The following is a 46,059-nucleotide window of genomic DNA, read 5'->3' on the forward strand; positions in this document are numbered from 1 at the left end:
GCGAAGCCCTTGCCAGGCGACGGTGATATCGGGCCCGGCCCAATCGCGGGACAAGCCCGCTCCCACAGGGCCTGCGAAATCAAATAGTTATGCGTTGTTCTATGAGAGCGGCCTTGTGCCGCGAAAGGGCTGCAAAGCAGCCCCGCTGATATCAGCTCAAGCGTTACCGGACAGCTTCAACCGCGCAGCCTGGGTGAAGTCCAGCATCCGGTTCAACGGTTTGATCGCCTTGGGTACCAACGCCGGGTCGACGAAGATCTCGTTGCTGCCCTTGCGCAGGCAGTCAAGGGTGCGCTCGAGGGTGTTCATCGCCATCCACGGGCAGTGCGCACAACTGCGGCACGCCGCGCCGTTGCCGGCGGTGGGGGCCTCGACGAACGCTTTGTCCGGGCACAGCTGCTGCATCTTGTAGAAAATGCCGCGATCGGTGGCGACGATGAAAGTCTTGTTCGGCAGGGTCTGGGCGGCCTTGATCAGCTGGCTGGTGGAACCCACCGCGTCGGCCAGCTCGATCACCGACTCCGGCGACTCCGGATGGACCAGGATCGCCGCATCGGGGTACAGCGCCTTCATGTCGGCCAACTGGCGCGACTTGAACTCCTCGTGGACGATGCAGGCACCGTCCCACAGCAGCATGTCGGCGCCGGTCTGCTTCTGGATATACCGCCCCAGGTGCTGGTCCGGCCCCCAGATGATGGTCTCGCCGTTGTCCATCAGGCTCTCGACGATTTCCAGGGCGCAGCTGGAGGTGACGACCCAGTCGGCCCGCGCCTTCACTGCCGCCGAGGTATTGGCGTAGACCACCACGGTGCGCTCGGGGTGCTGGTCGCAGAACGCCGAGAATTCCTCCACCGGGCAACCCAGGTCGAGGGAGCAGGTGGCTTCCAGCGTCGGCATCAGCACGCGCTTTTCCGGCGTGAGGATCTTCGCGGTCTCGCCCATGAAGCGCACACCGGCCACCACGACCGTACTGGCGGGGTGGTTCTTGCCGAAGCGGGCCATTTCCAGGGAGTCGGATACGCAGCCACCGGTCTCCTCGGCCAGCGCCTGGATCACCGGGTCGCAGTAATAGTGGGCGACCAGAACGGCGTTCTGGGCCTTGAGCTCGGCCGCGATGGCCGCACGGTATTCGGCCTCCTGCTGCGGCGTCAGCGGGTTGGGCTGCTTGGCGTCAAGATGGGCTTGAACCAACAGGCGTTCGGAAATCTGGGTCATGATCACGGGACCTGCGGGCGCTTATGCGCGTCACTCGAGTGTATCACCCGGCCCTGGCAGGTCGGCTAAAGGTGCCGGATGGCCGGCCTGGCCATCGCGGCCCACCTGCGGGCACGGCGTATTATCGGAGGCCGAAGGCTACAGACAATCGAGGCAATGCAAAAGGGCTTTTTGTGGCTCCGGGGTTGGGACCGGAGCCCGGCAGCGGCCTGCCCCGGCCCTATCGCGGGGCAAGCCCGCTGCTACACAGGTCACCGTGAACTTGCGGGAGGGCGAATCATCCCCCCGCAGGGCCTCGTACGATGGGCTTCAGCCTTGCGGCGACAGTGCCGCCAGATGGGCGTTCAGGAGCATGGCGAATTCTTCTACGGTCATCTTGCGGCCATTGAAGTCGACCATGCCATCGGCGTAATCCAGGCGAGTGATCACGTTGTCGCCCTCCACCGTAGCCATGCCACTCTGCAGCGCCATCATGCCGACCATCTCCCCAGCCTGGCTGGACTGCTGGGCGATGGCCTGGGCGTCGGTCTGCCCGTCGAGCAGCGCCTGCAACGTAGCCAGGTCCCCGACCATCGGCTTGGAGACAGACAGCTTGCCCTCAAGGCGGGTGACGATCTGCTTGCCCAGCTGGTCAGCCGGCAAATCGAAGGACGCTGGGCTGGCCAGGTCGACCGCCAGGTTGAAGCGGCTCTCGCCGTTGGCGGTCTTGAACGACAGGTTCTCCAGGGCCAGTTGCGGCTTGGCGGCGAGCATCTTCTGCACGTCGGCCTGGACTTTGGCCTGCTCCTCGGGGCTCAGGTCGAGCGAGGGCAACTGTTCACCTTGCGCGGCAGCCTGTTGGATTTCCGGCATGCGGGTCTGGTACCAGGCGAGCAGCGCCTGCATGGCCGGGATGTCCAGGGACTTCATGCTCCAGACCATCTGCCCGCTGCCCACCGCACGCCCGGCATAGGTGATGTCGGCGACCTTGTATTCCAACCGGCCGGAGAGCTTGTCCCCACCGTCGGCGTCGTAGCGATTGTTCTGCTCCAGCCCCTTGAGCACCAGGACATCCTGCTTGTCACCCAGGGTGACCTGGGTCTCGGCCAACGCCATGTCGAAGTTGCCGACGTACACCATGTCATGACCGGTGCCCTTGAGATCGCCGGTGACCTTGAAGCCATTGAGCAAGAACTTGACCGGCGCCTGATCGGCACCGACCAGGTTCATTTCCAGGCGCTCGGCCTTGCCATCGATGCGCACCGCCTTGCCCTCGCGGTCACCCCGCAGCAGCACACGCATGCCGGAGAAGTCCAGGTTGCTGCCATCGTCCTGGCTGAGCTTGAGCGGCGCCAGGCGGATGTCGCTGGACAGGCTGCCGTCGTAGCCCAGGCTCACCTGGCCGGTTACCGGCGACTGGTCGCCCGCCGCTGCGAACCAGGAGGCAGTGAAGTCATCCTTGTCCAGTTGGCTGTTGCTGGTGGCCATGACCGGCGCCAGGTTCAGGCGCTTGACCCGCGACCAGGGGAACGGGCCATGTTCGATCTGGTCGGTCACGCCCAGGTCGAAGTTCAGCGGCTCGCCTTCGCCGAGCCAGACATTCTGAGCCTTGAGGCGGTAGTGGGCGGTACTGGTGAAGAAGTGCTGTTCCAGCGAGACCAGTTCAATGGTCATGCTGCCGCCGGTGCCGGCCATGGCCTTTTTCAATTCCTCGTTGCCCTGGGCGACGGAACGCTCGAGCTCCGCGGGCAGCTGCTTGCCGGTGTACCAGGCGCCGGCGGTGGTGGCGAGGGCGATGGCAACGGCCAGGCCGGAAAGAATGCCTACTGATTTCTTCATGAATAGAACCGATTGCTGTCCATATGGGCGGATGCGCAGCGGGCGACGCCACGCGGGAGGCGAAGATTATCACTGCTGGCAAGCTGATGCCTGACCCGTGACACTCGAAACCATGGATCGTAAATTTTTACGAACACAAAAATCGATATAGGCCTTGATAAACCCTACAAAAAGACAGGAAACCCCTAAAAACCACGATAAATCTTCATCAAAGTTACATCTTGTCACGTTTCACTTGACACAAATTCGCCATTCGTTTTTTATTTTTCACACCCGCCCAGCGCCTACAAACGAAGAAGAACTGCGCCGATGCTCATGACACCCATCCGCCCTAGCCCCCACGCGCCGACTTCGACGCCCAGGCCCTGCCCGCTCTGATACAGGCGCTCGTCGCGCCCCGATCCGCTCCTACAACAAAAGGTGAACAACATGGAGCCCACCCGCTCGCCCTTGCCGTGCCTGCCGTACACCGTGCCCGTCGTCCAGCCCCTGGAGCGCCGCCCGCATGCAGCCTGACCACAGCGCCAACGGCAACGTCCAGTTCCGCAAGTCCCTGCGCTTGTGGCAGGTGGTCATCATCGGCCTTGCCTACCTGACGCCGATGACCGTGTTCGACACCTTCGGCATCGTCTCTGGCATCACCGCCGGGCATGTGCCCAGCGCCTATATCCTGGCGCTGCTGGGCATCCTCTTCACCGCGGTGAGCTATGGCACCTTGGTACGCCGCTTCCCGCAGTCCGGCTCGGCCTACACCTACACTCAGCGCGCCATGAATCCGCACATGGGCTTTCTGGTGGGCTGGGCCTCGCTGCTTGACTACCTGCTGCTGCCGATGATCAACGCGCTGCTGGCCAAGCTGTACCTCTCGGCCATGTTCCCGGAAGTGCCGCAATGGGTCTGGGTAACGGGCTTCGTCACCTTGATCAGCCTGATCAACATGCGCAGCATCAACTGGGTGGCAAGCTTCAACGGCCTGTTCGTCGCCGTGCAGGTGGTGATCATGGCGGTGTTCGCCTACCTGTGCATACGCGGCCTGAACCAAGGTGAAGGCCTGGGCACCAGCTGGACCCTGGCGCCGTTCGCCGACGACCAGACCCAGCTCAATACCCTGATCGCCGGCGCGACCGTGCTCTGCTTCTCGTTCCTGGGCTTCGACGCGGTCACCACGCTTTCGGAGGAGACCCGCCAGCCAGAAAAGGTCATCCCCCGCGCGATCTTCCTGGTCGCCCTGATCGGCGGCGCGATGTTCATCTTCATCTCGTTCTACATCCAGGCCTACTTCCCAACCATGGCGCGCTTCCACGACCAGGAAGCCGCCCTGCCGGAAATCGCCCTGTATGTCGGCGGCAAGCTGTTCCAGTCGATCTTCCTGGTGTGCACCGTGATCAACACCATCGCCTCGGGGCTGGCGTCGCAGACCAGCGTCTCACGCCTGCTGTACGTGATGGGTCGCGACAATGTGATCCCTCAAGGCCTGTTCGCCCGCCTGCACCCACGCTACAAGACGCCGGTGCTGAACATCGCCGTGGTCGGCCTGATCGCACTCTCGGCGATCTTCTTCGACCTGGTGACCGCCACTTCGATCATCAACTTCGGCGCACTGGTGGCCTTCAGCTTCGTCAACCTCTCGGTGATCAGCCATTGCTACCTGCGCGAAGGCCTGAACAAAGGCCTGGCGAACAAGATCAAATACTTGGTACTGCCCACCATCGGCTTTTGCATCATTGCCAGGCTCTGGCTGAACCTGGACGTGCACTCGTTGCTGTTCGGCGGCGTCTGGGCACTGGGGGGCGTGCTATACCTTGCCTGGTTGACCAAGGCGTTCCGGGTAGCGCCACCGAGCTACATGGCCGAATGAGACTGCCTGCCGACAACGCCCGCGCCTGACGCGGGCGTTGTCCTTGACGAGAAGGAAAGCTCCCATGTTCCTGCGCCGCCTCTCCATCCAGTGGAAAATCACCCTGCTCGCCGGCCTGTGCCTGCTGGCCATCGTCGCGTTGCTGGTCGCCACCTCCCTGACCCAGGCCAGACGCAGCGCGACCGACGTCTTCCAGGCCAATACCGAGTTGCTCGACCACAGCGCCCGCCTACGCCTGCAGGCCCATGCCGAAACCCAGGCCCTGCGCATCCAGCGCTATTTCATGGACGCCTACCAGTACGGCAATGGTTTCGCCCGCCTGGTGCAGGTGCTCAGGACCCGCGGCGGCGACGACCTGCGCACCGAATTGAACGCTCAAGCCCGCGCAGCCCTGGCCGGCAACCGCGACCTGATCGGCCTGTACCTGGTATTCCAACCCAACGCACTGGACCAGCAGGATGCCCGCTTCATTGGTCAGGATGCCCAGGGCAGCAACGACAGCGGGCGCTATTCGCTGTACTGGTCGCAGCCCAGCCCCGGCACGCTGGAGTCGGAGACGATGCCCGAATCGATGCTGGCCGACACCCGTACCGCGGCCAACGGCTCGCCCTACAACCGCTGGCTGACCTGCCCGCTGGAAACCGCCAAACCCTGCGTGCTCGACCCGTATTTCGACGAGGTCAACGGCCGCCAGGTATTGATGACCAGCATCGCCCTGCCGCTGCTGGACAACGGCCAGGTGGTCGGCGTGGTCGGCCTGGACATCGGCCTGGACAATCTGCAGCAACTGAGCCTGGCGGGCCGTCAGGAGCTGTTCGAAGGCCAGGGCCAGGTCAGCATCGTCAGCCCTGCGGGCCTTCTGGCCGGCCATAGCCAGGACAACGCACAGTTGAGCAAGACGGTGACCCAGGCCTACGGCGAACAGGCGCGTGAGCTGGCAGCGTCGATGGCCGCCGGCCAGCCGGTGGAACAGCTTGAAAACGGCCTGATGCGCATCTCCCGCCCATTCGCGCCGATTCCCGATGCAACGCCCTGGCACGTGCTGCTGGAACTGCCGGAAGCCGTCCTGCAGGCACCTGCGGTGGCGCTCAATCAACGCCTGGACGCACGCAACCAGGCCGCCAACCTCACCAGCCTGCTGGTCGGCCTCGCGGCCGCGGTGCTCGGCCTGCTGCTGGTGTGGCTGACCGCCCGCGGCGTAACCCGGCCGATCCTCGCCGTGGCCGAACGCCTGCGCGACATCGCCAGCGGTGAAGGCGACCTGACCCGACGCCTGGATTACACCCGCGAGGACGAACTGGGCCAGTTGAGCGGCTGGTTCAACCGCTTTCTCGACAAGCTCCAGCCGGTGATCGCCCAGGTCAAGGGCTCGCTCCAGCAGGCCCGGGGCACGGCCGACCAGTCCGCCGCCATCGCCAGCCAGACCAGCGGCGGCATGCAGCAACAGCAGCGGGAAATCGAACAGGTGGCCACCGCCGCCAATGAGATGAGCGCCACCGCCCAAGACGTCGCCCGCAACGCATCCCAGGCGGCCCAAGCCGCGCGCGGCGCCGACCAGGCCACCCATGAAGGTCTGGAACTGGTGGCCGTGACCCGCCAGGCCATCGACCGGCTGGTGGCGGACATGGATGCCGCCATGGAGCAGGCACGCGCCCTGGCCGGACGCAGCGAGCAGATCGGCACGGTACTCGAGGTGATTCGCACCATCGCCGAACAGACCAACCTGCTGGCGCTGAACGCCGCCATCGAAGCCGCCCGCGCGGGCGAGGCCGGTCGCGGCTTCGCCGTGGTCGCCGACGAGGTGCGCGGCCTGGCTCAACGCACGCAGGTCTCGGTGGAGGAAATCCGCCAGGTGATCGAAGGCCTGCAGCAAGGCACCCACGATGTGGTCGGCGCCATGCACGAAGGTCAGCGCCAGGCCCGCGACAGCGCCACGCGCATGGAACAGGCCCTGCCGGCCCTGCAGCGGATCGGCGAAGCGGTGGCGGTGATCAGCGACATGAACTTGCAGATCGCCTCGGCGGCCGAGGAGCAGAGCGCGGTGGCCGAGGAGGTCAACCGCAACGTCGCCGGTATCCGCGATGTGACCGAGTCGCTGTCGGGCCAGGCCGACGAGTCGGCGCGGATCAGCCAGGCGCTGAACCGCCTTGCCAACCAGCAACAGGCCTTGATGGAACAGTTCAAGGTATAGCCGCCCTCCCCCTGAGCGGGCTTGGCCCGCGCCCACAGGGGGCCGGTGAAATCAGACATGGAGCCCATGATGGGAAAACCGTTTTTCGACCTGACGAGTGAACAGGGCGTGCTGCGCACGTCCATCGCCGTCACTTTGTTCATCGCTGTGATCGGCATTGCCTTCGGCCTGGCGTCAGGCTCGTTCTCGATCGTCTTCGACGGCGTCTACTCACTGGTGGACGCCAGCATGAGCGGGCTGTCGCTGGTGGTGGTCAAGCTGATCACCTCCCACGCCCATGCCGAGCGCATGTCGCGCAAGCTGCGCGAGCGCTTCACCATGGGCTTCTGGCACCTGGAGCCGATGGTTCTGGCGCTCAACGGCATCCTGCTGACCGGCGTGGCCGCCTACGCCCTGATCAACGCCATCAGCAGCCTGCTCGAAGGCGGCCGCGACCTGGAGTTCGGCGTGGCCTTGGTGTATGCCGCGGTCACCGTCGTCGCCTGCCTGGCCATCGCCATCGCCGAGGCCCGTGCCAACCGCACGCTCGGCTCGGACTTCGTGCGCATGGACGTCAAGGGCTGGGTGATGTCGGCCAGCATCACCGCCGCCTTGCTGGTCGCCTTCTGCTTCGGCTATCTGGTGCAAGGCACCGAGTGGGCCTGGCTTTCACCCTACATCGACCCGGCCGTGCTGGCCTTGGTGTGCCTGGTGATCATCCCGCTGCCGATGTCGGTAGTGCGCCAGGCGCTGGCGGACATGTTCCTGGTGACCCCGAGCGACCTCAAGCAGCACGTCGATGACGTGGCCCAGGCTTTCGTCGGGCGGCACGGCCTACAGTCGTACCGCGCCTATGTAGCCAAGGTCGGTCGCTCGCGGGAGATCGAGCTGTATTTCATCGTGCCGACCACCATGGCCGCCCGCACCATCGCCGAGTGGGACGCCCTGCGCGACGAGATCGGCGAAGCCATCGGCGGCGAAGGGCCGGACCGCTGGCTCACGGTGGTATTTACCGGCGATCCGGAATGGGCCGAATAAGCGCCAGGCCACGGCTTTTTCCATGAACGATTGACGTTATTTTCACAGCCGCTCCATTAGCGTCGCAGCCTTCCCGGCAGCCGGCACACCCGGCTGCCATCAAGGTTCGACGAGGCGCACGTGGCAAGCACTACCCCAACAACACGAAAAGGCATCGACTGGGCCGGCCTGGGCTGGCTCCTGCTGTTCTTCTGGTATTTCTCAGGCGTCACCCAGGCGCTGCTGATGTTCAGCGGCACCACCGGGTTTTCCGGCTTCCGTGACTCGCTTTTCCTCAGCACCCTCTGGTTCGCCCCGGTTCTGCTGCTGCCGCGCTACACCCGCACCCTCAGCGCGGTGATCGGTGTGGTGCTCTGGGCCGCCTCACTGGTGGGCCTGAGCTACTTCGGCATCTACCGCCAGGAGTTCTCGCAGAGCGTGATCTTCGTGATGTTCGAGTCGAACACTGCCGAAGCCGGGGAATATTTCAGCCAGTACTTCAGTGTCGGGCTGTGCCTGGCGCTGGCGCTCTATACCGTGGTGGCGGTACTGCTGTGGAAGCGCGTGCGCCCGGTCACCCTGCCCCTGCGCAGCCGGGCGCCGCTGGTGATCCTGCTGCTGGCGGCGAACCTGGTCTACCCCTTCTATAAACAGATGGTGACCCAGCAGCGCAACTTCGCCGATGCCCTGGAAAAGGTCCAACTACGCATGGAGCCTGCGGTGCCCTGGCAATTGCTGGTCGGCTACCAGCAATACCGCCAGCAGTTGGACAATATGCAGAAGCTGCTGGAGCAGAACGCCTCGCTGCCGCCGCTGCAGGGCCTGAAGGACAGCAGCGGCGATGCGCCGCGCACCCTGGTGCTGGTATTGGGCGAGTCGACCACGCGCGAACACATGCACCTGTACGGCTACGGTCGGCCGACCACCCCCAACCTCGACGCCCTGGCCAGCGCAGACAAGCAACTGACGGTATTCCGCAACGTGGTGTCGCCGCGACCCTACACCATCGAGGTGATGCAGCAGATCCTGACCTTCGGTGACCAGAAGAGCCCGGACCGCTTCCTGACCGACCCTTCGCTGATCAACCTGATGAAACAGGCAGGCTACAAGACCTTCTGGATCACCAACCAGCAGACGATGACCAAGCGCAACACCATGCTCACCACCTTCTCCCAGCAGACGGATGCGCCGGTCTACCTGAACAACCAGCGCAACCAGAACGCCAGCCAGTACGACGAAGTGGTGCTGGCGCCATTCGAAAAAGCGCTGCAGGACCCCGCACAGAAGAAGTTCATCATCGTCCACCTGCTGGGCACCCACATGGACTACCGCTACCGCTATCCGGATGCGTACGAGCGCTTCAAGGACAGCCAGGGCGTGCCTGCCGGCTTGACCCCCAGCCAAGTGGAAACCTACAACTTCTACGACAATGCGGTGCTGTACAACGACCATGTAGTCTCCAGCCTGATCCAGCGCTACTCGGCGTCGACGCCCAATGGCTTCCTGCTGTACCTCTCCGACCATGGTGAAGACGTCTACAGCTCCGGCGACCATGACCGCCTGGGCCGCAACGAGAACGCGCCGACCCGGCCGATGTACACCATCCCATTCCTGTTATGGACCTCGCCAAGCTGGCAAGCCGACCACCCTCGCGACCTGCAAGCGATGACCGACCGGCCCTATAGCAGCTCGCACCTGATCCATACCCTCTCTGACCTCGCCGGGCTCAGCTATGACCGTTTCGAGCCGGCCAAGAGCTTGGTGAGCCCACAGTTCATGGTGGCGCCGCGCTGGATCGGCGACCCGTACCGCAAGGACGGCCTGCGCGAGTTCGACCAGCTGCCGCAAGACAACCCCGTGCACGAACAGAAAACCGCCATCACCAGCCGCGCCCAGCCCCACGAAGGCTGACCTCTCCCCCCTGCCCGCCCATCCTGAGCGGGCTTGCCCCGCGATCGGGCTGCAACGCAGCCCTCTCTATGCCTCCCTCTCCCCACGGTACTCCATCTCATAAGATGAATTTTTTTCCTGTCATTTTGATAGATCCAGTCGTCAAAACGCACAAATCGACACAAGCAAATTACATTTTGACGCTATGCGACCCGCAGAAGACGCTCTAAACCGGCATTTCGCCATATGACCAATCAGTCACCCTAAAACCTGCCATAACCTAACTTCATTCCAAAAAAGAATGATTTAGTGCCTAAAGGTCGTTTGTTGGTCAGCACTTCGCAGGCCGATACTGACGCCGGTCAATGAAATCGCCCGCCATTCGTGGCGAGCGAATTCTTGAACCTTGGGCCGTACAGCCTGGCCCGCGCGAAGCACGACGCGCCAGCCAGGGCAAAACAAGAACAAAAAACTCAAACTGAACGCAGGTCAAATAGGTTGCCCATGACCCATTCCAATGAACACGCACGTTCGACTGCCGCGGACAAGCCCGCGGGCCATCTGAAACGCACCCTCAACAGCCGCCACCTGAACATGATCGCCATCGGCGGCTCGATTGGCACCGGCCTGTTCGTGTCTTCCGGCGCCACCATCGCCCAGTCAGGCCCCGGCGGCGCCCTGCTCTCCTTCGCGATCATCGGCCTGATGGTGTACTTCCTGATGACCAGCCTGGGCGAATTGGCTGCCTGCATGCCGGTCAGCGGCTCGTTCTCCACCTACGCCTCGCGGTACGTGGATGAAAGCTTCGGCTTCGCCCTGGGCTGGAATTACTGGTACTCCTGGGCGGTGACCATCGCCGTGGACCTGGTCGCCGTGCAGATCATCATGGCCTACTGGTTCCCGGACACACCTGGGGTGCTCTGGAGCGCGGTGTTCCTGGGCCTGTTGTTCGCCCTGAACGTCGCCTCGGTGCGCTTCTTCGGCGAGACGGAGTTCTGGTTCGCGCTGATCAAGGTGATCACCATCATCGCCTTCATCATCATGGGCGTGCTGATGCTGATGGGCATCGTCGAGGGCGGCCAGGATGGCGGTGCGCACCTGTGGCAGATCGGCGACGCACCGATCGCCGGCGGCCTGCCTGCGCTGATCGGCGTGGCCATGATCGTCGGCTTCTCGTTCCAGGGCACTGAATTCGTCGGCATCGCCGCCGGGGAAACCGAGAACCCCGGGCGCAACATTCCCAAGGCGGTGCGCCAGATCTTCTGGCGCATCCTGCTGTTCTACGTCTGCACCATCATCGTGATCGGCCTGCTGATCCCCTACACCGACCCACGCCTGCTCAAGGACGGCCTTTCGGACATCACCATCAGCCCCTTCACGCTGATCTTCCAGAAGGCCGACATGCTGGCCGCCGCGGCCATCATGAATGCCGTGATCCTGACCTCGGTGCTCTCGGCCGGTAATTCCGGGATGTACGCCTCCTCGCGCATGCTCTACAGCCTGGCCGTGGAGCGCAAGGCGCCCGCACTGTTCGCCAAGGTCACCCGCTCGGGCACACCGGTGTGGGCCTTGCTGGCGACCTCGGTGGTGGCCGGCCTGTGCCTGCTGAGCTTCCTGTTCAGCCCCGGCAAGCTCTACCTGTGGCTGCTCAACACCTCCGGCATGCTGGGCTTCATCGCCTGGCTGGGCATCGCCATCAGCCATTACCGCTTCCGTCGCGGCTACAAACTGGCGGGCCATAGCCTGGACAAGCTGCCCTATGTCTCGAAGTTCTTCCCGTTCGGGCCGTTCTTCGCCTTCGCCCTGTGCATGGTGGTGATGCTGGGCCAGAACTATCAGGCGTTCATCGGCGATCGCATCGACTGGATGGGTGCCACCGCGACCTATATCGGCCTGGTGCTGTTCGTGGTGATGTGGCTTGGCCACAAAGTGATCACCCGCTCGCGCATCGTTCGCTACCGGGACATGGATTTCAGCGTTATCGAGGTTCGCCGCCGACAAGCGCGCACCAGCACCGAAAACGACGCCAGCGGCCTGGCGATCACCAGCCCATAAACGTCCGCCTGACCTTCCTTTGTTCACAGCGCCGGGCAACCCTCGGCCCGGCGCCACTACCGCATGGACCGAGCGATGAGCACCGACTTCCTTCAATCTTTCTACGAAGCCTCCGTCGATCGGGTTGCGTACCCGGCCCACACCGGCCGCACCGATACCCGCGTCTGCATCCTGGGAGGTGGGCTGGCAGGCCTGTCGACCGCTCTGGGCCTCGCCGAGCGTGGCATCACCGGCGTGGTGGTGCTGGAGTCGCACCGGGTGGGGCATGGTGCATCCGGGCGCAACGGCGGTTTCGTCTTCGGCGGCTATAGCCTGGGCAACGGCGACCTGCTCGACACCCTGGGTGCACAAGAAGCGCGGCGCCTGTACCAACTGACGCTCGACGCGGTCGAGCTGATCCGCAGCCGAGCCCGTCACTACAGCATCGACTGCGACCTGGTGGACAAAGGGGTGATCCTGGCCAACTGGTTCAATGACCCGTCGCGCCTGGAGAAACCCCGCCAGCTGATGAAAGAAGCCTACGGCGTCGAGTGGGAATACATCGCGCCTGGCGAGCTGAAGGAAATGCTCAAGACCGATCGCTATTACGGCGGGCTGCTCGAACGCAATGCCTTCCATTTCCACCCGCTCAAATACGTCTGCGGCGTGGCCCGAGCCCTTACCGAGCTCGGCGCGCGCCTGTTCGAACAGTCTCCCGTACTGGCCATCGAAAAATGCGCCGGCAAATATGTCGTGCAAACCGAGGGCGGCGAAATCCACGCCGAAGAGGTTGTGTTCTCCGGCGGCGGCTACGCCCGTGGCGTCTATCCCCCGGTGGAACGCGCGGTGCTGCCCATCGCCACCTATGTGGTCGCCACCGAGCCTCTGGGTGAGCGACTGAAGGACGCGATCGCCTGCGAGTCGGCGATCTACGACACCCGCTTCGCCTTCGACTACTACCGCCCGCTCAAGGACAACCGCATCCTCTGGGGCGGGCGCATTTCCATCCTCGATCGCAGCCCCGAAGCCATCGCCAAGCTGCTCAAGGCCGACCTGGCCACGGTCTACCCCCAGCTCGAGGACGTGGACATCGACTATTCCTGGGGTGGCCTGATGAGCTACGGGCGCCATCAGATGGCGCAGATCGGCCAGGACGACAACGGCATCTGGCATGCGGTAGGCTTCGGCGGCCACGGCATGGCGCCCACCACGGTGGCGGGCGAGGTGCTGGCCGACGCCATCGCGCGCAGGTTACCCGTACCGGCAGGCTTCGGGCAGTTCGGCCTCACACGCACCTTTGGCGTCGCCGGTTTGCTGGCGGCGCAGGCGACTTATACCGCGTACCAGGCGATCGATGCGTTCGATGCACGGCGGTTGAACAAGGCCGGCTGAGGCAGGGTTCGTCGGACGATGGAATCGCGGATGGGTTTGTGAGGATGGCGATGCGACGGTCCGGGTGGGCAGTTCAGAATGGCAAGGGCTTCGCCCTTGATCGCGGGGCGAGCCCGCCTCTACAGAAGGCAGGGTGACAGGCTCGGATGCCGTGAAAATGAAAAAGCCCGCCTTGAAAGGCGGGCTCTTCGTATATGGTGGGTCGTGTAGGATTCGAACCTACGACCAATTGGTTAAAAGCCAACTGCTCTACCAACTGAGCTAACGACCCGTTGGATGGCGCGTATAATACTGATTTCTAACGGGAAATCAACACCCCATCGCAACTTTTTTTAAAAATATCGCGTCGGGTCCTCGACACCCGCCGCCTTGAAGCCCTCGGCGCGCAGGCGGCAGCTGTCGCACTTTCCACAGGCACGGCCGTCGTCGTCAGCCTGGTAGCACGATACCGTCAGGCTGTAGTCCACGCCACGGGCCATACCCGCCTGAACGATCTGCGCCTTGCTCAGGTTCTGCAGCGGGGCCTGGATCCGGAAGCCCTGCCCTTCCACGCCCGCCTTGGTGGCCAGGTTGGCCATGCGTTCGAACGCCTCGACGAATTCGGGGCGGCAATCCGGATAGCCCGAGTAATCCACGGCGTTCACACCGATGAAGATGTCCCGCGCCTTCAACACTTCCGCCCACCCCAGGGCCAGGGACAGGAAGACAGTGTTACGGGCTGGCACGTAGGTGACCGGAATGCCTTCACCCGGCGCCTCGGGCACATCGATGCTGGTATCGGTCAGGGCCGAGCCACCGATGCCGTCGAGGTTCAGGCCGATCACCTTGTGTTCGACCACACCCAGGTCCCGGGCGACCCGCGCTGCAGCGTTCAGCTCGGCGCGGTGGCGCTGGCCGTAATCGAAACTCATGGTGTAGCAGCTGTAGCCTTCGGCCTTGGCCATGGCGACCACGGTGGCCGAGTCCAGGCCGCCGGACAGCAGGATTACCGCGCGTTTCTCACTCATCTTCACACTCCTCGTTTCAGCGTCCTGGCTCGTCGTTCCACAGCAGTTTGTGCAACTGCAGCTGGAAGCGCACGGGCAGGTTGTCGGCGACGATCCAATCGGCCAGGTCGGTGGCATTCACCTGGTGGTGGCTGGGCGAAAACAGCACTTCGCCCGCGCGCTCGGCCAGGTTGTACTGGATCAGTTTCGAGACCGCCCAGTCGTAGTCCTCGCGGGAACAGATCACGAACTTGACCTGGTCGTTACGGGTCAGCAGCTCGATGTTCTCGTAACGGTTACGGTGCGACTCCTCCGAGCCCGGGGTCTTGAGGTCGACCACGCGGCTTACGCGGGTATCGACGCGGGCGATATCCAGGGCACCGCTGGTTTCCAGGGACACCTCGTAGCCGGCGTCGCACAGGCGCTGCAGCAGTGGCAACACGTTGGGCTGGGCCAAGGGTTCGCCCCCGGTCACGCAGACATAGCGCGGCCGAAACCCCGCCACCTGCTCGAGAATATCGTCAAGGGTACGAAGGGTGCCGCCGCTGAAGGCGTAGGCACTGTCGCAGTACTGGCAGCGCAATGGGCAGCCGGTGAGACGCACGAATACGGTGGGCAGCCCCGCCGTTCGTGTTTCACCCTGCAACGAGTAAAAGACTTCGGTGATGCGTAATGTGTCTTGCATGGTCGCCACGGGCGTGACAGCTAAACAGGCTGTCCGCCTCCGTCAGGCACTGGCACGGACTCGACATAGCGTTATCCGCAACAGCGTGTTTACGAAAAAAGGGCCAAGATTCTAACGAAAAAACCCGCGACAAGCGCGGGTTTCTTTCGTCAGGCGATATTCAGAGCTTTTGCAGGTCGCGCTGGGCCAGTTGTGCGGCAGAGGTGCCGGGGTACTGGGTGATGACCTGCTGCAGGATGCCCTTGACCTTGTCGGTGTGGCCCATGCGGCGCTCGACGTCCGCCAGTTTGTACAGCGAATCAGGCACTTTGCTGTGCTTGGGATACAGCTGGCCGACCTTGGCGAAGGCCTGGCTGGCACCTTGCAGGTCGCCCTTGGCCAGGTTGACCTCGCCAAGCCAGTACTGGGCGTTGCCGGCGTACTGGCTGTTGGGGTACTTGCGCAGGAAGGCGGCGAAGGCCTGGCTGGCCTTGTCGAAGTCCTTCTGCTTGATCAGGTCGAAAGCGGCGTCGTAATAGAGCTTCTCTTTCGCCGGATCACCGGGTTCGCTGCTGGCAGCCGGCTGTTGGGCAGCGGCGCCAGCGGCAGCACCGGCGGCGGCATTGGCGGCACCACCGGTGGAAGAATTCTCGGGAGCCTGGGCAGGCGCGGCACCACTGTTGATGCGGCTGTCCAGATCCTTGTAACGCTCCAGGCTTTCCTGCTTCATGCGGGCCACATCGTTCTGCAGCTCTTCGATGATGCCCTGCTGGCGGGAAATCTGGTCCTGCATCTGCTGCAGCTGCATGAACAGCTGGCCCTGTGCAGAGGCAGGGGTCGAAGCCCCTGCCCCGGCATAGGCGCCGCTCGTGCCATAACCCGCAGGCGGATAGCCGCTTGCGTTGTCATCTACTACGGGAACCTCAGCCCAGGCCGCGAGCGGCAGGCTGAGTGCGAGGACGGTTACAGCACGACGGCACATACGCATAGGAACTTACTTACGCAGTTCTACGCGACGGTTCTGAGCCCAGGACTGCTCGTCGCCACCAGTGGCAACTGGACGCTCTTCGCCGTAGGAAACCAGTTCCAGCTGAGCAGGGGAAACGCCCTGCAGAACCAGGTAGCGCTGAACGGCCTTGGCACGACGCTCGCCCAGAGCCATGTTGTACTCGCGAGTACCGCGCTCGTCGGTGTGGCCTTCCAGGACAACGCGGTTGCCGTTGGCTTTCAGGTCCTTGGCATGAACGTCCAGGGCGCGCATGGCTTCTGGCTTCAGGTCCGAGCTGTCGTATTCGAAGTAGAAGGTGGTGATTGCGCGCAGGGCGGCTTCTTCGCTCAGGCTGCCGTCGACAGCGCCGGTGTTGGCACCGTAGCCAGCGTTCGGGTCAACAGCGGCGCCTTCGCCAGCGTTGTCACCGCCCTTGGAGGAGCAACCTACAGCTACGGCCATGGCCAGAGCCAGCGCAGCGAATTTACCAAACTTCAGCATTTCCATCGTGAAACTCCTAATGAAACCCCAGTGTGTTAAGCAAATAGTGTTACGCCGCAATCAGTTCAGGTAAGGGGACCAGGACGGTTCTCTGACTTCGCCTTGCGCGGTAGGAAGCGGGAGCCTCACGCGTCCGTTGAGAGAGACGAGCATCAAGACTCCCCGGCCCTGCTGGCGGGTGGCGTAGATTAGCATGGTGCCGTTTGGCGCAACAGTGGGAGACTCATCAAGACTGGTGTCCGAAAGAATCTTTACACTTCCGCGCTCCAGGTCCTGGGCGGCCACCTTGAAGTTGGTGAAGCCCTGTTGGCGATGGATCATCACCAGGGTCTTCTCGTCGGCGGACAGTTTCGGGTTGGCGTTGTAGTTACCCACGAAGGTCACGCGCTCGGCGCCACCACCATTGACGGAGGTCTTGTAGACCTGCGGCTTGCCGCCACGGTCGGAGGTGAAGTACAGGGTGTTGCCATCCTTGCCCCAGAACGGCTCGGTGTTGATGCCAGGGCCGGCGGTGACGCGGCTGATCTGGCGCGAGCCCATGTTCATCACGTAGATGTCCGGGTTGCCGTCCTTGGACAGCACGAAGGCCAGGCGCGAACCATCCGGCGACCAGGCCGGAGCACCGTTGAGGCCTTCGAAGTTGGTGACCTGCTCACGGCGACCGGTGTCGATGTGCTGGACGAAGATACGCGGGCGCTTCTGCTCGAACGAGACATAGGCGATGCGCTTGCCGTCCGGCGCGAAGCGCGGCGACAGGATCGGCTCGCGGGACTGCAGCAGGGTCACGGCGCGGGCACCGTCGTAGTCCGAGCGCTGCAGGGTGTAGCGGGTGTTGTTGGCAGAGAAGCGCTCGGCGGTCACGTACAGCATACGGGTGGAGAATGCACCCTTGATGCCGGTGAGCTTCTCGAACGACTGGTCGGCGATGTAGTGCGCCATGTCGCGCAGCTGGTCGACGCCGCCGGCGACGCTGCCGGTCAGCACTTGCTGCTCGGTAGCGACGTTGAACAGGGCGTACTGCACCTGCAGGCGACCGCCGGCCGGCACGATGCTGCCGACCATCACGTACTGGGCGCCCAGGGCCTTCCAGTCGCGGAAGATCACTTCGCTGGCCTGGCTCGGCTGGCTGATCATGTTCTGCCGTGGGATGGGCGAGTAGTAACCGGAGTTGCGCAGGTCATTGCCGATGATCTCGGCCATGTCTTCCGGCAGCACGCTGCCACCCTGCAGGCCGAACGGCACCACCGCGATCGGGGTCGCCCGGTCGCTGCCGCTGGTGACCAGGATGTTCTTTTCCTCTGCCACGGCCATACCTGCCACGCAGCAGAGCATGACCAGCAGTCCTTTCAGACGTTTAATCACAACGCAAGATCCTCAGGTGTAAATGTCATCTTGAATGAACGATACGGATTGAACTCGTTCGGCTTCAAGCCCTGCATTTCGGTCAAACGACCAATGTTCTTCACCGCTGCCACCGCCGAGGCGTCGAACGGGCCGTCGCCGCTGGAGCGCGCCACGCTGACATTGGTGATGGTGCCATCGGGCAACATGTTGATCTGCAGGACTACCGTCATGCCCCTGCGTGCGGACGGCGGACGTGCCCAACCTTCGGCTGCCCGCATGCGAATCAGGTCGTCGAAATCGCCGGCCACTTCATCGCCACGCTCATCGGCCAGGGCCTGCTGCCGCTCGGTGGTGTCGGACAACAGCTCGGCCAGGGCCTGGGCTTTCTTGTCCTCCGCTGCCTTGCGGGCCGCTTCCTGGGCCTTTTTCTTCTGGGCATCCGCTGCCGCCTTTTTCTTGGCGTCTTCGGCTGCCTTCTTCTTGGCCTGCTCGGCCGCCGCTTTCTTCTTGGCGTCCTCGGCGGCTTTTTTCTTCGCCTCCTCGGCTGCCTTCTTCTTGGCTTCTTCCTCGGCCTGCTTCTTCGCCTCCTGCTCGGCCTTCTTCTTGGCGATGTCGGCCTGCTGCTTCTCGGCGGCCTTCTTGGCTTCGGCGGCCTTGGCAGCCTCTTCGGCCTTCTTCGCCTCGGCGGCCTCGCGGGCCTCTTCGGCCTTTTGAGCGGCGTCGGCTTTCTTTTGTTCCGCGGCCTTGATGGCTTCCTGCTCGACCTTCTTCTGTTCCAGTTGCTCGACCTCGGTCTGGCGCGAAGCGGTTTTCTTCGCTTCCCCGGCGATCTTCTGGTTGGTCTGGGTGGTCGCCTGGCTCTTGGATTTGAGCTGGTAGAGCGTGGCCTGGACGATTGGCTTGGACGGTGGCAGCTCAGGCGTCATGGCGAAGCTGACGAACAGCATCGCGAATACCAGCACATGCAGGCCGATGGCCCAGACACTGGGCCAGAAGTAGCTTTCCGAGGCGGATGGCTCTCGCTGTTGCATCAGGGCGCCTCGGTAATCAGGCCAACGTTACCGACACCGGCCTTCTGCAACCCACCCATGGCGCCCATGACCGCGCCGTAGTCGACGGCCTTGTCGCCGCGGATGAAGACCTGGGTCTGCTTGCCCTGGTCACGACCGGCGGCAATGATCTTGGTCACCGCGTTGGTCATTTCCGGCAAGGTCATGGCCTTGTCCATCTGCTTGTCGGTGTCGACCTCGCTGCCGAGGTTCCAATAGTAGGTCTTGTCGGCCTTGATCGAGATGGTCAGGATCTGAACGTTGTTGTCCTGGGGCAAGGCTTCGCTGGAAACCTTGGGCAGGTCGACCTTCACGCCCTGGTTGAGCATGGGAGCGGTCACCATGAAGATGACCAGCAGCACCAGCATCACGTCGATGTAGGGCACCACGTTCATCTCGGCGACCGGCTTGCGTTTGTGGCGAACTCGGGCCATGGGCTTCTACCTGATCACTCTTCGCTGGTGTGTACTTTGCGGTGCAGGATCGCCTGGAACTCGTCGGCGAACGTGTAGTAACGGCCGATCAGCACTTCGCTGCGGGCCGAGAAGCGGTTGTAGGCGATGACGGCCGGGATCGCGGCGAACAGGCCGATCGCGGTGGCGATCAGCGCCTCGGCGATACCGGGGGCCACGGTGGCCAGGGTCGCCTGCTGGGCAGAGGCCAGGCCGCGGAAGGAGTTCATGATGCCCCAGACGGTACCGAACAGGCCGATGTACGGGCTGGTGGAACCGACAGTGGCCAGGAACGGCAGGCTCTGCTCGAGCTTCTCTTCCTCGCGGGAGATGGCCACGCGCATGGCACGGCCCACGCCTTCCATGACCGCGTCCGGGTCGACGCCCGGCTGCTGGCGCAGGCGCGAGAACTCCTTGAAGCCAGCGCGGAACACCTGCTCGACACCGGAGTCCGGGTCTGGGTTGCTGCCTGCCTGGCGGTACAGCTTGGACAGGTCGATGCCCGACCAGAAGCGCTCCTCGAAGGCATCCAGCGCACGACGACCGGCGCGCAGCATAGTGCTGCGCTGGAAGATCATGATCCATGAGGTGACCGAGGCTGCCACCAGGGTCAGCATCACCAGCTGCACCACGATGCTGGCATTGCTGACCAGACTCCACATGGAGGTATGGTCGACGACGTTAGCTTCCACGCTTATTCTCCTGCATTCGATTGAGTACCCGTGCCGTCCGCCAGGAAGGCGTCGCGCAGCTCTTGGGGTATGGCCCGGGGTTTGAAAGTGTCGGCGCGCACGGCGGCCACCAGGAACTGCCCCTCGCAGAGCAGCGTTTCATCCTTTTCCCGCCAGACCTGCTGCACGAAGCGCAGGCTGGCGCGATTCAATTCAAGTACTTGCGCGGTCACCCGCAACGCGTCGTCCAGCCGCGCCGGCGCGTGGTAGCGCGCTTCGCTGGAATGGACCACGAACAGCAGGTTCTGGCCTGCCAGCTCGGCCTGGGAAAACCCCAGGTGCCGCAGCCGCTCGGTGCGTGCACGCTCCATGAATTTCAGGTAATTGACGTAATACACCACGCCACCTGCGTCGGTGTCTTCGTAATAGACGCGACAGCGGTGGGCGAACGGTTCCAGGCCTTTTTGCGCGCGCATACTCTAGTGCTTACTCCTCAGCTTGCCAATCCGCCCCGGCAACTGTTTTTGCATCGATAATGTCTTATTGCCAGCGCCACAGGGGCGTGCCAGCGGTAGGACCACGAAAACCCCGATTCGATCTGTCATTCATCGTCGGGATCGGAAAATTCGCCACCTTCGGCAAAGCGGCCGGGAATGTTCAGGCCGAAATGCAGGTAGGCATGGCGGGTGACCACACGCCCGCGTGGCGTGCGCATGATATAGCCTTGCTGGATCAGGTACGGCTCGAGCACATCCTCGATGGTATGGCGCTCCTCGCTGATGGCCGCCGCCAGGTTGTCGACCCCCACCGGGCCACCGTCGAACTTCTCGATCATGGTCAACAGCAGGCGGCGGTCGGAATGGTCGAAACCACGCTCGTCGACATCCAGCAGGTTCAGCGCCATGTCTGCCACTGCCTTGGTGATCTCGCCCTTGCCGCGCACCTCGGCATAGTCGCGCACCCGGCGCAGCAGGCGGTTGGCGATCCGCGGGGTACCGCGGGCACGGCGGGCGATCTCGTAGGCGCCTTCGTCCTCGATCGCAAGGCCCAGGATATTGGCCGAACGGCTGACGATGGTGGCTAGGTCCCGGTTGCTGTAGAACTCCAGGCGCTGGACGATGCCGAAGCGATCGCGCAGCGGGTTGGTCAGCATGCCGGCACGGGTAGTGGCGCCGACCAGGGTGAAGGGCGGCAGGTCCAGCTTGATCGAACGGGCAGCCGGCCCTTCGCCGATCATGATGTCCAGCTGGAAGTCCTCCATCGCTGGATAGAGCACTTCCTCGACCACCGGGGACAAGCGGTGAATCTCGTCGATGAACAGCACGTCATGGGGCTCGAGGTTGGTCAGCATGGCCGCCAGGTCGCCCGGGCGTTCCAGGATTGGGCCCGAGGTGCTCTTGACCGAAACGCCCATTTCCTGGGCGATGATATTGGCCAGAGTGGTCTTGCCAAGGCCCGGCGGGCCGAAGATCAAGGTGTGATCCAGGGACTCGTTGCGCCCACGGGCCGCCTGGATGAACAGCGCCATCTGCTCGCGCACCACCGGTTGGCCGATGTATTCCTCCAGGCGCAGCGGGCGGATCGCACGGTCCTGGATTTCTTCGCGGTCGCGCCCGCTGGCAGCGATCAGTCGGTCGGCTTCGATCACTTGGTAATCATCCCTTTGAGGCTACGGCGGATCAGCTCCTCGCTGCTCAGGCCAGCCTTGTCCTTGATCGCCGATACCGCCTTGCTCGCCTCCTGGGGCTTGTAGCCCAGGGAGACCAAGGCGCTGACCGCATCGGCTTCGGCCGTTGAGGCACTGCTGACCGGCAGCGGGCCATCGGACACCAGCGTGAACATGGCAGGCGAGGTTTCCCAAGCCTTGAAGCGGTCCTTGAGCTCGACCAGCAGGCGCTCGGCGGTCTTCTTGCCGACCCCCGGCACACGCACCAGGGCCGAGGTATCCTGGGCCTGCACGCAGCGCACCAGCTCGTCCACTTCAAGCCCCGACATCAACGCCAGGGCCAGCTTCGGCCCTACCCCGTTCAGCCGGATCAGTTCGCGGAACAGCTCGCGCTCGCGCTTTTCGGCGAAACCATAGAGCAGGTGCGCGTCTTCACGCACCACCAGATGGGTATGCACGGTCACCGGCTCGCCGACCTTGGGCAGGCGGTACAGGGTGGTCATCGGCACTTCCAGCTCGTAGCCGACGCCGTTGACGTCGATAATCAGGTGAGGCGGCTGTTTTTCCGCCAGGGTGCCGCGCAAACGTCCAATCACGTTCCGATCCTTCCTCTCGGGGAGCCGGTCGAAGACCGCTCAACCCTATCAGCAAATGCAACGGGTGAATGTTTCACCCGGACAAAATTTGTATCTGCGCATGAAGCGCTCAAAGACGCAAGCGCCCACCTCTTCGCCGCGCCGTGGCCAGGCCATGGGGCACCAGGCTGGAACGGGTATGGGCATGGCACAGGGCGATGGCCAGGGCATCGGAGGCGTCGACCTGCGGCTTTTGCGTGAGCTTGAGCAGGTGCATGACCATCAGCATCACCTGCTCCTTGTTGGCACCACCGGTGCCTGCCACGGCCTGCTTGACCTGGCTGGCGCTGTACTCGGCGATCTCCAGGCCCGCCTCGGCGGCGGCGACGATGGCCGCGCCCCGCGCCTGGCCAAGCTTGAGGGCCGAGTCGGCATTGCGCGCCATGAACACCCGCTCGATGCCCATGGTCACGGGCCCGTGTTGGCGGATGATTTCGCTGACACCGCGAAATACGATCTGCAGGCGCTCATGGAGCTCGCCGCTACCGGTGCGGATACAGCCAGACGCCACATATTCGCAGCCACGGGCGGTCTGGCGCACCACGCCGAAACCGGTGATGCGCGAGCCGGGGTCGATACCAAGAATCAGAGTCATAACGCCTGCAATAGATAAAGAATACGACGCGCGTGGCCTCTGAGGCTGCTTTGCAGCCCTTTCGCGGCACAAGGCCGCTCCTACTGACATCGCGCCGACCTGAAGAACGTCGCTGTATCTGTAGGAGCGGCCTTGTGCCTCGAAAGGGCCGTAGGCTCAACGAGCCATGCCAGGATAAACCAGATACCTTAGCCGAGTTTTTCCATGATCTCGTCGGAGATCTCGGCATTGGAGTAGACGTTCTGCACGTCATCCAGGTCCTCGAGCATGTCGATCAGCTTGAGCACCTTCTCGGCCCCCTCCTGATCCAGCTCGGCACTGGTGGTAGGCTGCATCACGATCTCGGCGTCCGAAGCCTTGAAACCGGCTTCCTCCAAGGCATTGCGCACCGCATAGAAGCTGTTGAACGAGGTGAAGACATCGAAGGAGCCGTCATCGTTGCCCACCACGTCGTCGGCATCGGCTTCCATGGCCGCTTCCATCAGGGCTTCTTCGTCCACACCCAGGTCGGCGGCGAAGCTGATTTGCCCCTTGCGTTCGAACAGGTAGGCCACCGAGCCGTCGGTGCCCAGGTTGCCGCCGCACTTGGTGAAGGCATGGCGCACGGCAGCCGCGGTACGGTTGCGGTTGTCGGTCATGGCTTCGACCATGATCGCCACGCCACCGGGGCCGTAGCCTTCGTAACTGAGCTCTTCGACGTTGTCGCTTTCATTGGTACCGGCACCACGGGCCACGGCGCGGTCGATGATGTCGCGGCTCATGTTGGCGCCCAGGGCCTTGTCCAATGCCAGGCGCAGGCGTGGGTTGGAGGCCGGGTCAGCACCGCCCTGCTTGGCGGCGACGGTCAGCTCGCGGATCCACTTGGTGAAGATCTTGCCTCTCTTGGCATCCTGGCGTTCTTTGCGGTGCTTGATGTTTGCCCACTTCGAATGACCAGCCATAACGTCTCCAAATCCTTCAAACAGAAACAGGTTCCGCCCCGAAGGGCGGAACGCGAGAAAACAGCGCCGAAGCGCGTGGGCGCCTCCACCGGGAAGCGCCCGGGCCGATTACTCGACCTTGGTCTGCTCGCGCAGACGGATGTGCAGCTCGCGCAGGGCCTTGGCGTCCACCAGGCCAGGGGCCTGGGTCATGACGCACGCGGCGCTCTGGGTTTTCGGGAAGGCGATCACTTCACGGATCGACTGGGCGCCGGTCATCAGCATGACCAGGCGGTCCAGGCCGAAGGCCAGGCCACCATGGGGCGGCGCGCCGAACTTCAGGGCATCGAGCAGGAAGCCGAACTTCTCCTGCTGCTCTTCGGCACCGATGCCCAGCAGGCGGAATACGGCCTGTTGCATTTCCTTGCGGTGGATACGGATCGAACCGCCACCGAGCTCGGTGCCGTTGAGAACCATGTCGTAGGCACGGGACAGAGCGCCGGCCGGGTTGGCCTCGAGCTCTTCCGGGGTGCACTTGGGCGCGGTGAACGGGTGGTGCAGCGCGCTGAAGCTGCCGTCGTCGTTCTCTTCGAACATCGGGAAGTCGACGACCCACATCGGGGCCCACTCGCAGGTCAGCAGCTCGAAGTCGTGGCCCAGGCGGATACGCAGCGCGCCCAGGGCTTCGCTGACGATCTTGGCCTTGTCGGCACCGAAGAACACGATGTCGCCATCGACCGCACCCACGCGATCGAGGATCACGTTGAGGTTGGCCTCGGGGATATTCTTGACGATCGGCGACTGCAGGCCTTCGACGCCCTTGGCGCGCTCGTTGACCTTGATGTACGCCAGGCCCTTGGCACCGTAGATGCCGACGAACTTGGTGTACTCGTCGATGCGGCTGCGCGGCATGCTGGCGCCGCCTGGCAAGCGCAGGGCGGTGACACGGCACTTCGGATCGTTGGCAGGGCCGGCAAAGACCTTGAAGTCGACATCCTTGAGCTGGTCGGCGACGTCGACCAGTTCCAGCGGGATACGCAGGTCAGGCTTGTCGGAGCCGTAGCGGCGCATGGCCTCTTCGTAGGTCATGTGCGGGAATTCACCGAACTCCAGGTCCAGGACTTCCTTGAACAACTTGCGGATCATGCCTTCGGTCAGGCCCATGATCTCGGACTCGTCGAGGAAGCTGGTCTCGATGTCGATCTGGGTGAATTCCGGCTGGCGGTCGGCACGCAGGTCTTCGTCACGGAAGCACTTGGCGATCTGGTAGTAACGGTCGAAGCCGGCGACCATCAGCAGCTGCTTGAACAGCTGTGGCGATTGCGGCAGGGCGAAGAAGCTGCCAGCGTGGGTGCGGCTCGGCACCAGGTAGTCGCGGGCGCCTTCCGGGGTGGCGCGAGTCAGGATCGGCGTCTCGACGTCGAGGAAGCCGTTCTCGTCCAGGTAGCGGCGGATGCTGCTGGTGATGCGCGAACGCAGGCGCAGCTTGTCGGCCATCTCCGGGCGACGCAGGTCGATGAAGCGGTAGCGCAGGCGGGTTTCCTCGCCCACGTCGGAGTATTCGTTGAGCGGGAACGGCGGGGTTTCGGCCTCGTTGAGGACGGTCAGCTCGTAGCCCAGCACTTCAATGGCGCCCGAAGCCATGTTCGGGTTGACCGCGCCTTCCGGACGCAGGCGCACCTTGCCGGTGATCTGCACGACGTACTCGCTGCGCACGCGGTCGGCGTTGGCGAAAGTCTCGGCGCGATCCGGGTCGAAGACGACCTGGGCCATGCCTTCGCGGTCACGGATGTCGAGGAAGATCACCCCGCCGTGGTCGCGGCGACGATGGACCCAGCCGCAAAGGGTGACTTCCTGGCCGTCCAGGCGCTCGTTCAGTTGGCCGCAATAATGGCTGCGCATCATGATGGTGGTTTCGCTTCTCGTGATTCGTGTATTCGGTGGAGGTCTGGCCGCCCTGAGGGGCTAATACTGCAAGACCCGGTCGCTGCAATTCAACTCAGTCGGCCTTGTCGCCGCCTGCCAGATTCTTTTTCGCCCCGGTCTTGAAATCGGTCTCGTACCAGCCGTTACCGCTCAGGCGGAAACCGGGTACCGACAACAGCTTCTTCAGCGCCGGCTCTTGGCACGCCGGGCAATCGGTCAGCGGCGCGGCGCTGATCTTCTGCAACACTTCCATCCGGTGGTCGCAGGATGCACATTGATAGTCATAAAGGGGCATGGGTGTCTCTCTTCAACCACAACGCTGACTGCCGGGGGCAGTAAAAAGCGGGATTATATATGGTTAAGGACAGCCGTGCAGCCCGCCTGGCGATCAGCGCATGCTGGGCGGATCGAGCAGCCAGGCCACGCAGATCACCCGGATCAACCCGCTGAAGTTGCGCACCCCGCCATGACGCAGGTGCACTTCCCGGTCCACATAGGACAGCACCGCACTTACCGTACACTGGTTGGCCTCGGCGATCCGCTCCAGGATCCGCCAGTAGACCACCTCCAGGCGCAGGCAGGTAGCAAAGCCGTTGAGCCGGACCGAGCGCGAGACCGGCCGGACCTGCATCATGTCGAAATCCGTCCCGAACGGGTCGATGCACTGCTTGCCTGGCCATTTCCCGTGGCAAGCGCTGCGCTTGCCTTGTTGCATCCTTATATCCACCGAACCGCTCCATTGCCTGGGAAGACACCCAAGTGCCTGCGCACGAGGGACAGGCCCAATAAAGCGCCGAAGGCGCCTGGAGAGCAGTGGCAAAACCTTCCTCAAGGAAACGAAAAGGCCTGGTTCCTGTGCCGGAACCAGGCCTTGCGAACGCCTGTCGCCAGCAGGCGATCAGTTGCCGTCGAGCAGTACGCGCAACATCCAGGCGGTTTTTTCATGCACCTGCATGCGCTGGGTCAGCAGGTCGGCCGTCGGTTCGTCGCTGACCTTGTCGACCACCGGGAATATGCTGCGCGCGGTGCGCACCACCGCTTCCTGGCCTTGGACGAGCTGGCGGATCATCTCGTCGGCCGGTGGCACGCCCTCTTCTTCCTTGATCGAGGAGTGACGTGCATAGAAGGCATAGGAGCCAGGAGCCGGGAAGCCCAGGGCGCGGATACGCTCGGCGATCGAGTCGACCGCCAGGGCCAGCTCGTTGTATTGCTCCTCGAACATCAGGTGTAGCGTACGAAACGATGGGCCGGTGACGTTCCAATGGAAATTGTGGGTTTTCAGATACAGCACGTAGGTATCCGACAGCAGGCGAGAAAGCCCATCGACGATGGACTTGCGGTCTTCTTCGCTGATACCGATATCGATTGCCATGGATCTCTCCTTCTCACAAGGCTTGGTCATCAAGCGGGCATCACAAACTGTATCAGACCCACCCGTTCCTGCCCGTGATCCAGGGCAATCCATCCCTCGCGGTTTGAGAACCCCCTGCCTTTGCTGTTAAATAGGCACCGTGCCACCCGTGCGGACTGTCATTGCCGGGTGCATAGGCTGCCAACCGTGTGATCGCGCCTTACACCTGCGCACCACCCTGGCAGCTCTTCCTGTGATCGGCCTTATCAATGTGAGCCCACTCAAATGTTCAAGATCGTCCATCTGGTGACGGGCGTGGCGGCTTTGCTGCTATCGCTCATACCCAGCCTCAAAACCGAAGCAACGCCGTTCCTCCAACAACCCGAAGCCGTCTACCTGGCCTTGCTCGGCCTGCTCAACCTGCTCTTGGCACCGGCCCTGCCGCACTACTACAAAGGCCTGCGCCAGCAACTGCAATACCTGGCCTGCGCCCTGCTGGTGCTGGCCGTGATCTTGCAGACCATTACCCTGCTGGCCCGCCCGGAGCTGGGCGACCTGCCGGCCCTGCTCTGCGCCGCCGTCGCTGTCGCCCTGCACCTGGGCGCAGGCTTCGCCCGTAGCATCGGCAAGCCCCGCGCCAGCCAGGGCGTCGCCCAGGATGGCGGCAAGCGTGATACTGGCACGGTCAAGTGGTTCAACACCTCCAAGGGTTTCGGCTTCATTTCCCGCGACTCGGGTGACGATATCTTCGTACACTTTCGCGCCATTCGTGGCGAAGGGCATCGTGTGCTGGTCGAAGGCCAGCGCGTGGAGTTCTCGGTGATGCACCGCGACAAGGGCCTGCAGGCCGAAGACGTGGTCGCGGTCTCCCGCCGCTGACCCTGGGCGGTGATGGCGTAGCGGCTTGCCCGCCACGCCATTGCCGCTCTTCAATAATGAGGCGGCGGCGCCTCTTCTCCCTCACTGCCGTACTGCCCCACCATCTCCTCGTAGCGCTTGATCAACTCGGCCACCTGCAATTGCAGGCGCTCGATCACCCGGGCCTGCTCGACCACCACGTCGTTAAGCGCCTGGATGGTGTCATCCTGAAACGCCTGGCGGCTTTCAAGCTCGACGACTCTCGACTCCAGCGACATGGTTCAGACCTCCTTGAAGTCATCGTTCAATACCGCACGCAGGCGCTGACGGATCGCCTCGACCTGCTCCGAGGTGTAGTCAGCCGCAGGATGGCGCCCCCACACCGGCGCCGGCCAGGCGGCATCGTCGCGGCGGCGAACGATGACATGCATGTGCAGCTGGCTGACCACATTGCCCAGGGTGGCCACGTTCATCTTGTCGGCCGCGAAGCACCCCTTGAGGGTTTCGGCCAGGTAGGTGGTTTCCTTCCAAAGCTGCTGTTGGTCGGCCTCGCTCAACTCGAACAGCTCGCTGACCTCGGCGCGCCGCGGCACCAATATGAACCAGGGGTAATTGGCATCCTTGCTCAGCAGCAGGCGGCACAGCGGCAGATCTCCCAACACCAGGGAATCCTGTTGCAGACGCGAATCCAGGACAAACACGGCAAACCTCCTCAAGACAAAACAGCCCAGCGGGCAATGCGGGCCAATAACGCAAGGATACCCTGCTTCAGCACCCAGACAGGAGCACTGTCGTGCCCACCTCGGTAACACTGCGCTACTTTTCGCACCAAAAAGAGGCCCGCCCGCGCGATACGCCCCACTGCTTTCTACCCGGATTAACAAATGGCGGTAACACATTGACTTCAATGACAGGTTTTATTGCGGGCACTGGCCGCCACTCTTGGCACACCATCAGACATGCCTCGCTCCGTGTTTGCGGAGGTTTTCTCGCTTGGTCCGCAGCGGATGTGAAAATTTCATGAAGCGTTCGTGATTTTGAGCACGCTTGTTGCATTCCCTGTCATCCAAGTCGGCACGATGCCTGCAACCGGCAGGTACGCGACAAATAACAACAGCGGCATGGATATCCAGGGAGTTTCTCTTCGTCCATTTATGTTTGTTACATATTTGTTACGAAAGTGATAACGGCGCTGGCGTTGTACGCCCCTGAAAAGGGCGTGATTTGCGACACGGATCTCACTAAAAGCGACATTGTGAAAAATTTATAAAAAGGTTGTTTTTTCCGATATCGCAAAGAACAGTCAGCGTGATATACATTTTCGCCGACATAAAAAGAAAGCGCTGCCCCTATAACTAAAAAACCTGGGCGCAGCGGTACTCTTCCTAAACCAAAGGAGCAAATCACGATGCGCGTGATGAAGTGGAGCATGATCGCCCTGGCCGTCGCGGCAGGGACCTCGCAGCTGGCCCTGGCCTCTTCGCAGGATGAATCCAAAGGTTTCATCGAAGACAGCCAGCTGAATGTCAAGACCCGTATGCTGTATTTCAGCCGTGACTTCCGTAACAATGACCGGGATCCCGTTACCGGTGGCCGTCAGAGCCGCGTGGAAGAGACCGGCCTAGGTTTCGTGGGCACCTTCGAGTCCGGATTCACCCAGGGCACCGTAGGTGTGGGTGTGGATGCGATTGGACTTCTGGGTGTCAAATTGGACAGCGGTCGCGGCCGCGCTGGCACAGGCTTGTTCCCAATCGGAGAAGATGGCCGCGCGCAAGATGACTACTCTGAAGCCCATGGTGCCGTCAAACTGCGCATCTCCGACACCGTTCTGAAGTATGGCGGACAATTCACCGCCTTGCCGGTCTTCGCTACCGACGACAGTCGTCTGCTACCGGAAGTCGCCGAAGGCTTCCTGTTGACCAGCAACGAAATCGAAGGCCTCGAACTGAATGCCGGCCATTTCACACGCCTCAACGCTCAGGCCCAGACTTATAAGGACAGCATCGGCGGCCGCGACAGCGACACCGGCATCAAGAACCCTGGCCTGACAGAAGCCAACATCGTTGGCGGTACTTATGCCTTTAGCGATAACCTGAGCACCAGCCTCTACTACTCCAAGGTAGAAGACTACTGGCGCAAGTACTACGCCAACGTAAACTGGGCTCTGCCAATCTCCGACAAGCAAGGCTTGGTGTTCGACTTCAACATCTATGACACCAAGAGCGATGGCGACCGTGCTCGCGCCTTCGATGGAGACAAACTCGACAACCGTGCGTTCAGCCTTTCGGGCGCTTACAACATTGGCGCACACACCTTCACCTTGGCTTACCAGAAAGTGACCGGTGACGGCGACTACGCCTACGGTATCGACGGTGGCGGCAGCATCTTCCTGGCCAACTCCGTTGCCCGTTCCGACTTCAACGCCGAAGACGAGAAGTCCTGGCAGGCTCGCTACGACCTGAACTTCGCCGAGTACGGCATCCCAGGCCTGACCTTCATGACCCGCTACGTGCGCGGTACCGACGCCAACGTCGCCGGCACCAGCAACGGCAAGGAATGGGAACGCGACATCGACATCAAGTACGTGCTGCAGGAAGGCCCGGCGAAAGACCTGAGCTTCCGCGTACGCCAGGCCACCTATCGCTCCTCCGATGGCGTCTACTACGGCTCCCCATCGCTGGACGAACTGCGCCTGATCGTCGAGTACCCGCTGAGCATCCTGTAAGCCCACCGGCTTGCACTGCCCCGCACTGGAAAAGCCCGGCGATCGCCGGGCTTTTTCTTGGCTGACAAGCGCCCCGCCCTGGGGCATCCTGTACGCCTTCGCTTCGCCCCCGTACAATGCGGGGTCATTTCAACGTCTTAGGCAATCGACACGGCTCACCATGCGCACCAGTCAATATTTGCTCGCCACCCAGAAAGAAACCCCTGCCGACGCAGTGGTCATCAGCCATCAGCTCATGCTGCGCGCCGGCATGATCCGCAAGCTGGCCTCCGGCCTGTACACCTGGCTGCCGATGGGCCTGCGGGTGATGCGCAAGGTCGAAGCGGTGGTCCGCGAGGAAATGAACGCCGCCGGCGCACTGGAAGTGCTGATGCCAAGCATCCAGCCTGCCGAGCTGTGGCAGGAATCCGGCCGCTGGGAACAGTACGGCCCAGAGCTGCTGCGCCTGAAAGACCGCCACGACCGCGAGTTCTGCGTTGGCCCGACCCACGAGGAGGTCATCACCGACCTCGCGCGCAACGAGCTGTCCAGCTATAAACAGCTGCCGCTGAACATGTACCAGATCCAGACCAAGTTCCGTGACGAGATCCGTCCGCGCTTCGGCCTGATGCGCGGCCGCGAATTCATCATGAAGGACGCCTACTCCTTCCATGCCGACCAGGCTTCCCTGCAGGAAACCTACGACCGCATGCACCAGGCATACACCAATATCTTCACCCGCCTGGGCCTGGACTTCCGTCCGGTGCAGGCCGACACCGGCTCCATCGGTGGCAGCTACTCCCATGAATTCCACGTCCTGGCCGAGTCCGGCGAAGACGATGTGATCTTCAGCGACAGCTCCGACTACGCCGCCAACATCGAGAAGGCCGAAGCCATCCCGCGTGAAACCGTGCGCCCGGCCCCCACCGAGGAGCTGCGCCTGGTCGATACGCCCGATGCCAAGACCATCGCGCAACTGGTCGAAAACTACGGCCTGCCGATCGAGAAGACCGTCAAGACCCTCATCGTACGTGGCGCCGAGGAAGGCAAGCTGGTCGCCCTGGTGGTCCGTGGCGACCATGAGCTGAACGAGATCAAGGCAGCCAAGCTGGAACAGGTCGCCGACCCGCTGGTCATGGCCACCGACGCCGACCTGCGCGCCGCCATCGGTGCCGGTGCCGGCTCCCTCGGCCCGATGAACCTGCCGCTGGAATGCATCATCGACCGATCCGTGGCCCTGATGAGCGACTTCGGCATCGGCGCCAACATCGACGACAAGCACTACTTCGGCGTCAACTGGGAACGCGACCTGCCGGTCCCACAGGTGGCCGACCTGCGCAACGTGGTCGAAGGCGACCCGAGCCCAGACGGCCAGGGAACCCTGGTGATCAAGCGCGGCATCGAGGTTGGCCACATCTTCCAGCTCGGCACCAAGTACAGCGAGGCGCTCAAATGCCAGGTGCTGGGCGAGAACGGCAAGCCGGTGACTCTGGCCATGGGTTGCTATGGCATCGGCGTGTCCCGCGTGGTCGCCGCTGCCATCGAGCAGAGCTATGACGACAAGGGCATCATCTGGAACGACGCCCTGGCACCATTCCAGATCGCCCTGGTACCGCTGCGCTACGAAACCGACGCCGTTCGCGAAGCCACCGACAAGCTGTACGCCGAACTGACCGCCGCCGGCTACGAAGTGCTGCTGGACGACCGCGACAAGAAGACCAGCCCCGGCATCAAGTTCGCCGACATGGAGCTGATCGGCATTCCGCACCGCATCGTGGTCAGCGACCGCGGCCTGGCCGAAGGCAACCTGGAATACAAGCACCGCACCGAGCAGGAGGCCCAGACCTTGCCGCTCAACGAGGTGCTGACCTTCCTGCAAGCCCGCATTCGCCGCTGATACGAGTAGCCATGTCCAAGCGAAGTACCTTTGCCCTGGGGGGCGCCGCACTGTGCGGCGCCCTGCTCGTCAGCGGCTGCGCCAACCAGATGTCCCAGCGCAGCGAGCATGAGGAGCGCGCCGAGCGCAAGCTGCTCGAACATACCCTGCAGATCGACGTGGGCGAGCCCAAGGTCATGGAGCTTCCCCAGCGGCGCGTGCGGGTTCATGAACAGAAGCGCTTCGAAGTCACAGAGTTCGAAGTCACTCGCCGGTACGACCGCTACACGCCATACCAACCCTGGCGGGAGATCTACGAGATCCCCCTGGGCGCGGTGGCGGTGGTCGCCGGCATCGGCGCCAACGTGGTCAATGTGTTCGCCCTGGGCAACCTGCCACAAAGCGTTACCCATGACTGGCTCGGCTACGGCCTGGCCGGGCTCAACCCGTTCATGAACGTGCCGTCCAACGGCCGCGCCCAGCAGAACCTGGCAGGTATCAGCGAGGTGCAGAAGGACAAGCGCGAGGAATACACCAGCCTGCCCTGGAGCGAGCGCTTGGTCGAGGTCAAGGCCGGCAAGCTGACCCATGAGCTCACCACCGACCACAACGGTGTGTTGCGCCTGAACCTGCTGGACAGCCCGTTCTCCGAGCAGAACCTCAACCACGTCGGCACCCTGCACCTGCACGTGGCCGACGAGGACAATGGGGCGCGGGCCGACGCCAGCTTGCTGGTCAGCAGCGCCCTGCGCGGTAAGCTACAGGAAGCCCATGAACTGATCTTCGATGACCTCGAGGATGATGAGGTGGGGCAATGGGTCCACCGGGTCAAGCGCTTGTCTGAACTGGGGCTGGAAGAGGAAGCCAGCGAACTGGAGCAGAGCCTGATCGAGCTGACCCGCAACGATCCTGAGCTGCAGCAGGAGTTCCTGCATGCGTTGACCAAGGATGCCGGGCGACTGGTGGCTGATCCGGGCGTGCAGTAACCCCGGTTGGAATCGGGGTGCCGCACGACCTGTAGGAGCGGCCTTGTGCCGCGAAAGGGCTGCGCAGCAGCCCCACTGCAGCCGACACCACCATTACGCCATCTTTACCTCGGAAAAAGCTCCAACTGCTCGTGAGCTCCACGCAAATCCCGCAAACGCACCCCTACGCCCAAGAGCCGCACCGGCTTTCCACCCCTGGCAAACGCCTGGCTCAACAACTGCCGATAGCTTTCCAAGTCCCGCCCGGCGCCGGCCTGCTCCAGCGTGGTCTGGCTGAAATCATGGAACTTGACCTTGACGAACGGTTTGTCGGGCTGATAGCTGCTGTCCATCCTCGCGATTCGCTCGTTCAGGCTGCCCAGCAGTTCAGGCAGTTTGGCCAGGCAGCTCGCCAAATCCGGCAGATCGGTGTCGTAGGTGTTTTCCACGCTGACCGACTGGCGCCGGCTGTCGTTATGCACACTGCGTTCATCGATACCGCGCGCCAAGCCCCACAACCGTTCGCCAAAACTGCCGAACTCACGCACCAGCGCCAGCCGTGACCAGTCACGCAGCTCCAGGCAGGTATCGATACCCAGCCGCGCCAGTTTATCTGCGGTGACCTTGCCCACTCCATGCAGCCTGGCGACCGGCAACGCGGCCACGAAGGCCTCGACTTCAGGTGGGGTGATGACGAACAGGCCATTGGGCTTGCGCCAGTCGCTGGCAATCTTGGCCAGGAACTTGTTCGGCGCCACGCCGGCCGACACGGTGATGTGCAAGGTCTTGGCGACCCGCCTGCGAATATCCTCGGCAATGCGCGTGGCACTGCCGGCGTACCACTGGCTGTCACTGACATCCAGGTAGGCCTCGTCCAGCGACAGCGGCTCGATCAGGTCGGTGTAGTCGCGAAAGATCGCATGGATCTCCCGGGAGGCTTCGCGGTAGGCCTCGAAACGCGGCTTGACGATCAACAGGTCCGGACACAGTTTCAAGGCGTGCCGCGACGACATGGCCGAGCGCACCCCATAGGCACGCGCCTCATAATTGCAGGTGGCGATGACGCCACGCTGCTCCGGCGCCCCACCCACCGCCATGGGGCGACCGGCCAGCCGCGGGTCGTCGCGCATCTCGATCGCGGCATAGAAACAATCGCAGTCGATATGGATGATCTTGCGCAAGGACATGGATGACCGTCAGCACTGTAAATTCATACAGATACTACTCCATGGGGCCAAACGGAGACAGCAGGCTTCCAGCAAAACCGACAAATTCCTTGCAAGCCCCGCCATGACTGAGCTGCAGCCACGCCATCAACGCTAAGGGATTGAACAAAAAAGGATTTTTCAAAATAAGCCTTGACATGGGGCAGGATTTCCGTAGAATTCGATCTCACAGGCGCGGGATGGAGCAGCCTGGTAGCTCGTCGGGCTCATAACCCGAAGGTCGTCGGTTCAAATCCGGCTCCCGCAACCATATTCGTCAGAACAAACCCCGCCTGTGCAAACAGGCGGGGTTTGTTGTTTTCACCCCTCTTGAAAATTCCCCTCCCCTGAGCTCGCAGGTTTGCGGCTGCTATGCAGCCGATCGCGGCACAAGGCCGCTCCTACAGGGGCTGTGCACCGCCGGATCTGTACGAGCGGGCTCGCCCCGCGATCGGCTGCGCGGCAGTCGTAAAACCAGCTACATCGAGACAGCAGGCAAAACGGATGTTGCCGATCTGCGGCTGCGTTGCAGCCAAAGGCGGCCAAGCCACACCTTCGGATGAACTATCTTTAACCCTGCCAAAGCGCTGAAAGCGCGCCGGCCAGGAGTAAAATCTGGATACGTTTTCCGAAGGGACTTTCACTTGGCCGCACCTCTCCTCGACCTCGCACTACCTGCCCGGGGTCATCCATGAATGTTCACGACGCCGAAACTCCGGCGCCTCTTGCCACTGCGCTGCCCAATGCCGCCCGCCGCCTGCCCTGGCTGGAATGGCTGAGCCGGTACCGCCAGCCACTTGGCCTGGCTTTGACCTTGTTGCTGTTCAGCCTGGCCCTGGTCGCCTGTCGCCACCTACTGAGCGAGCTGGACATCCATGCCCTGCACGACGCCATGCTCAGCGTGCCGGGCCCTTCCCTGGCAGGGGCATTGCTGGCCACCGCGCTGGGGTTCATGGCCTTGCTAGGCTATGAATGGTCAGCCAGCCGCTACGCTGCGGTGCAACTGCCCGCGCGTACCCTCGCGCTCGGAGGGTTCAGCGCCTTCGCCATTGGCAATGCCGTCGGCCTGTCGATCCTCTCGGGCGGTTCGGTGCGCTATCGCCTATATGCTCGCCATGGCCTGGGCGCTGCGGAAATCGCCCGTATGACGGTGTTCGCCAGCCTGTCGCTGGGTTGCGCCCTGCCGCCCCTGGCGGCACTGGCGACACTCGCTGACCTGCCGGCCGCCGCCGCCGCGCTACGCCTGCCGGCCTCCGTGCTGGCCGGTATCGCTTTGGCAGTGCTGGCGATGGCCACTGTACTGGTGGTCGGCCTCTATCGCAGGCGCCTGCCCGAACAGCCCTTGGCCGATAACGTGCTGGTAAGGTTCGGGCGACGTACCTTGCGCCTGCCCGACCTGCGCCTCGCGGCCCTGCAACTGCTGGTCACAGCCCTGGATGTCATCGCAGCAGCCACCGTGCTTTACCTGCTGCTGCCGGAAGCGCCGCCGTTCGGCGCCTTTGTCCTGGTCTACCTGCTGGCCCTGGCAGCAGGCGTGCTCAGCCATGTGCCGGGTGGCGTCGGGGTGTTCGAGGCCGTGCTGCTTGCAGCGTTCGCCGAGCAACTGGGCGCCGCACCGCTGGCCGCCGCCCTGCTGCTGTACCGCCTCATCTATGTGGTACTGCCCTTGCTGGTGGCCTGCGTCCTGTTGCTGGCCAGCGAAGCGCGGCGCCTGCTGTTCGCCCGCCAGGCGATCAATGCGGCGGCTGGGCTTGCCGCGCCGGTGCTGGCGATCCTGGTGTTCCTCTCAGGCGTCGTGCTGCTGTTTTCCGGTGCCACGCCCGAGATCGACACGCGCCTGGAGCACATGGGCTTCCTTATCCCTCATCGCCTGATCGACGCCTCGCATTTCGGGGCCAGCCTGGTCGGCGTGCTATGTCTGCTCTTGGCCCAGGGCCTGAGACGCCGGTTGTCGGCGGCCTGGCTGCTGACCACTGTGCTGTTGCTGGTGGGCGCCGTGTTGTCGTTGCTCAAGGGCTTCGACTGGGAGGAAGCTTGCGTACTGAGCGTCACCGCAGCGCTGCTGGCCTTGTTCCGCCGCTCCTTCTACCGGCCCAGCCGCCTGCTGGAACTGCCGTTCTCACCGGTCTACCTGGTGGCCAGTGTCTGCGTGCTCGGTGCCTCGCTGTGGTTGCTGCTGTTCGCCTATCAGGACGTGCCCTATAGCCATGAGCTGTGGTGGCAGTTCACCCTGGACGCCGACGCCCCGCGAGGCCTGCGCGCGGCCATGGGCAGCGCCGTGCTGTTGCTGATCGTCGCCCTCACCTGGCTGCTGCGCACCGCGCGCCCGGTCATCCACCTGCCCAGCGAAGACGAGCTGCAACGCGCCAAGCGCATCCTGCAAGGCTCCGACCAGCCCGATGGCGGCCTCGCCCTGACCGGCGACAAGGCCTTGCTGTTCCACCCCAACGACAAGGCCTTTCTCATGTACGCCCGCCGGGGCCGCAGCCTGGTCGCCCTGTACGACCCGATCGGCCCCGCCGAGGCGCGTGCCGAGATGATCTGGCAGTTCCGCGACCTGTGCGACCTGCACCATGCCCGGCCGGTGTTCTACCAGGTGCGTGCGCAGAACCTGCCGTATTACATGGACATCGGCCTGACCGCGCTCAAGCTCGGCGAGGAAGCCCGGGTCGACCTGCAGCGCTTCGACCTGCAAGCCCAGGGCAAGGAGATGAAAGACCTGCGCTACACCTGGAACCGAGGCGGGCGCGATGGCCTGGCCCTGGAGATCCATGAACCCGGCCAGGCACCGCTGGCGGCGCTCAAGGAAATTTCCGACGCCTGGCTCGGCGGCAAGAATGTACGCGAGAAAGGCTTTTCTCTCGGCCGCTTCAGCCAGGACTACCTGCAGCATTTTCGAATCGCCCTGATCCGTTTCCAGGGGCGCCCGGTGGCCTTCGCCAACCTCCTGGAAACCCATGGCAACGAGCTGGCCAGCCTGGACCTGATGCGCGCCCACCCCGAGGCGCCCAAGCTGACCATGGAGTTTTTGATGATCGGCCTGATCCAGCACTACAAAAGCCAGGGCTATGCCCACTTCAGCCTGGGCATGGTGCCGCTTTCCGGCCTGCAGCCGCGGCGCGGTGCGCCCCTGACCCAGCGCCTGGGCTCGATGGTGTTCCAGCGCGGCGAGCAGCTCTACAACTTCCAGGGGTTGCGGCGCTTCAAGGATAAGTTCCAACCGGACTGGGAACCCCGCTACATGGCCGTGCCGGCCGGGCTCGACCCGCTGGTGGCACTGGCCGATACCGCCGCCCTGATCGCAGGCGGCCTGACTGGTTTGGTGAAACGTTGATGACCCGACGCTATTGGCTGTATGCATGCAGCGCACTTTTCCTGGCTTTGCTGGTGGGGGCCGCGACGTTCTGGCTATGGACCCGCCCCGCTCCGCAGGCCCACCTGGAACACCTGGCCCTGGCCGACGGCAGCGCCCTGCTGCGTGCCACACCCGGCGTGCACGCCCGCGCCCATGTCGCCATCGCCGTCCCGGCGGGGCAGGCGTTGAGCGACAAGCAACTGCTGGACTTGAGCCAGGCGGGCGAGGCGCAACTGGTGCAGGTCATCCTGCCGCCAAGCGATTGCTCCCGGCAGCAACAGGTACTGGACGAGGCCATGAAGGCCTTGTCCGCACCACCGAGCCTGGTCGCCGGTATCGGCCCGGGTGCCGCCCAGGCCTGGCGTTGGCTCGCCGGCCAAGACGATGACAAGGCCCGCGCCATCTCCGTGGATTTCACCCTGGAACAGCCCGGCTGCCAGCCCTTGCCCAAGGCCGCCGCCCATGGTCACTGGAGCGTGGCCTGGAACGATAACCCCGACGATGCCAGCGCAGCGTTCGTGCGCGACCAGGCCAACGCCGACACCAGCATCAGCGACTATGACATCCACCTGCCGCAGGTGCTCAAGGCGCAACTGACCCAGGCCCTGGTGGGCAAGGATGGCAATGCCCTGAGCATCCCGGTGGTCGAGGTCCCGGCCGGCCAGACCACCGACACGGTCACCCTGTTCCTCTCAGGCGACGGCGGCTGGCGTGACCTGGACCGCGACGTGGCCGGGGAAATGGCCAAGCTCGGCTATCCGGTGGTCGGTATCGACACCCTGCGCTACTACTGGCAGCACAAGAGCCCGGAACAGAGCGCCGCGGACCTTTCAGAGCTGATGCAGCACTATCGCCAGAAATGGGGAACCAAACGCTTCGTGCTCACGGGCTATTCCTTCGGCGCCGATGTACTGCCGGCGATCTACAACCGCTTGCCGGATGAGGACAAACAACGGGTCGATGCGGTGATCCTGCTGGCGTTCGCCCGCAGTGGCAGTTTCGAGATCGAGGTCGAGGGCTGGCTGGGCAAGGAAGGCCAAGAAGCGCCAACCGGGCCGGAGATGGCCAGGCTGCCGGCTTCGAAGGTGATTTGCGTGTATGGCGTCGAGGAGACCGACGAGAGTGGTTGCACGGACAAGACGGCGGTCGGGGAGCATCTGAAGTTGCCGGGCGGCCACCACTTCGATGAGAACTACCCGGCCCTGGCCAAGCGCCTGATCGGTGAGATCGAGACCCGCCAGGGCAAGGCCAACGTAGCTGAGCAGAACTGAAGACCTTGCGGGGGCTGCTTCGCAGCCCTTTCGCGGCGCGAGGCCGCTCCTACAGGACCACGTCGGTCGCCATCGCGAATCTGTAGGAGCGGCCTTGTGCCGCGAAAGGGCCGCGCAGCGGCCCCGGTCATTCAAATCTCGACCTGAGTCCCCAGCTCGATCACCCGGTTCAACGGCAGGTTGAAGAACCGCAGGTTGCCATTGGCATTCTTGAGCAGGAAGGCGAACAGGTTGCCACGCCACCGCGCCATGCCCTCGAGCCGTGAAGCGATCACCGTCTCGCGGCTGAGGAAATAGGTGGTGCGCATCGGGCTGAAATCCAACGCATCCAGATGACACAAGCGCAGTGCCGCGGGTACGTCCGGCTCATCCATGAAGCCGAAGTGCAGCAGCACCCGGAAAAATCCGTCGCCATAGGCCTCCACCTCGAAGCGCTCATGCTCCGGCACCCGCGGGCGGTCTTCGCTGACCACCGTCAGCAGCACCACCTGGCTGTGCAGCACCTGGTTGTGCAACATATTGTGCAGTAACGCATGGGGCACGGCGTCCGAGCGCGCGGTCAGAAATACCGCGGTACCCTCCACCCGGTGCGGCGGCTGCATGCGGATGCTGCTGATGAACAGCGGCAGCGGCAAGGCCGCATCATCGATACGCTCCACGAGAATCTGCTTGCCACGCTTCCAGGTGCTCATCAGCACGAACAAGACGATCGCCGCCAGCACCGGAAAAGCACCGCCCTGCAGTACCTTGGGCAGGTTGGCAGCGAAAAACAGCCCGTCAACCAGCAAGAAGCCCAGCAGCACCGGCACCGCCAGCACGGGCGGCCACTTCCACAACAGCAGCATCACCACCGACACCAGCAACGTGGTCATCAGCATGGTACCGGTCACCGCCACACCATAGGCCGCCGCCAAGGCGCTGGAAGATTCGAAGCCGATCACCAACAGCACCACACCGACCATCAAGGCCCAGTTCACCGCACCGATGTAGATCTGCCCCTGTTCGTCACTGGAGGTGTGTTGGATCTGCATGCGCGGCACATAGCCCAACTGGATGGCCTGGCGGGTCAAGGAGAAGGCGCCGGAAATCACCGCCTGGGATGCGATCACCGTGGCCAGCGTGGCCAGGCCCACCAAGGGAAGCAAGGCCCAGCTCGGCGCCAGCAGGTAGAACGGGTTGCGTGCCGCAGCCGGGTCCTGCAGCAGCATGGCGCCCTGGCCGAAGTAATTGAGCACCAGCGCCGGCAGCACCAGAGCGAACCATGCCCGGGCGATAGGCTTGCGGCCGAAGTGGCCCATGTCCGCATACAGCGCCTCGGCCCCGGTCAGCGCCAATACCACTGCCCCCAGGATCGCCACGCCCATGCCCGGGTGGACGATGAAGAAACGCACCGCCCAGCCCGGGTTGAGCGCCTTGAGCACCTCGGGACTTTGCAAGATGCCATGCACGCCCAGCGCCGCCAGCACCAGGAACCAGGCGACCATCACCGGCCCGAACAGGATGCCGATCTTCGCCGTGCCGTGCTTTTGCACCAGGAACAAGGCCACCAGGATCACCACGGCGATAGGCACCACCCAGTGGTCGATGCCATCGAAGGCCAGCCCCATGCCCTCCACCGCGGACAACACCGACACCGCCGGGGTGATCATGCTGTCACCGTAGAACAGCGAGGCACCGATCAACCCGCAGCCGACCATGACCATGCGCAGCTTCGGATAAGGGGCCACGGCGCGTCTGGCCAGGGCGGTCAGCGCCATGGTGCCTCCCTCGCCCTGGTTGTCGGCACGCAGGATGAAAATCACGTACTTGACCGACACCACCCACACCAACGACCAAAAGATCAGCGCCAGGATCCCCAGCACACCATCATGGTTGACCGTGACGCCATACCCGCCGGTGAACACTTCCTTGAGGGTATACAAAGGGCTGGTGCCGATGTCGCCATACACCACCCCTACCGCCGCCACCAGCAGGCTCAGCGGCCGGGCCGCTCCCTGCCCACCTTCGGCGTGACTGCTTGCCTGAACCATCGACCACTCCCGCAGACGGCCTCGCAGGCCGATAGAAACCACGCCCGCGCATGGCATCGCGCATACCCGGGTACGATGGCGCGAAGCATAGCCCAGCGTTCGTCGCTTTTCTGCTGGTCAAGCGCCCCTCTGCTCGCTAGAATTGCGCACTTTTTGATCAGAGGCGCCAAAAACGCCCGTCAGGATCGCCCCCTTCAATTCCGGCCGGGCGAGCCGTATTCAATACCGAGGTTAGTCATGTCCACCACTCCCGCCACGCCGAAGGTCGGCTTTGTTTCCCTGGGCTGCCCGAAAGCTCTGGTCGATTCCGAGCGCATCCTGACCCAGCTGCGCATGGAAGGCTACGAAGTCGTGCCCACCTACGAGGATGCCGACGTGGTGGTGGTCAACACCTGCGGCTTCATCGACAGTGCCAAGGCCGAGTCGCTGGAAGTGATCGGCGAGGCGATCAAGGAAAACGGCAAGGTCATCGTTACCGGTTGCATGGGCGTCGAGGAAGGCAACATCCGCGACGTGCATCCGAGCGTGCTGTCGGTCAGCGGCCCGCAGCAGTACGAGCAGGTGGTCAATGCCGTGCATGAGGTGGTGCCTCCACGCCAGGATCACAACCCGCTGATCGACCTGGTACCGCCCCAGGGCGTCAAGCTGACCCCTCGTCACTACGCCTACCTGAAGATTTCCGAAGGCTGCAACCACAGCTGCAGCTTCTGCATCATCCCATCCATGCGCGGCAAGCTGGTCAGCCGCCCGGTGGGCGAGGTGCTGAGCGAGGCCGAGCGCCTGGTCAAGGCCGGGGTCAAGGAGATCCTGGTGATTTCCCAGGACACCAGCGCCTATGGCGTGGACGTCAAGTACAAGACCGACTTCTGGAATGGCCGCCCGGTCAAGACCCGCATGCTCGAGCTGTGCGAGGCCCTGAGCAGCCTGGGCGCCTGGGTGCGCCTGCACTACGTCTACCCCTACCCGAACGTGGACGACGTGATCCCGCTGATGGCCGCCGGCAAGATCCTGCCGTACCTGGACATCCCTTTCCAGCACGCCAGCCCCAAGGTCCTCAAGGCCATGAAGCGCCCGGCCTTCGAAGACCGTACCCTGGCTCGCATCAAGCGCTGGCGCGAGCAGTGCCCGGAGCTGGTGATCCGTTCGACCTTCATCGTCGGCTTCCCAGGCGAGACCGAGGAAGACTTCCAGTACCTGCTCGACTGGCTGACCGAAGCCCAGCTCGACCGCGTCGGCTGCTTCCAGTATTCACCTGTCGAAGGCGCCCCGGCCAACGACCTGGGCCTGGAAGAGGTACCGGACGACGTCAAGCAAGCGCGTTGGGACCGCTTCATGGCGCACCAACAGGCGATCAGCGCCGCACGCCTGCAGCTGCGTATCGGCAAGGAAATCGACGTACTGATCGACGAAGTCGAGGAGCAAGGCTCGGTCGGCCGCAGCTTCTTCGACGCGCCGGAAATCGACGGTAGCGTGTTCATCGATGGCGACCACGGCTTCAAGCCGGGCGACAAGGTTCGCTGCCGCATCGTCGATGCCGACGAGTACGACATGTGGGCCGAGCCTATCTGAGGATCCAGGGCCGCTACGCGCCCATCACGGGGCAAGGAAAGGTTTGCATGATCCTGTAGGAGCGGCCTTGTACCGCGATGGGCTGCGCAGCAGCCCCAGGCCGGCGAAGCCGATTTCAGGTGCGGGTCACAGGCTAATGCCTGTCAGTTAAGGACGCGGGGCGCTGCACGCCCATCGCCGGCAAACCTAACGCATCAACCTTGAGGACAGCACTGTCCCTGTGGGCCGGCTTGCCGGCGATGGGCTGCGCAGCAGCCCCAAGTGCAGCCAGTAACGCTTAACTGACTGCATCAGGGCCACTGGCAGGGTATTTTTTTACATCTATGTTTTCCTCTATGCCCCAGGAGGAAAGCCCAATGTCATCGGCCCTGACGCTACAGACCCCGCACGTGAGCGACTACCCGGAACTGGTCCGGATCTGGGAGGCGTCGGTACGCGCCACCCATGACTTCCTACCGGACGCCTACATCGTGCTGCTGCGCGAATACGTGCTGCGCCAGTACCTCGACGCCGTCATGCTGGTCTGCTGCAAAGACGCCGCCAAGCGCATCCTAGGCTTCGCCGGCGTGGCCAACGGGCGGCTGGACATGTTGTTCGTGGCGCCCGAGTTCATCGGCCTGGGCGTTGGCAAACGCCTGCTGCGCTATGCGGTCGACGAGCTGAACGCCGAGCGCCTGGACGTCAATGAACAGAACCCCAAGGCCCTGGGCTTCTACCTGCACGAAGGCTTCGAAATCTGTGGCCGCTCGGAAACCGATGGCCTGGGGCAGCCCTACCCGCTGCTGCACATGAGGCTGGTTCGTACGAAATCCTGAGATTTGAGCGAAGGATGCCGTACTCCTCCCCTGAAATGGCGTGAATGGCATAGATTCCCAGCCCCAATGCCGCCTGGGCAGGTACAATGTCGGCTTCCCCTACCCTTATGCGAATCGCCTTCATGTCTGAACCCGTGCGCCTGTCCAAACGCCTCATCGAGCAACTCGGCTGCTCCCGCCGGGAGGCCGAGCTGTATATCGAGGGCGGCTGGGTCACGGTGGATGGCGTGGTGGTCGAACAGCCCCAGTACAAGGTCGCAGCCGAGCAGGTCGCCCTGCTGCCCGGTGCCCGTGCCGAGCAGTTGCCGCCGGTCACCCTGCTGCTCAACCAACTGGCCGGCCAGGACGCCGAGGCGGGCCGGGTCAGCATGACCATGGCCACCCTCAGCGAAGCTCACCCGCCTGCGGTGCGCCCGTTGCACGGGCATTTCGCCCGCCTGTCCTGCATCGCCCCCCTGGAACCCGGCGCCAGCGGGCTGCAGCTCTATACCCAAGAATGGCGGGTGACGCGCAAGGTCGAGGCCGACCTGCATCGCCTGGAGCAGGAATACATCGTCCAGGTCGAAGGCCACGCGCCAGCCGAAGCCTTGCAACGCCTGGCCCGAGGTATCACCCGCAGCGGTCAGGAGCTGCCCAGGGCCAAGGCCAGCTGGCAGAGCGAAAGCCACCTGCGCCTGGTCTTGAAAAAGCCGCTTCCCGGGCAAATCAATGCCCTGTGCGCGAGCCTCGGCCTGAAGGTGCTGGGCATGCGCCGCATCCGCCTAGGCGGCGTGTCCATGGGCAAGCTGCCCACCGGCCAATGGCGTTACCTGGCTGTCAACGAACGCTTCTAGCATTACCGCCACGCCATGGTCTGCGTGGCGCTTGAACAGGATCTGTCACATGAACCACAACGATGTCCTGCGTAGCCTGCGCTACATGCTCAAGGTGAACGACGCCAAGATGGCGGAGATCATCGGGCTGTCCGGCCTCGAGGTACACCCGCTGGTATTGGCCACCTACCTGAAGAAAGAGGACGAAGCCGGCTTCGTGCGCTGCCCCGAACGGGTCATGGCACATTTTCTCGATGGCCTGGTGATCTACCGCCGCGGCCGTGACGACAGCCGTGCACCGCAACCGATCGAAGTGCCGGTGAGCAACAACACCATTCTCAAGAAACTGCGCGTAGCCTTCGAGCTCAAGGAAGAAGACCTGCACGTGATTCTCAAGTCGGTGAATTTCCCGGTGTCCAAGCCGGAACTGAGCGCCCTGTTCCGCAAGGTCGGGCATGACAATTACCGCCCTTGCGGCGACCAGCTGCTGCGCAACTTCCTCAAGGGCCTGACCCTGCGCGTGCGTGGCTAAGTGATCATGCAGCATACGGTTTCACCGGTCGGCATCGTCCGCTCCTGCTTCAAGGAGAAGTTCGCCATCCCGCGCCAGCCACGGCTGGCACCGGCGGCCCGTGGCATCCTGGAGCTGCTGCCGCCCTTCGACCAGGGCGATGCGGTGGCCGGCCTCGAGCAGGTCAGCCATGTGTGGCTGCTGTTCCTGTTCCACCAGGCCCTGGAAGACAAGCCCCGGCTGAAGGTCCGTCCACCGCGCCTGGGCGGCAACAAGAGCATGGGCGTGTTCGCCACCCGCGCCACCCACAGGCCCAACGGCATCGGCCAGTCGGTGGTACGCCTGGAAGGCGTAGAGCCGGGGCGCCTGCTGCTGTCGGGCATCGACCTGCTCGACGGTACGCCGGTGCTGGATATCAAGCCCTATGTGCCATATGCCGACAGCATCGAGGACGCCACCAACCAGATGGCCAGCGACGCGCCCGAGGCCATCGCCGTGGCCTGGAGTGAAGATGCCCTGCCCCAGGCCCATGCGCATGCCCTGCGTTTGCGGGAACCGCTGGTGGAGCTGATCGAGCAGTGCTTGGCACAGGACCCACGGCCGGCCTACCAAGTGCCGCCGGCCGAGCGGGTGTATGGGGTGAAGTTCTGGGATGTACAGGTGCGCTGGCACTACCCGCAGCCTGATGAGATCCGCGTGTTGGAGGTAGTACAAGACCTTTGACTGGTGGCGCTGCCGATGGCTTGTCCTGCGATTGGGCCGGCAATATACCCCATAAAACAAAAACGCAGGCCTGGCCTTAATGCCTGTCAGTTAAGGACGCGGAGCGCTACACGCCCATCGCCGGGGCGGCCGGGGCCCCAACCAACTGGGCCACACCAAAACCGGGTGGGGCCGCGGGGCGGGGCGGGGGGGGGGTGGCGCCCCCCCCGGCGAGCGGCGGGCG

39 protein-coding genes, 2 tRNA genes and 2 pseudogenes are annotated in these 46,059 nt (G+C 63.4%); 19 read left to right on the top strand and 24 right to left on the bottom strand.

The window, feature by feature from the left end:
- Nucleotides 1–156: 156 nt before the first annotated feature.
- A complete protein-coding gene (gene nadA / locus ACNFG0_RS18590; protein ID WP_196144911.1) occupies nucleotides 157–1,215 on the bottom strand; it encodes a quinolinate synthase NadA in 1,059 nt (352 codons plus the stop codon).
- Between the two features lie 309 nt (nucleotides 1,216–1,524).
- Nucleotides 1,525–3,033 (bottom strand): YdgA family protein, encoded by a 1,509-nt coding sequence (locus ACNFG0_RS18595; RefSeq protein ID WP_416765960.1) that lies wholly within the window; start codon nucleotides 3,031–3,033, stop codon nucleotides 1,525–1,527.
- 505 nt (nucleotides 3,034–3,538) lie between these two features.
- Between ACNFG0_RS18595 and ACNFG0_RS18600 the strand changes: the two genes are divergently transcribed.
- From ACNFG0_RS18600 to ACNFG0_RS18630, 7 genes and pseudogenes are all read left to right on the top strand, one after another.
- Nucleotides 3,539–4,891, top strand: coding sequence for an APC family permease (locus ACNFG0_RS18600; protein ID WP_196155652.1), 1,353 nt, complete (start codon nucleotides 3,539–3,541; stop codon nucleotides 4,889–4,891).
- A gap of 283 nt (nucleotides 4,892–5,174) precedes the next feature.
- A pseudogene (locus ACNFG0_RS18605) lies at nucleotides 5,175–6,224 on the top strand (HAMP domain-containing protein); the annotation flags it as partial.
- Nucleotides 6,225–6,569: 345 nt separating this feature from the next.
- A pseudogene (locus tag ACNFG0_RS18610) lies at nucleotides 6,570–7,082 on the top strand (methyl-accepting chemotaxis protein); the annotation flags it as partial.
- A 69-nt stretch (nucleotides 7,083–7,151) separates the two neighbouring features.
- Nucleotides 7,152–8,099: a cation diffusion facilitator family transporter gene (locus ACNFG0_RS18615; protein ID WP_196144907.1), complete on the top strand. Its 948-nt coding sequence runs from the start codon at nucleotides 7,152–7,154 to the stop codon at nucleotides 8,097–8,099.
- A 120-nt stretch (nucleotides 8,100–8,219) separates the two neighbouring features.
- Nucleotides 8,220–9,989, top strand: a complete 1,770-nt coding sequence (locus ACNFG0_RS18620) for a phosphoethanolamine transferase CptA (RefSeq protein WP_416765962.1) — start codon at nucleotides 8,220–8,222, stop codon at nucleotides 9,987–9,989.
- Between the two features lie 483 nt (nucleotides 9,990–10,472).
- Nucleotides 10,473–12,023, top strand: a complete 1,551-nt coding sequence (locus ACNFG0_RS18625; RefSeq protein ID WP_416765964.1) for an amino acid permease — start codon at nucleotides 10,473–10,475, stop codon at nucleotides 12,021–12,023.
- A 75-nt stretch (nucleotides 12,024–12,098) separates the two neighbouring features.
- Nucleotides 12,099–13,394, top strand: coding sequence for an NAD(P)/FAD-dependent oxidoreductase (locus ACNFG0_RS18630; RefSeq protein WP_416765965.1), 1,296 nt, complete (start codon nucleotides 12,099–12,101; stop codon nucleotides 13,392–13,394).
- Between the two features lie 195 nt (nucleotides 13,395–13,589).
- Here the strand turns inward: ACNFG0_RS18630 and ACNFG0_RS18635 are convergent.
- From ACNFG0_RS18635 to ACNFG0_RS18720, 18 genes are all read right to left on the bottom strand, one after another.
- Nucleotides 13,590–13,665, bottom strand: a tRNA-Lys gene (locus ACNFG0_RS18635).
- 61 nt (nucleotides 13,666–13,726) lie between these two features.
- Nucleotides 13,727–14,401, bottom strand: a complete 675-nt coding sequence (gene queC, locus ACNFG0_RS18640; RefSeq protein WP_416765967.1) for a 7-cyano-7-deazaguanine synthase QueC — start codon at nucleotides 14,399–14,401, stop codon at nucleotides 13,727–13,729.
- A 16-nt stretch (nucleotides 14,402–14,417) separates the two neighbouring features.
- Nucleotides 14,418–15,065 carry a 7-carboxy-7-deazaguanine synthase QueE gene (gene queE, locus ACNFG0_RS18645; RefSeq protein ID WP_196144902.1) on the bottom strand — a complete coding sequence of 216 codons (648 nt, stop codon included), beginning with the start codon at nucleotides 15,063–15,065 and terminating at the stop codon, nucleotides 14,418–14,420.
- Nucleotides 15,066–15,225: 160 nt separating this feature from the next.
- Complete coding sequence (gene ybgF / locus ACNFG0_RS18650; protein WP_196144901.1) at nucleotides 15,226–16,032, bottom strand: tol-pal system protein YbgF; 807 nt, start codon at nucleotides 16,030–16,032, stop codon at nucleotides 15,226–15,228.
- Nucleotides 16,033–16,038: 6 nt separating this feature from the next.
- Nucleotides 16,039–16,539 carry a peptidoglycan-associated lipoprotein Pal gene (pal, locus tag ACNFG0_RS18655; protein ID WP_084854489.1) on the bottom strand — a complete coding sequence of 167 codons (501 nt, stop codon included), beginning with the start codon at nucleotides 16,537–16,539 and terminating at the stop codon, nucleotides 16,039–16,041.
- Nucleotides 16,540–16,593: 54 nt separating this feature from the next.
- Nucleotides 16,594–17,865, bottom strand: coding sequence for a Tol-Pal system beta propeller repeat protein TolB (tolB, locus tag ACNFG0_RS18660; protein WP_230381166.1), 1,272 nt, complete (start codon nucleotides 17,863–17,865; stop codon nucleotides 16,594–16,596).
- Between the two features lie 26 nt (nucleotides 17,866–17,891).
- Complete coding sequence (tolA, locus tag ACNFG0_RS18665; RefSeq protein ID WP_416765978.1) at nucleotides 17,892–18,911, bottom strand: cell envelope integrity protein TolA; 1,020 nt, start codon at nucleotides 18,909–18,911, stop codon at nucleotides 17,892–17,894.
- Nucleotides 18,908–19,360, bottom strand: a complete 453-nt coding sequence (gene tolR, locus ACNFG0_RS18670) for a protein TolR (RefSeq protein WP_054890995.1) — start codon at nucleotides 19,358–19,360, stop codon at nucleotides 18,908–18,910. Before tolR ends, tolA begins: the two co-directional genes overlap by 4 nt.
- A gap of 14 nt (nucleotides 19,361–19,374) precedes the next feature.
- Entirely contained in the window at nucleotides 19,375–20,070 is a 696-nt protein-coding gene (tolQ, locus tag ACNFG0_RS18675) for a protein TolQ (protein ID WP_084854485.1), read from the bottom strand.
- A gap of 2 nt (nucleotides 20,071–20,072) precedes the next feature.
- The gene (gene ybgC / locus ACNFG0_RS18680) at nucleotides 20,073–20,525 is read right to left on the bottom strand and encodes a tol-pal system-associated acyl-CoA thioesterase (RefSeq protein ID WP_084854484.1); all 453 of its coding nucleotides are present in this window, start codon (nucleotides 20,523–20,525) and stop codon (nucleotides 20,073–20,075) included.
- Between the two features lie 125 nt (nucleotides 20,526–20,650).
- Nucleotides 20,651–21,697 carry a Holliday junction branch migration DNA helicase RuvB gene (ruvB, locus tag ACNFG0_RS18685; RefSeq protein ID WP_196144897.1) on the bottom strand — a complete coding sequence of 349 codons (1,047 nt, stop codon included), beginning with the start codon at nucleotides 21,695–21,697 and terminating at the stop codon, nucleotides 20,651–20,653.
- Nucleotides 21,694–22,311, bottom strand: coding sequence for a Holliday junction branch migration protein RuvA (gene ruvA, locus ACNFG0_RS18690; RefSeq protein WP_084854482.1), 618 nt, complete (start codon nucleotides 22,309–22,311; stop codon nucleotides 21,694–21,696). Before ruvA ends, ruvB begins: the two co-directional genes overlap by 4 nt.
- Before the next feature lie 109 nt (nucleotides 22,312–22,420).
- Nucleotides 22,421–22,945 (bottom strand): crossover junction endodeoxyribonuclease RuvC, encoded by a 525-nt coding sequence (ruvC, locus tag ACNFG0_RS18695; RefSeq protein ID WP_084854481.1) that lies wholly within the window; start codon nucleotides 22,943–22,945, stop codon nucleotides 22,421–22,423.
- Nucleotides 22,946–23,133: 188 nt separating this feature from the next.
- The gene (locus ACNFG0_RS18700) at nucleotides 23,134–23,886 is read right to left on the bottom strand and encodes a YebC/PmpR family DNA-binding transcriptional regulator (RefSeq protein WP_416765970.1); all 753 of its coding nucleotides are present in this window, start codon (nucleotides 23,884–23,886) and stop codon (nucleotides 23,134–23,136) included.
- Nucleotides 23,887–23,994: 108 nt separating this feature from the next.
- On the bottom strand, nucleotides 23,995–25,770 hold the full coding sequence (aspS, locus tag ACNFG0_RS18705; RefSeq protein WP_196144895.1) for an aspartate--tRNA ligase: 1,776 nt from the start codon (nucleotides 25,768–25,770) through the stop codon (nucleotides 23,995–23,997).
- A 94-nt stretch (nucleotides 25,771–25,864) separates the two neighbouring features.
- On the bottom strand, nucleotides 25,865–26,086 hold the full coding sequence (locus tag ACNFG0_RS18710) for an FmdB family zinc ribbon protein (protein WP_196144894.1): 222 nt from the start codon (nucleotides 26,084–26,086) through the stop codon (nucleotides 25,865–25,867).
- Between the two features lie 93 nt (nucleotides 26,087–26,179).
- A complete protein-coding gene (locus ACNFG0_RS18715) occupies nucleotides 26,180–26,506 on the bottom strand; it encodes a ribbon-helix-helix domain-containing protein (protein ID WP_416765979.1) in 327 nt (108 codons plus the stop codon).
- 183 nt (nucleotides 26,507–26,689) lie between these two features.
- Nucleotides 26,690–27,163: a Dps family protein gene (locus ACNFG0_RS18720; protein WP_084854477.1), complete on the bottom strand. Its 474-nt coding sequence runs from the start codon at nucleotides 27,161–27,163 to the stop codon at nucleotides 26,690–26,692.
- 264 nt (nucleotides 27,164–27,427) lie between these two features.
- On the opposite strand from ACNFG0_RS18720, the gene ACNFG0_RS18725 reads away from it, so the two are divergent.
- Nucleotides 27,428–28,021: a cold-shock protein gene (locus ACNFG0_RS18725; RefSeq protein WP_196144892.1), complete on the top strand. Its 594-nt coding sequence runs from the start codon at nucleotides 27,428–27,430 to the stop codon at nucleotides 28,019–28,021.
- A 50-nt stretch (nucleotides 28,022–28,071) separates the two neighbouring features.
- On the opposite strand, the gene ACNFG0_RS18730 is transcribed toward ACNFG0_RS18725, so the two are convergent.
- Nucleotides 28,072–28,278 carry a SlyX family protein gene (locus tag ACNFG0_RS18730; protein ID WP_196144891.1) on the bottom strand — a complete coding sequence of 69 codons (207 nt, stop codon included), beginning with the start codon at nucleotides 28,276–28,278 and terminating at the stop codon, nucleotides 28,072–28,074.
- A gap of 3 nt (nucleotides 28,279–28,281) precedes the next feature.
- A complete protein-coding gene (locus ACNFG0_RS18735) occupies nucleotides 28,282–28,701 on the bottom strand; it encodes an HIT family protein (protein ID WP_196144890.1) in 420 nt (139 codons plus the stop codon).
- A 707-nt stretch (nucleotides 28,702–29,408) separates the two neighbouring features.
- Between ACNFG0_RS18735 and ACNFG0_RS18740 the strand changes: the two genes are divergently transcribed.
- From ACNFG0_RS18740 to ACNFG0_RS18750, 3 genes are all read left to right on the top strand, one after another.
- Complete coding sequence (locus tag ACNFG0_RS18740; RefSeq protein WP_416765972.1) at nucleotides 29,409–30,725, top strand: OprD family porin; 1,317 nt, start codon at nucleotides 29,409–29,411, stop codon at nucleotides 30,723–30,725.
- 160 nt (nucleotides 30,726–30,885) lie between these two features.
- Nucleotides 30,886–32,601 carry a proline--tRNA ligase gene (locus ACNFG0_RS18745; protein WP_196144888.1) on the top strand — a complete coding sequence of 572 codons (1,716 nt, stop codon included), beginning with the start codon at nucleotides 30,886–30,888 and terminating at the stop codon, nucleotides 32,599–32,601.
- A gap of 11 nt (nucleotides 32,602–32,612) precedes the next feature.
- Nucleotides 32,613–33,566, top strand: coding sequence for a hypothetical protein (locus ACNFG0_RS18750; protein ID WP_196144887.1), 954 nt, complete (start codon nucleotides 32,613–32,615; stop codon nucleotides 33,564–33,566).
- Between the two features lie 104 nt (nucleotides 33,567–33,670).
- Here ACNFG0_RS18750 and dinB read toward each other — a convergent pair whose 3' ends face one another.
- Entirely contained in the window at nucleotides 33,671–34,726 is a 1,056-nt protein-coding gene (gene dinB / locus ACNFG0_RS18755) for a DNA polymerase IV (protein WP_196144929.1), read from the bottom strand.
- 218 nt (nucleotides 34,727–34,944) lie between these two features.
- Here dinB and ACNFG0_RS18760 point away from each other — a divergent pair.
- From ACNFG0_RS18760 to ACNFG0_RS18770, 3 genes are all read left to right on the top strand, one after another.
- Nucleotides 34,945–35,021: transfer RNA gene (locus ACNFG0_RS18760), tRNA-Met, on the top strand.
- A 420-nt stretch (nucleotides 35,022–35,441) separates the two neighbouring features.
- Nucleotides 35,442–38,084: a bifunctional lysylphosphatidylglycerol flippase/synthetase MprF gene (gene mprF / locus ACNFG0_RS18765; RefSeq protein ID WP_416765973.1), complete on the top strand. Its 2,643-nt coding sequence runs from the start codon at nucleotides 35,442–35,444 to the stop codon at nucleotides 38,082–38,084.
- Nucleotides 38,084–39,376, top strand: coding sequence for a virulence factor family protein (locus ACNFG0_RS18770; RefSeq protein ID WP_196144885.1), 1,293 nt, complete (start codon nucleotides 38,084–38,086; stop codon nucleotides 39,374–39,376). The genes mprF and ACNFG0_RS18770 overlap by 1 nt, the downstream gene beginning before the upstream one ends.
- A 131-nt stretch (nucleotides 39,377–39,507) precedes the next feature.
- Here the strand turns inward: ACNFG0_RS18770 and ACNFG0_RS18775 are convergent, their stop codons facing one another.
- Nucleotides 39,508–41,406, bottom strand: a complete 1,899-nt coding sequence (locus ACNFG0_RS18775; protein WP_196155669.1) for a potassium transporter Kup — start codon at nucleotides 41,404–41,406, stop codon at nucleotides 39,508–39,510.
- Between the two features lie 237 nt (nucleotides 41,407–41,643).
- Between ACNFG0_RS18775 and rimO the strand changes: the two genes are divergently transcribed.
- The 5 genes from rimO (at nucleotide 41,644) to tsaA (ending at nucleotide 45,836) form a co-directional block, all read left to right on the top strand.
- Nucleotides 41,644–42,975, top strand: a complete 1,332-nt coding sequence (rimO, locus tag ACNFG0_RS18780) for a 30S ribosomal protein S12 methylthiotransferase RimO (protein ID WP_416765975.1) — start codon at nucleotides 41,644–41,646, stop codon at nucleotides 42,973–42,975.
- 356 nt (nucleotides 42,976–43,331) lie between these two features.
- On the top strand, nucleotides 43,332–43,790 hold the full coding sequence (locus ACNFG0_RS18785; RefSeq protein ID WP_196144882.1) for a GNAT family N-acetyltransferase: 459 nt from the start codon (nucleotides 43,332–43,334) through the stop codon (nucleotides 43,788–43,790).
- A 122-nt stretch (nucleotides 43,791–43,912) separates the two neighbouring features.
- Nucleotides 43,913–44,623 carry an rRNA pseudouridine synthase gene (locus ACNFG0_RS18790; RefSeq protein ID WP_416765977.1) on the top strand — a complete coding sequence of 237 codons (711 nt, stop codon included), beginning with the start codon at nucleotides 43,913–43,915 and terminating at the stop codon, nucleotides 44,621–44,623.
- 49 nt (nucleotides 44,624–44,672) lie between these two features.
- Nucleotides 44,673–45,134 carry a DUF1456 family protein gene (locus ACNFG0_RS18795; RefSeq protein WP_196144880.1) on the top strand — a complete coding sequence of 154 codons (462 nt, stop codon included), beginning with the start codon at nucleotides 44,673–44,675 and terminating at the stop codon, nucleotides 45,132–45,134.
- A gap of 6 nt (nucleotides 45,135–45,140) precedes the next feature.
- A complete protein-coding gene (tsaA, locus tag ACNFG0_RS18800) occupies nucleotides 45,141–45,836 on the top strand; it encodes a tRNA (N6-threonylcarbamoyladenosine(37)-N6)-methyltransferase TrmO (protein WP_196156024.1) in 696 nt (231 codons plus the stop codon).
- Nucleotides 45,837–46,059: the final 223 nt, after the last annotated feature.

Source organism: Pseudomonas sp. NY15372 (assembly GCF_048068215.1).
GTDB lineage: Bacteria > Pseudomonadota > Gammaproteobacteria > Pseudomonadales > Pseudomonadaceae > Aquipseudomonas > Aquipseudomonas guariconensis_A.

Bases quoted from the DNA above. Each gene is read 5' to 3' on its own strand.
- mprF (WP_416765973.1), top strand. From the start codon at position 35,442: ATGAATGTTCACGACGCCGAAACTCCGGCGCCTCTTGCCACTGCGCTG.
- ACNFG0_RS18785 (WP_196144882.1), top strand. From the start codon at position 43,332: ATGTCATCGGCCCTGACGCTACAGACCCCGCACGTGAGCGACTACCCG.
- ACNFG0_RS18630 (WP_416765965.1), top strand. From the start codon at position 12,099: ATGAGCACCGACTTCCTTCAATCTTTCTACGAAGCCTCCGTCGATCGG.
- nadA (WP_196144911.1), bottom strand. From the start codon at position 1,215: ATGACCCAGATTTCCGAACGCCTGTTGGTTCAAGCCCATCTTGACGCC.
- ACNFG0_RS18725 (WP_196144892.1), top strand. From the start codon at position 27,428: ATGTTCAAGATCGTCCATCTGGTGACGGGCGTGGCGGCTTTGCTGCTA.
- pal (WP_084854489.1), bottom strand. From the start codon at position 16,539: ATGGAAATGCTGAAGTTTGGTAAATTCGCTGCGCTGGCTCTGGCCATG.
- ACNFG0_RS18790 (WP_416765977.1), top strand. From the start codon at position 43,913: ATGTCTGAACCCGTGCGCCTGTCCAAACGCCTCATCGAGCAACTCGGC.
- ACNFG0_RS18775 (WP_196155669.1), bottom strand. From the start codon at position 41,406: ATGGTTCAGGCAAGCAGTCACGCCGAAGGTGGGCAGGGAGCGGCCCGG.
- ACNFG0_RS18730 (WP_196144891.1), bottom strand. From the start codon at position 28,278: ATGTCGCTGGAGTCGAGAGTCGTCGAGCTTGAAAGCCGCCAGGCGTTT.
- queE (WP_196144902.1), bottom strand. From the start codon at position 15,065: ATGCAAGACACATTACGCATCACCGAAGTCTTTTACTCGTTGCAGGGT.
- ACNFG0_RS18750 (WP_196144887.1), top strand. From the start codon at position 32,613: ATGTCCAAGCGAAGTACCTTTGCCCTGGGGGGCGCCGCACTGTGCGGC.
- ACNFG0_RS18795 (WP_196144880.1), top strand. From the start codon at position 44,673: ATGAACCACAACGATGTCCTGCGTAGCCTGCGCTACATGCTCAAGGTG.
- aspS (WP_196144895.1), bottom strand. From the start codon at position 25,770: ATGATGCGCAGCCATTATTGCGGCCAACTGAACGAGCGCCTGGACGGC.
- ACNFG0_RS18600 (WP_196155652.1), top strand. From the start codon at position 3,539: ATGCAGCCTGACCACAGCGCCAACGGCAACGTCCAGTTCCGCAAGTCC.
- ACNFG0_RS18625 (WP_416765964.1), top strand. From the start codon at position 10,473: ATGACCCATTCCAATGAACACGCACGTTCGACTGCCGCGGACAAGCCC.
- ACNFG0_RS18700 (WP_416765970.1), bottom strand. From the start codon at position 23,886: ATGGCTGGTCATTCGAAGTGGGCAAACATCAAGCACCGCAAAGAACGC.
- ACNFG0_RS18615 (WP_196144907.1), top strand. From the start codon at position 7,152: ATGGGAAAACCGTTTTTCGACCTGACGAGTGAACAGGGCGTGCTGCGC.
- ACNFG0_RS18710 (WP_196144894.1), bottom strand. From the start codon at position 26,086: ATGCCCCTTTATGACTATCAATGTGCATCCTGCGACCACCGGATGGAA.
- ACNFG0_RS18720 (WP_084854477.1), bottom strand. From the start codon at position 27,163: ATGGCAATCGATATCGGTATCAGCGAAGAAGACCGCAAGTCCATCGTC.
- ruvC (WP_084854481.1), bottom strand. From the start codon at position 22,945: ATGACTCTGATTCTTGGTATCGACCCCGGCTCGCGCATCACCGGTTTC.
- ybgF (WP_196144901.1), bottom strand. From the start codon at position 16,032: ATGCGTATGTGCCGTCGTGCTGTAACCGTCCTCGCACTCAGCCTGCCG.
- ACNFG0_RS18715 (WP_416765979.1), bottom strand. From the start codon at position 26,506: ATGCAACAAGGCAAGCGCAGCGCTTGCCACGGGAAATGGCCAGGCAAG.
- rimO (WP_416765975.1), top strand. From the start codon at position 41,644: ATGTCCACCACTCCCGCCACGCCGAAGGTCGGCTTTGTTTCCCTGGGC.
- tolB (WP_230381166.1), bottom strand. From the start codon at position 17,865: ATGCTCTGCTGCGTGGCAGGTATGGCCGTGGCAGAGGAAAAGAACATC.
- ACNFG0_RS18740 (WP_416765972.1), top strand. From the start codon at position 29,409: ATGCGCGTGATGAAGTGGAGCATGATCGCCCTGGCCGTCGCGGCAGGG.
- ACNFG0_RS18770 (WP_196144885.1), top strand. From the start codon at position 38,084: ATGACCCGACGCTATTGGCTGTATGCATGCAGCGCACTTTTCCTGGCT.
- queC (WP_416765967.1), bottom strand. From the start codon at position 14,401: ATGAGTGAGAAACGCGCGGTAATCCTGCTGTCCGGCGGCCTGGACTCG.
- tolR (WP_054890995.1), bottom strand. From the start codon at position 19,360: ATGGCCCGAGTTCGCCACAAACGCAAGCCGGTCGCCGAGATGAACGTG.
- tsaA (WP_196156024.1), top strand. From the start codon at position 45,141: ATGCAGCATACGGTTTCACCGGTCGGCATCGTCCGCTCCTGCTTCAAG.
- ACNFG0_RS18595 (WP_416765960.1), bottom strand. From the start codon at position 3,033: ATGAAGAAATCAGTAGGCATTCTTTCCGGCCTGGCCGTTGCCATCGCC.
- ACNFG0_RS18745 (WP_196144888.1), top strand. From the start codon at position 30,886: ATGCGCACCAGTCAATATTTGCTCGCCACCCAGAAAGAAACCCCTGCC.
- ybgC (WP_084854484.1), bottom strand. From the start codon at position 20,525: ATGCGCGCGCAAAAAGGCCTGGAACCGTTCGCCCACCGCTGTCGCGTC.